This window comes from Amycolatopsis sp. NPDC051716, assembly GCF_040681595.1.
GTDB lineage: Bacteria > Actinomycetota > Actinomycetes > Mycobacteriales > Pseudonocardiaceae > Amycolatopsis.
Genome location: NZ_JBFAZA010000007.1, coordinates 243,398 through 301,068 on the forward strand (window position 1 = coordinate 243,398; position 57,671 = coordinate 301,068).

48 protein-coding genes (2 of these 48 running past the window's edge) are annotated in these 57,671 nt (G+C 70.8%); 25 read left to right on the forward strand and 23 right to left on the reverse strand.

Annotation, left to right across the window (positions count from 1 at the left end; all coding sequences use genetic code 11):
• Nucleotides 1-543: the start of an MFS transporter gene (locus AB0M30_RS12100; protein ID WP_364583066.1), read on the reverse strand. It extends 858 nt beyond the left edge of the window; only the first 543 of its 1,401 coding nucleotides appear in the window; it begins with the start codon at nt 541-543; its stop codon lies beyond the left edge, outside the window.
• A gap of 134 nt (nt 544-677) precedes the next feature.
• Between AB0M30_RS12100 and AB0M30_RS12105 the strand changes: the two genes are divergently transcribed.
• The 6 genes from AB0M30_RS12105 to AB0M30_RS12130 all read left to right on the forward strand — a co-directional run bounded on the left by AB0M30_RS12105 (nt 678) and on the right by AB0M30_RS12130 (nt 9,269).
• On the forward strand, nt 678-2,492 hold the full coding sequence (locus AB0M30_RS12105; RefSeq protein WP_364583068.1) for a glycoside hydrolase family 15 protein: 1,815 nt from the start codon (nt 678-680) through the stop codon (nt 2,490-2,492).
• Between the two features lie 207 nt (nt 2,493-2,699).
• Nucleotides 2,700-4,769 carry an amino acid permease gene (locus AB0M30_RS12110; RefSeq protein ID WP_364583070.1) on the forward strand — a complete coding sequence of 690 codons (2,070 nt, stop codon included), beginning with the start codon at nt 2,700-2,702 and terminating at the stop codon, nt 4,767-4,769.
• 5 nt (nt 4,770-4,774) lie between these two features.
• Nucleotides 4,775-6,118, forward strand: coding sequence for a dipeptidase (locus AB0M30_RS12115; protein ID WP_364583073.1), 1,344 nt, complete (start codon nt 4,775-4,777; stop codon nt 6,116-6,118).
• Nucleotides 6,119-6,197: 79 nt separating this feature from the next.
• Nucleotides 6,198-7,001, forward strand: coding sequence for a maleylpyruvate isomerase family mycothiol-dependent enzyme (locus AB0M30_RS12120; protein WP_364583076.1), 804 nt, complete (start codon nt 6,198-6,200; stop codon nt 6,999-7,001).
• A gap of 51 nt (nt 7,002-7,052) precedes the next feature.
• Nucleotides 7,053-8,729: an MOSC and FAD-binding oxidoreductase domain-containing protein gene (locus AB0M30_RS12125; RefSeq protein ID WP_364583078.1), complete on the forward strand. Its 1,677-nt coding sequence runs from the start codon at nt 7,053-7,055 to the stop codon at nt 8,727-8,729.
• Nucleotides 8,730-8,852: 123 nt separating this feature from the next.
• Nucleotides 8,853-9,269 carry a hypothetical protein gene (locus AB0M30_RS12130; RefSeq protein ID WP_364583081.1) on the forward strand — a complete coding sequence of 139 codons (417 nt, stop codon included), beginning with the start codon at nt 8,853-8,855 and terminating at the stop codon, nt 9,267-9,269.
• A gap of 37 nt (nt 9,270-9,306) precedes the next feature.
• Here the strand turns inward: AB0M30_RS12130 and AB0M30_RS12135 are convergent, their stop codons facing one another.
• The 6 genes from AB0M30_RS12135 to AB0M30_RS12160 are packed head-to-tail and all read right to left on the reverse strand — an operon-like array spanning nt 9,307 to nt 15,133.
• Nucleotides 9,307-10,446 carry an alpha/beta fold hydrolase gene (locus AB0M30_RS12135; RefSeq protein ID WP_364583083.1) on the reverse strand — a complete coding sequence of 380 codons (1,140 nt, stop codon included), beginning with the start codon at nt 10,444-10,446 and terminating at the stop codon, nt 9,307-9,309.
• An 11-nt stretch (nt 10,447-10,457) separates the two neighbouring features.
• Nucleotides 10,458-11,180 (reverse strand): SDR family NAD(P)-dependent oxidoreductase, encoded by a 723-nt coding sequence (locus AB0M30_RS12140; RefSeq protein WP_364583085.1) that lies wholly within the window; start codon nt 11,178-11,180, stop codon nt 10,458-10,460.
• Nucleotides 11,177-12,085, reverse strand: a complete 909-nt coding sequence (locus AB0M30_RS12145; protein WP_364583088.1) for a fumarylacetoacetate hydrolase family protein — start codon at nt 12,083-12,085, stop codon at nt 11,177-11,179. Before AB0M30_RS12145 ends, AB0M30_RS12140 begins: the two co-directional genes overlap by 4 nt.
• Nucleotides 12,085-13,023 (reverse strand): VOC family protein, encoded by a 939-nt coding sequence (locus AB0M30_RS12150; protein ID WP_364583091.1) that lies wholly within the window; start codon nt 13,021-13,023, stop codon nt 12,085-12,087. The genes AB0M30_RS12145 and AB0M30_RS12150 overlap by 1 nt, the downstream gene beginning before the upstream one ends.
• A gap of 12 nt (nt 13,024-13,035) precedes the next feature.
• On the reverse strand, nt 13,036-14,160 hold the full coding sequence (locus AB0M30_RS12155) for an FAD-dependent oxidoreductase (protein ID WP_364583094.1): 1,125 nt from the start codon (nt 14,158-14,160) through the stop codon (nt 13,036-13,038).
• 10 nt (nt 14,161-14,170) lie between these two features.
• Nucleotides 14,171-15,133, reverse strand: coding sequence for a cyclase family protein (locus tag AB0M30_RS12160; protein WP_364583096.1), 963 nt, complete (start codon nt 15,131-15,133; stop codon nt 14,171-14,173).
• An 85-nt stretch (nt 15,134-15,218) separates the two neighbouring features.
• Between AB0M30_RS12160 and AB0M30_RS12165 the strand changes: the two genes are divergently transcribed.
• From AB0M30_RS12165 to AB0M30_RS12175, 3 genes are all read left to right on the forward strand, one after another.
• Complete coding sequence (locus tag AB0M30_RS12165; RefSeq protein ID WP_364583099.1) at nt 15,219-16,163, forward strand: LysR family transcriptional regulator; 945 nt, start codon at nt 15,219-15,221, stop codon at nt 16,161-16,163.
• Between the two features lie 83 nt (nt 16,164-16,246).
• Nucleotides 16,247-17,467: an MFS transporter gene (locus tag AB0M30_RS12170; RefSeq protein ID WP_364583102.1), complete on the forward strand. Its 1,221-nt coding sequence runs from the start codon at nt 16,247-16,249 to the stop codon at nt 17,465-17,467.
• Between the two features lie 27 nt (nt 17,468-17,494).
• Nucleotides 17,495-18,370: a fumarylacetoacetate hydrolase family protein gene (locus AB0M30_RS12175; protein WP_364583105.1), complete on the forward strand. Its 876-nt coding sequence runs from the start codon at nt 17,495-17,497 to the stop codon at nt 18,368-18,370.
• Nucleotides 18,371-18,397: 27 nt separating this feature from the next.
• On the opposite strand, the gene AB0M30_RS12180 is transcribed toward AB0M30_RS12175, so the two are convergent.
• Nucleotides 18,398-19,360: an NADP-dependent oxidoreductase gene (locus AB0M30_RS12180; protein WP_364583108.1), complete on the reverse strand. Its 963-nt coding sequence runs from the start codon at nt 19,358-19,360 to the stop codon at nt 18,398-18,400.
• Between the two features lie 77 nt (nt 19,361-19,437).
• Here AB0M30_RS12180 and AB0M30_RS12185 point away from each other — a divergent pair, with 77 nt between their 5' ends.
• The 4 genes from AB0M30_RS12185 to AB0M30_RS12200 all read left to right on the forward strand — a co-directional run bounded on the left by AB0M30_RS12185 (nt 19,438) and on the right by AB0M30_RS12200 (nt 21,443).
• Nucleotides 19,438-20,016, forward strand: a complete 579-nt coding sequence (locus AB0M30_RS12185; RefSeq protein WP_364583111.1) for a helix-turn-helix domain-containing protein — start codon at nt 19,438-19,440, stop codon at nt 20,014-20,016.
• Nucleotides 20,017-20,192: 176 nt separating this feature from the next.
• Entirely contained in the window at nt 20,193-20,639 is a 447-nt protein-coding gene (locus tag AB0M30_RS12190) for a hypothetical protein (protein ID WP_364583114.1), read from the forward strand.
• Entirely contained in the window at nt 20,636-20,911 is a 276-nt protein-coding gene (locus AB0M30_RS12195) for a hypothetical protein (RefSeq protein WP_364583117.1), read from the forward strand. The genes AB0M30_RS12190 and AB0M30_RS12195 overlap by 4 nt, the downstream gene beginning before the upstream one ends.
• Nucleotides 20,912-20,990: 79 nt before the next feature.
• Nucleotides 20,991-21,443: an ATP-binding protein gene (locus AB0M30_RS12200; RefSeq protein WP_364583120.1), complete on the forward strand. Its 453-nt coding sequence runs from the start codon at nt 20,991-20,993 to the stop codon at nt 21,441-21,443.
• A gap of 78 nt (nt 21,444-21,521) precedes the next feature.
• Here AB0M30_RS12200 and AB0M30_RS12205 read toward each other — a convergent pair whose 3' ends face one another.
• On the reverse strand, nt 21,522-21,782 hold the full coding sequence (locus tag AB0M30_RS12205; RefSeq protein ID WP_364583121.1) for a hypothetical protein: 261 nt from the start codon (nt 21,780-21,782) through the stop codon (nt 21,522-21,524).
• Nucleotides 21,783-22,550: 768 nt separating this feature from the next.
• Here AB0M30_RS12205 and AB0M30_RS12210 point away from each other — a divergent pair.
• Both AB0M30_RS12210 and AB0M30_RS12215 read left to right on the forward strand, forming a co-directional pair.
• Nucleotides 22,551-22,883 (forward strand): helix-turn-helix domain-containing protein, encoded by a 333-nt coding sequence (locus tag AB0M30_RS12210; RefSeq protein WP_103344112.1) that lies wholly within the window; start codon nt 22,551-22,553, stop codon nt 22,881-22,883.
• 390 nt (nt 22,884-23,273) lie between these two features.
• Entirely contained in the window at nt 23,274-25,769 is a 2,496-nt protein-coding gene (locus tag AB0M30_RS12215) for a molybdopterin-dependent oxidoreductase (protein WP_364583123.1), read from the forward strand.
• 4 nt (nt 25,770-25,773) lie between these two features.
• On the opposite strand, the gene AB0M30_RS12220 is transcribed toward AB0M30_RS12215, so the two are convergent.
• The 8 genes from AB0M30_RS12220 to AB0M30_RS12255 are packed head-to-tail and all read right to left on the reverse strand — an operon-like array spanning nt 25,774 to nt 33,751.
• Entirely contained in the window at nt 25,774-26,616 is an 843-nt protein-coding gene (locus tag AB0M30_RS12220; RefSeq protein ID WP_364583126.1) for a metalloregulator ArsR/SmtB family transcription factor, read from the reverse strand.
• A 48-nt stretch (nt 26,617-26,664) separates the two neighbouring features.
• The gene (locus AB0M30_RS12225; protein ID WP_364583129.1) at nt 26,665-27,891 is read right to left on the reverse strand and encodes an ATP-grasp domain-containing protein; all 1,227 of its coding nucleotides are present in this window, start codon (nt 27,889-27,891) and stop codon (nt 26,665-26,667) included.
• Entirely contained in the window at nt 27,888-28,241 is a 354-nt protein-coding gene (locus AB0M30_RS12230; protein ID WP_364583131.1) for a metalloregulator ArsR/SmtB family transcription factor, read from the reverse strand. Before AB0M30_RS12230 ends, AB0M30_RS12225 begins: the two co-directional genes overlap by 4 nt.
• A 9-nt stretch (nt 28,242-28,250) precedes the next feature.
• Nucleotides 28,251-29,285 (reverse strand): inorganic phosphate transporter, encoded by a 1,035-nt coding sequence (locus tag AB0M30_RS12235; RefSeq protein ID WP_364583134.1) that lies wholly within the window; start codon nt 29,283-29,285, stop codon nt 28,251-28,253.
• Between the two features lie 36 nt (nt 29,286-29,321).
• Entirely contained in the window at nt 29,322-30,053 is a 732-nt protein-coding gene (locus tag AB0M30_RS12240) for a methyltransferase domain-containing protein (RefSeq protein ID WP_364583137.1), read from the reverse strand.
• A gap of 15 nt (nt 30,054-30,068) precedes the next feature.
• On the reverse strand, nt 30,069-31,181 hold the full coding sequence (locus AB0M30_RS12245) for a GTP-binding protein (protein WP_364583140.1): 1,113 nt from the start codon (nt 31,179-31,181) through the stop codon (nt 30,069-30,071).
• 31 nt (nt 31,182-31,212) lie between these two features.
• Nucleotides 31,213-32,472 carry a GNAT family N-acetyltransferase gene (locus AB0M30_RS12250; protein ID WP_364583142.1) on the reverse strand — a complete coding sequence of 420 codons (1,260 nt, stop codon included), beginning with the start codon at nt 32,470-32,472 and terminating at the stop codon, nt 31,213-31,215.
• Between the two features lie 25 nt (nt 32,473-32,497).
• On the reverse strand, nt 32,498-33,751 hold the full coding sequence (locus tag AB0M30_RS12255) for an RCCLKC-tail radical SAM protein (protein WP_364583145.1): 1,254 nt from the start codon (nt 33,749-33,751) through the stop codon (nt 32,498-32,500).
• A 345-nt stretch (nt 33,752-34,096) separates the two neighbouring features.
• Here AB0M30_RS12255 and AB0M30_RS12260 point away from each other — a divergent pair, with 345 nt between their 5' ends.
• The 3 genes from AB0M30_RS12260 to AB0M30_RS12270 all read left to right on the forward strand — a co-directional run bounded on the left by AB0M30_RS12260 (nt 34,097) and on the right by AB0M30_RS12270 (nt 37,608).
• The gene (locus tag AB0M30_RS12260) at nt 34,097-35,140 is read left to right on the forward strand and encodes a permease (RefSeq protein ID WP_364583148.1); all 1,044 of its coding nucleotides are present in this window, start codon (nt 34,097-34,099) and stop codon (nt 35,138-35,140) included.
• A 451-nt stretch (nt 35,141-35,591) separates the two neighbouring features.
• Entirely contained in the window at nt 35,592-36,443 is an 852-nt protein-coding gene (locus tag AB0M30_RS12265) for an SDR family oxidoreductase (protein WP_364583150.1), read from the forward strand.
• Between the two features lie 109 nt (nt 36,444-36,552).
• Entirely contained in the window at nt 36,553-37,608 is a 1,056-nt protein-coding gene (locus AB0M30_RS12270) for an alpha/beta fold hydrolase (RefSeq protein WP_364583153.1), read from the forward strand.
• A gap of 51 nt (nt 37,609-37,659) precedes the next feature.
• On the opposite strand, the gene AB0M30_RS12275 is transcribed toward AB0M30_RS12270, so the two are convergent.
• From AB0M30_RS12275 to AB0M30_RS12285, 3 genes are all read right to left on the reverse strand, one after another.
• On the reverse strand, nt 37,660-38,865 hold the full coding sequence (locus tag AB0M30_RS12275) for an acyl-CoA dehydrogenase family protein (RefSeq protein WP_364583155.1): 1,206 nt from the start codon (nt 38,863-38,865) through the stop codon (nt 37,660-37,662).
• 22 nt (nt 38,866-38,887) lie between these two features.
• A complete protein-coding gene (locus AB0M30_RS12280; protein WP_364583281.1) occupies nt 38,888-40,183 on the reverse strand; it encodes an acyl-CoA dehydrogenase family protein in 1,296 nt (431 codons plus the stop codon).
• A gap of 99 nt (nt 40,184-40,282) precedes the next feature.
• Nucleotides 40,283-41,488 (reverse strand): low temperature requirement protein A, encoded by a 1,206-nt coding sequence (locus tag AB0M30_RS12285; protein WP_364583157.1) that lies wholly within the window; start codon nt 41,486-41,488, stop codon nt 40,283-40,285.
• A 120-nt stretch (nt 41,489-41,608) separates the two neighbouring features.
• On the opposite strand from AB0M30_RS12285, the gene AB0M30_RS12290 reads away from it, so the two are divergent.
• The 4 genes from AB0M30_RS12290 to fxsT all read left to right on the forward strand — a co-directional run bounded on the left by AB0M30_RS12290 (nt 41,609) and on the right by fxsT (nt 49,664).
• Entirely contained in the window at nt 41,609-42,532 is a 924-nt protein-coding gene (locus AB0M30_RS12290; protein ID WP_364583159.1) for a hypothetical protein, read from the forward strand.
• Between the two features lie 110 nt (nt 42,533-42,642).
• Nucleotides 42,643-44,115: a hypothetical protein gene (locus AB0M30_RS12295; RefSeq protein ID WP_364583162.1), complete on the forward strand. Its 1,473-nt coding sequence runs from the start codon at nt 42,643-42,645 to the stop codon at nt 44,113-44,115.
• Complete coding sequence (locus AB0M30_RS12300; RefSeq protein WP_103334742.1) at nt 44,093-45,220, forward strand: MoxR family ATPase; 1,128 nt, start codon at nt 44,093-44,095, stop codon at nt 45,218-45,220. The genes AB0M30_RS12295 and AB0M30_RS12300 overlap by 23 nt, the downstream gene beginning before the upstream one ends.
• A gap of 1 nt (nt 45,221) precedes the next feature.
• Nucleotides 45,222-49,664 carry an FxSxx-COOH system tetratricopeptide repeat protein gene (gene fxsT, locus AB0M30_RS12305; protein ID WP_364583164.1) on the forward strand — a complete coding sequence of 1,481 codons (4,443 nt, stop codon included), beginning with the start codon at nt 45,222-45,224 and terminating at the stop codon, nt 49,662-49,664.
• Between the two features lie 9 nt (nt 49,665-49,673).
• On the opposite strand, the gene AB0M30_RS12310 is transcribed toward fxsT, so the two are convergent.
• The 3 genes from AB0M30_RS12310 to AB0M30_RS12320 all read right to left on the reverse strand — a co-directional run bounded on the left by AB0M30_RS12310 (nt 49,674) and on the right by AB0M30_RS12320 (nt 53,005).
• Nucleotides 49,674-51,524, reverse strand: a complete 1,851-nt coding sequence (locus tag AB0M30_RS12310; protein ID WP_364583166.1) for an HEXXH motif-containing putative peptide modification protein — start codon at nt 51,522-51,524, stop codon at nt 49,674-49,676.
• A 10-nt stretch (nt 51,525-51,534) separates the two neighbouring features.
• Nucleotides 51,535-51,723 carry an FxSxx-COOH cyclophane-containing RiPP peptide gene (fxsA, locus tag AB0M30_RS12315; protein WP_364583283.1) on the reverse strand — a complete coding sequence of 63 codons (189 nt, stop codon included), beginning with the start codon at nt 51,721-51,723 and terminating at the stop codon, nt 51,535-51,537.
• A gap of 103 nt (nt 51,724-51,826) precedes the next feature.
• Complete coding sequence (locus AB0M30_RS12320) at nt 51,827-53,005, reverse strand: TetR/AcrR family transcriptional regulator (RefSeq protein ID WP_364583168.1); 1,179 nt, start codon at nt 53,003-53,005, stop codon at nt 51,827-51,829.
• Between the two features lie 160 nt (nt 53,006-53,165).
• On the opposite strand from AB0M30_RS12320, the gene AB0M30_RS12325 reads away from it, so the two are divergent.
• The 3 genes from AB0M30_RS12325 to AB0M30_RS12335 form a co-directional block, all read left to right on the forward strand.
• Complete coding sequence (locus AB0M30_RS12325) at nt 53,166-54,377, forward strand: acetyl-CoA C-acetyltransferase (protein WP_360173521.1); 1,212 nt, start codon at nt 53,166-53,168, stop codon at nt 54,375-54,377.
• 8 nt (nt 54,378-54,385) lie between these two features.
• On the forward strand, nt 54,386-56,557 hold the full coding sequence (locus AB0M30_RS12330) for a 3-hydroxyacyl-CoA dehydrogenase NAD-binding domain-containing protein (RefSeq protein ID WP_364583286.1): 2,172 nt from the start codon (nt 54,386-54,388) through the stop codon (nt 56,555-56,557).
• Nucleotides 56,558-57,073: 516 nt separating this feature from the next.
• A protein-coding gene (locus tag AB0M30_RS12335; protein ID WP_364583170.1) for a hypothetical protein crosses the window boundary here: on the forward strand, nt 57,074-57,671 show its 5' portion. The gene runs 35 nt beyond the window's last position; the window shows 598 of its 633 coding nt (coding positions 1-598); the start codon lies at nt 57,074-57,076; its stop codon lies beyond the right edge, outside the window.

Consider the following 57,671-nt stretch of genomic DNA (forward strand, 5'->3'; position numbering starts at 1 on the left):
GGGCGGTTCGGTGACCCGCACCGCCAGCAGGACGATCAGGCCGACCAGCAGCACCTGCAGGAGGAAGGACGCGCGCCAGCCGAACCACGTCGTGACCAGGCCGCCGACGAGCGGCCCGGCCGCGGCCCCGAGCGCCCCCGCCCCGCTGACCACGCCGAACGCGCGAGCCCGGCGCTGGAGGTCCGGGCTGGTCACGGTGATCAGGATGTAGATCGGCGGGATCATCAGCGCCGACCCGATGCCTTCCAGCAGGGAGTAGCCGAGGATCAGCAGCCCCGGACCGGGCGCGAGCGAAGCCAGCAGCGCGCCGGCGCCGTAGACGGCCAGCCCGGCCAGGAAGCAGCGCTTGCGGCCCAGCAGGTCGCTCAGCTTGCTGCCCGGCACCATGAGCGACGCCATGGTGAGGGTGAACACCGTGATCGCCGTCTGCACGCCGATCACGGTCGTGCCGAGGTCCGCGGCGATGTCGCTGACGGCCACGGTCATGGTGGTCGCCGCGTAGCTCGCGACGAACTGGGCGAGGGCCAGGGGCAGCACGATCATCGGCGGGCCTTCCTCATCGGGTGCCGCACACGGTGGCCCGGCCGGGGCCGGGCCACCTCACCTGCCGTGGATGAGGCAGGCCCGGCCCGCTCCGGCGACGGTGCACAGACCCGACCCCGTTCCCTGGAGGAGCCATGACCGAGACGACGATCGCCGAGCACGCGCTGATCGGGGACCTGCAGACGGCCGCGCTGGTCACGACCGACGGGTCGATCGACTGGTTCTGCACCCCGCGGTTCGATTCGCCGTCGGTCTTCGGCGCCCTCCTCGACGACGAGCGCGGCGGCCGGTTCCGCATCCGCCCGGCCGGCGCCTGCGCGAGCTCGCAGATGTACCACCCGGACACCGCGGTGCTGATCACCCGGTTCTCCGGCCCGGACGGCATCGGCGAGGTGGTCGACTTCATGCCGCCCTGCGGCACCACCGCCACCACCGGGCACCGGATCGCCCGGCTCGTGCGCTGCGTCCGCGGCCGGATGACGTTCGACGTGGTGGTCGCGCCCCGGTTCGACTACGGCCGCCGGCCGCACCAGGCGATGCTCGTCGCGAACGGGGCCGTGTTCATCGCGCGCGACACGTCGCTGGTGCTGAACGTGGTGCGCGAACCCGGCGACGAGCACCTCGCCGAGGCGCGCGTCGAAGGGGGTGACGTGCACCTGCGGCTCACCCTCGGCGCGGGCGACGTCCGCGGGGTCGTGCTCGAGACCGACGCCGCGGAGCCGCCGCGGGAGATCCGCGTCGCCGAGTTCACGGAACTCTTCGACAGCACGGTGCGGTGGTGGCGCGAATGGCTGGCCCGCTGCACCTACCACGGCCGCTGGCGGGAGATCGTGACCCGCTCGGCGATCACCCTCAAGCTCCTCACCTACGCCCCGACCGGCGGGCTGGTCGCCGCGCCCACCCTCGGCCTGCCCGAGCAGCTCGGCGGGGAGCGCAACTGGGACTACCGCTACACCTGGGTCCGGGACGCGTCGTTCTCCGTTTCGGCGTTGCTGGCGCTCGGGTTCGCCGAGGAGGCCGCCCGGTTCGGCGGCTGGCTCGGCGACCGCATCCGGGAAGGCGGGAGTGGCGCCGGCGGGCCGCTCGCCGTGCTGTACCGGGTGGACGGTACGTCGGACCTGCGCGAGGAAAACCTCGCGCACTGGTCCGGGTACCGCGGTTCGAGCCCGGTCCGGATCGGCAACGACGCCGCCGGGCAGCTGCAGCTCGACATCTACGGCGAAGCCCTCGACAGCGTCTTCGCCGCTGACGGCGCGGGGTTCGAACTCCCCCACCAGGGCTGGACCGCCCTGCGTGCGGCGCTGGATTGGCTCGGCGAACACTGGGACCAGCCCGAAGAAGGCATCTGGGAGACCCGGGGCGGGCGCAAGTCCTTCACCTACGGCCGCCTGATGAGCTGGGTCGCGTTCGACCGCGGCATCCGGCTGGCGAGCGCCCACGGGCGTCCTGCACCCGTCGAAAACTGGACCTGGCAGCGCGACAGCATCCACGGCCAGGTCCTCAGCCGCGGCTGGCACCGGACGCGCAACGCCTTCGTCCAGCACTACACGGGCGAAGAGCTCGACGCGTCCCTGCTCCGCATGCCCCGCACCGGTTTCCTGCCGGCCACGGACCCGCTGTGGCTCTCGACGCTCGACGCGATCGGGACCGGCTTGGTGGCCGACAGCCTGGTCTACCGCTACGACCCCGAGGCGTCCCCGGACGGGCTGGCCGGCGACGAAGGCACGTTTTCCTTGTGCAGCTTCGCCTACGTCGACGCGCTCGCCCGCGCCGGCCGGCTCGAGGAAGCCCGCACGGCGTTCGAGAAGATGCTGACCTACGCCAACCACGTCGGCCTCTACGCCGAGGAAATCGCGCCGACCGGGGAGCAGCTCGGCAACTTCCCGCAGGCCTTCACCCACCTCGCCCTCATCGACGCCGCGGTCACCCTCGATGCCGCGCTCGGCTGACCGGCCGGTCTCGCCCGCGACGGGTGACCCGGCCGGGACTCCCGCGGAACACGATGAAGCACCCGTCGAGGCGAGCCCGGGAGGCCGAAAGCCATGACCACGACCAACCGACCGAGCCCGGCGGGGTCTCCCCCACCGCCTGCCGAAGGGACGCGGCGCACGCGGCCACCCGCCGCGGCGTGGATCTCCTGGATCGCGCTCGCGCTCATGACGACCAGTTCCGTCGCGAGCTTGCGCCCGTCGCCGACGATGGCCGTGTACGGCCTCGCGGCGGTCTTCCTCTACGTCGTCCCGGCGATCGTGTTCCTGCTGCCGACGTCGCTGGTCTCGGCCGAGCTGGCGTCGGGCTGGCCGGGCGGGGTCTACAACTGGGTGGCGCTCGGGATCTCCAAGCCGATGGGGTTCCTGGCCGTCTGGTGCCAGTTCGCGATGACGATCTTCTACTACCCGAGCCTGCTCGGGTACGTCGCGAGCACGCTCGCGTACGTCTTCGACCCGAGCCTGGCGAACAGCGGGTGGTGGACGGCCGGTGTCATCGTCGTCGCGTACTGGTCGGGGGTCTGGATCTCCTCCCGCGGCACGAAGGGCGTGGCCGGGCTCGCCGGCGGCGGGCTCGTCATCGGGACGCTGGTCCCCGGCGCACTGCTGGTGGTCCTCGGCATCGTGTTCCTGGCCCAGGGCCACCCGTCCGCGGCGCCGATGTCGGCGGACCACCTGCTCCCCGCGTGGGCGGGGCTCGCGAGCCTGGTGCTGATCGTCAACAACTTCCTGTCCTACTCCGGGATGGAGATGAACGCCGTGCACGTCTCCTCGCTGCGCAAGCCGGGCAAGGAGTTCCCGCGGGCGATGTTCCTGGCGATGGGGCTGGTGCTGGTCATCTTCATCCTGCCCGCACTGGCGATCAGCTGGGTCATCCCCGCCGACCAGCTGTCGCTCACGGCCGGGGTGATGCAGGCCTTCGAAGCCGTGTTCGCCACCTTCGGCATCCAGTGGCTGACGCCGCTGATCGGCGTCATGCTCTTGCTGGCTTCGCTCGGCGGGATGCTGACCTGGCTGGCCGGTCCGTCGAAGGGCCTGCTCCTGATTTCCCGGCAGGAGGGGTACCTGCCGCCGTTCCTGCAGCGGCTCAACAAACAGGGCGTGCAGCAGAACATCCTCGTCGCCCAGGGCGCGGTCACCACGTTGATCGCCCTCTGCTACGCCTTCATCCCGGACGTCTCGAGCGCGTACTGGATCTTCTCGGTGATCACCACGCAGGTGTACCTGATCATGTACCTGCTGATGTTCGTGGCGGCGGTGCGGTTGCGGCGCAAGCACCCCGATCACCCGCGCGGGTACCGCGCGCCGATGCTGCTCGGGCTGTGCGGGGTCGGGTTCTGCGCGTCGCTGGCCGCGCTGCTGGTCGGGTTCGTCCCGCCGTCGCAGTTCGGTTCGGGCAACCGTGGGTGTACCTCGGCATCGTCGCGGGCGGCGCGCTCGGACTCGGCCTGGTGGTGCCGTTCCTGTTCTACCGCCTGCGCAAACCGACGTGGCGGCAACCGGAGGCGAGGGCGTCATGACCACTGTGGACGAACGATCGACCCGGACGCAGCGCATGCTCGTCTACCTCGTCGTGGGGATCGTCCTCGGCGGGTTGTTCGTGGCCGGGTACCTGCGCTACCACTCCGCGCGGGTCACCGCCGAAGCCGAGGCGAAAGCCGACCGGCTCGTCGCCCGGCTCGCCCAGGAGGGCGCGCGGGCACCGTCACGGGACCAGCTCGTCCGGCTGCTCGGCACGGACGGCGGCTCGATCTGCGTCGATCCCGCCGCCGCGCTCGCCCGCGCGACGAGCGACACCGGGTTCGTCAACGGGGCGGGCGGCCCCGGGACGCGCCCGGTCCTCGCGCCCGCCACCGTGGTGCGGGCGCAGCTGCTCGTCATCGAGGTCTACTGCCCCGAGAAGCTCCCCGCCTTCCAGCAGTACGTCAGCGGACTCGGCTTCACCAACGTGACGGACAGGTGAGCACGATGGATCTCCGAAAGCGGGTCGACGAGCTCATGCCCAGAGCGCGGGAAGACCTCACGACCCTCGTCGCGATGCGGTCCGTCGCGGACCCGCGGCAGTTCCCGGCCGCGGAATGCCGGCGAGCCGCCGGCCCCGGGACGCGCCCAGTCCTCGCGCCCGCCACCGTGGTGCGGGCGCAACTGCTCGTCATCAAGGTCTACTGCCCCGAGAAGCTCCCCGCCTTCCAGCAGTACGTCAGCGGACTCGGCTTCACCAACGTGACGGACAGGTGAGCACGATGGATCTCCGAACACGCGTCGACGAGCTCATGCCCAGAGCGCGGGAAGACCTCACGACCCTCGTCGCGATGCGGTCCGTCGCGGACCCGCGGCAGTTCCCGGCCGCGGAATGCCGGCGAGCCGCCGGCTGGGTGGCCGACGCGTTCGCCGATGCCGGGTTCGCCACCCGCCTCGCCGACACCCCGGACGGCAGCCAGGCCGTGGTCGGTTCCCGGTCGTGCCGCCGGGCCGGAGCGCCTACCGTGCTGCTGTACGCGCACTACGACGTCCAGCCACCGCTCGGGGACGACGAATGGCGGACACCGCCGTTCCGGCTGACCGAAGTGGACGGTCGCTGGTACGGGCGCGGCGCGGCCGACTGCAAGGGCAACATCCTCATGCACCTGACCGCCCTGCGCGCGCTCGGTGACGACCTGCCCGTCCACCTCAAGCTGGTCGTCGAAGGCTCCGAGGAGCAGGGCACCGGCGGCCTGGAGGCGTTCGTGCCGGAGCACGCCGACCTCCTGCGAGCCGACACGATCCTGGTGGCCGACACCGGGAACGCCGCGGTCGGGCAGCCCGCCGTCACGGTCAGCCTGCGCGGGATGGTCGACGTCGTCGTCTCCGTCGAAGCGCTTTCGTCCGAGCTGCACTCGGGCATGTTCGGCGGCCCCGCCCCGGACGCGCTGGCGGCCTTGGTGTCGGTGCTCGCCACGCTCCGCGACGACGCGGGCGACACCACCGTCGACGGCCTGCCCAACGACGGCCGCTGGTCCGGGGCGCCGTACCCGGCGGAGCAGTTCCGCGCGGACGCGGGCCTGTCCCCCGGCGCCGTCCTGCTCGGCTGCGGCGAAGTGGCGGACACGCTGTGGGCGCGCTCGACGGCCACGGTGCTCGGCATCGACTGTCCCCCGGTGATCGGGTCCGCGGCGGCCGTCACCCCGCGTGCCCGGGCCCGGCTGAACCTGCGGATCCCACCCGGCGTCGAGCCGGCCGACGCGGCCCGCGCGCTGACCGGGCACTTGCTCGCGGCGGCACCGTGGGGCGTGCGCCTGTCGGTGGAGGTCGAGGCGACCGGTCGCCCGTTCCGGATGGCCACCGACGGCCCGGCCTACCGGGGCATGGCCGCCGCCATGCGGAGCGCCTACGGCCGCCCGATGACGCAGCTCGGCCAGGGTGGCTCGATCCCGCTGTGCACGGTCCTGGCCGAGACGTACCCCGACGCCGAGATCCTGCTCATCGGCGTCGAAGAACCCCAGGCGCGCATCCACGCGCCCAACGAAAGCGTCGCACCGGGGGAAATCGCGGCCATGGCGCTGACCGAAGCGCTCTTCCTGCGCGGATACGCGGTAGGTTCCGGCTGACCGGTTGTCGATTCCGGCTGACGTCGTTCGACGCGTGGTCGAAGGCGCCCGCGGGGGCCCACCGAGCAGAGGACACCGCATGACCGAAGTGAACGCCGACCACGCCCGGCGGGCGATCGTCGAACACACCCGGCGCCTGGCGGACGCGGCCGCCGAGGCCGGTCCCGGCGCCACCGTGCCGACGGCGCCGGGGTGGACCGTCGCCGACCTGGTCGCGCACGTGGGCCAGACCCAGCACTGGGTGGCGGAGATCATCGAGCGCCGCATCACTGACCCCGCCGAGCTGCCCACGGAAATGGCCGTGGTGCCCACGGACCCCCGCGAGTGGCCGGCGTGGCTGGCGGAGTCCGCGCAGCGGGTCGCGAGCGCGTGCTCCGACGACGCGCTCGACACGCCGGTGTTCAACGCCGCGGGCGACGAGCGCTCCGGGACGCGGTTCTGGCTGGCCGGCATGCTCAACGAGGCCGTCGTCCACGGCATCGACGCGGCCAACGCGGCGCACCGGCCGGCCGACGTCGACCCCGCCGTCGCGGCCGCGCTCATCGGCAACCACTTCGCGATGCTCACCTCACCCACGTGGGAGCGGCAGCGGCCCGAGTCCGCCCACGCCATCCGGGGCACCGGGCAGACCCTGCAGTGGCGGGCCACCGACACCGAGGACGGCGCCGACGCGTGGTTCGTCGAACGGCGGCCCGGCGGCGCGACGTGGCAGCCCGCAACCCGCGAGGCCGACGTGACGGTGACCGGCCCGGCGGGATCGCTGCTGATGGTCCTGACCCGGCGGCGCCCGCTCCCCGACGGCGAAGCCACCGACCTCGGCATCGACGGCGACCTCGGCCTCGTCCGGCATTGGCTCGACAACACCGCGCACGTCAGCGGCTGACGAGTGTCGCGAGGCCTGCCGCGAGGCCGCGGATCGAAGGAGAAGACCACCATGGCCCGCTTGGTGTCACTGAACGTCGGACTGCCGCAGGACGTGCCCTGGCAGGGCCGGACCGTCCACACGGGAATCTTCAAGTACCCGGTCGACGGCCGCCGCCTGGTCCGCCGGCTCAACGTCGACGGCGACGGCCAGGGCGACCTGGGCGGCCACGGCGGCGAGAACCGCGCGGTGCTCGTGTACCAGCGCCAGTCCTACGAGCACTGGCGGCGGTTCCTCGGCCGCGAGGATCTCGAGGACGGCCGGTTCGGTGAGAACTTCACCGTCGACGGCCTGCCCGACGACGAGGTGCACATCGGCGACCGGTACCGGATCGGCGAGGCCGAGTTCGAGGTCACCCAGCCGCGCGTCACGTGCTTCCGCGTCGGGATGCGCCTCGGCGAGCCGCGGATGCCCGCCCTGCTGGTGGCGCACCACCGGCCCGGCTTCTACCTGCGGGTCATCACCGAAGGCCACGTCCAGGCCGGCGACGAGATCGTCCGCACCCGGACCGGACGGCACGAGCTGAGCGTCGCGGACGTCGACGCGCTCCTCTACCTGCCGGGCCGCGACCGGGACGTCCTGCGCAAGGCCGTCGACATCCCGGCGCTCAGCCCCGGCTGGCAGGGATCGTTCCGCGACCTGCTGGCCGCGGCGGAGCCACCGGCACCCCGCGGCTGGCCCGGGTTCCGGCCGCTGCGCGTCGCCCGGGTGGTGCCCGAAAGCACGACCGTGGCCTCGCTCCACCTGGCCGCCGAAGACGGCGCACCGCTCCCCCGGCCCGAGCCGGGCCAGTACCTCACCCTCCGGGTCCCCGGGGCCGGCGACCCGGCCCCGGTCCGCAGCTACTCGCTGTCGGCGGCGCCGTCGGACCACGAGTACCGCATCAGCGTCAAGCGGGACGGAGTGGTCAGCAGCTACCTGCACACGAGCCTGGCGGCCGGCGCGATCGTGGACGTCGCGGCGCCCCGAGGCGACTTCGTCCTGACCGACGACGACCGGCCCGTGGTCCTCGTGTCCGCGGGCATCGGCGTGACGCCGGTCCTGGCCATGCTGCACGCCCTCGCCGCGAGCCGCACCGCACGGGCGGTCTGGTGGCTGCACACCACCCGGACCGCGGCCGAACACGCGTTCGCCGGCGAAGCGCACGAGCTGCTGGCGAGCCTTCCGCACGGCCACGAGCACATCCACTACACCGCGGAAAGCGGCCGGCTGACCCGCGAAACGCTGTCGGCTTTGGCTCTTCCCGCCGACGGCACGGCCTACCTGTGCGGACCGGACGCCTTCATGACGGCGATCCGGGAGGCCCTGGTATCGCTGGGTTTCGACCCCCATCGTGTCCACAGTGAACTGTTCGGCGGCGTGTCCGCGATCAACCCGGGCCTCACCGGCGTGGTCCGGAAGACGCCCCATCCCCCGGCCGGTCCCGCGGGAACGGGACCGGCGGTCACGTTCGCGCGCAGTGGCCTCACGGTGCCGTGGAGCGACGGCTACCCGAGCCTGCTCGAGTTCGCCGAGGCCTGCGACGTGCCGACGCGCTGGTCCTGCCGCACCGGCGTCTGCCACACCTGCGTCACCCCGGTGCTTTCCGGTCACGTGCGGTACGACCCCGAACCGCTCGAGCCACCGGCGCCGGACGAAGCACTCGTCTGCTGCGCCCGGCCATCGGAGGACGTCGTCCTGGACCTTTGACGGCTGCCGCCGGCCCGCTGCGCGATCGTTACGCCGAACGGGTGATCGCCCCCGAACTCCCTCAACCCGCGATCACCGTCGGCCGTGTCGGCTTCGAAGTCGACCACTGCCGAAGGAGAAACCGTGACCACACGGCCTGCCCAGCGCAACCTGACGTTAGCCGGGATCATCGTCGCAGCCACCTCCGCATTCGTCGGCCCGGCTGTCGCCGGCACCACCGACACCGAGGTCGTCTGCTACGCGAACGCATTGTGCAACAGCAGTACGGGCGGTGGGACCACCGTTTCGAAGGTCTACGCCTGGCGAGACCGCAGCGAGACCGGCGCAACCGGATTCTTCGAGATCTTCGGCCCCAACGGGTACAAGCAGACCGGCCCCACCGATCAGGAGGTCGACCACACCTTCACCGTGAACCGATCCTTCCCGAACGGCTCGCTGATCTGCGTGTCCTTCTGGAAGAAGAACAGCAACGGCTCCTTCACCAAGTTCAAGGGCGTGAACGGCAACGCCTGCACCTCGGTCCCGATCTTCGGAGCTTGAGACCTAGCGACACGACCAGCGGCACCCCGGACACGCCTCAGTGCGCCAGGGTGTCGGCGACCCAGTCGGCGATGTACGTGCTGGTGTGGGACAGGTGGTCGAGGCCGATGTGCTCGGTCGCGCCCTCCTCCGCGGTGAACAGCCGGAGGTGGCGGTTCGGGCTGTTCACCGCCTGATCGTAGGAGCGGTGCGCGTAACGCACGGGGATCTGGCGGTCGTTTTCGCCGTGGCAGATCAGGAACGGCACGGTGATGTGCTCGACGACGCCGTCGAGGTGCACCGCGTCCGCGAACTCCGGGAACGTCTCGAGGTCGTCGTGGCCCCAGACCCACAGCACGTGCTCCCAGTAGTGCGGCACCGGGCGTTCGCCCTCGCGCTCCAGGCGCCGGCGTTGCACCGCGCCCCAGTCGTGGTTGGCGCCCCACGCCACCACGAGCGCGAGGCGTTTCTCGAACGCCGCTGCGCGCGGGGCGTAATAACCGCCCAAGGACCAGCCGGCGAGCCCGATCCGGGTGGCGTCGACGTCGGCGCGGGTTTCCAGGTAGTCCACGCACGCGGTGGCCCAGCCTTCCGTCTCGACGCGCGCGGTCAGCCCCTGCAGGCGCAGCGCCTCGCCCGAGCCGGGGCAGTCGACCATGAGGCAGGAGATCCCGCGGGCGGCGAGCTCGGCCCAGTGCCCGGACGAGTACATGTGCTCCTTCGTCGAATCCAGGCCGTTCCACAGGATCATCACCGGCGCCCCGGGCCCCGCCGCGCTGAAGTACGCGGGCAACGTCGTCCCTTCGAAGGGAACCGCCACGCGGGTCACCGCCGGCGACACGAGCTCGAGGGCCTTCTGCTGCAGTTCCAGGACGCGGCGGTAGGTGTCGAGCCGGCCGGGCGCGGACGCGCTCTGCAGGCGTTCGGCCTGGCACAGGTAGTTGGTCGCGCGGGCGTAGAGCTGCCCGGCGGTGCGGGGGTGGCCGGCCTTCTCGGCCGCTTCGGCCTGGCCGACGAGCTGGTCGGTCAGTGCTGTCCACGCCCGCAGGAACTCCGGGGTTCCGGCGTCCTCGCCCTGGGCGGCGGCCTCGCGGATGGGACGGCAGGCGCGGTCGACCTCGTCGATGAGGCCACCGCTGTTGAGGGTGGCGACGACGCCGAGGTTCCAGACGTAGTTGCCGGGGAAGTACTCGAACACGGGGGGTCCTCTCAGGTTCGTGCTGCTTCGCTGATCGACTTCACGCCGCCGTGCGCGGTCATCCCGCCGTCCACGGGGATGTCGGCACCGGAGATGTAGGAGGCCTCGTCGCCGAGCAGGAACGCCACGAGCGCGGCGACCTCGGCGGCGGTCCCGGTCCGCCCGAGCGGCGTCTCGGCGACGTTCGCCGCGCGGAACGCGGGCGGCGCCGACGCGGTCATCGGGGTGTCGACGTATCCGGGGTGCACGGCGTTGACGCGGATGCCGCGGCCGCCCAGTTCGAGGCAGGCCGCCCGGGTGAAGCCGCGCAGCGCCCACTTGCTCGCGGTGTAGGCGACCGGGTAGTGGCCGGTCAGCGCGGCGGCCGAGCCGACCACGACGATCGACCCGCCGGAGGGCATCACCGGCAGGACCGCCCGCACGGCCCGGTGGACGCCGCCCACGTTGACGTCCAGCACGCGGGCCAGGTCGGCCGGGTCCAGCTCGGCGAGCCGGGCCCGCCAGGTGACGCCCGCGTTCGCGACGAGGCCGTCGACCCGGTCCAGCCCGGCCGCGAGCCGGGCCCATCCGGCGGAGTCCGTCACGTCGAGCTGCCGGTAGTCGACGCCGGGCAGGTCCGCGGTTTCGGCGAGGTCGGCCCCGATGACCGTGGCGCCGTCCGCGGCCAGGCGCCGGGCCACCGCCGCGCCGAGGCCCTGCCCGGCGCCGGTGACCAGCACGGTCTTGCCCCTCACCGCGACCGGTCCCGGGTGCGGGCCGGGCGGACCGGCGGCAGGTCGATCCCGGCGACGACGGTGTTGCGGATCGTGCCGATGCCTTCCACGGTCATCTCGACGACGTCACCGGGCTGCAGCGGCGGCGGGTCCTGCGCGCCGCGGCGGCCCCACAGCTCGGCGAGGCAGCCGCCGTTGCCGCAGGTGCCGGAGCCGAGCACGTCGCCGGGCCGGAGCCGGGTGCCGCGGGCGGCGTAGGCGACGAGCTCCTCGAACGGCCAGCCCATGTTGGCCAGCCGGTCGTGCCCGATCTCGACGCCGTTGACCGACACCCGCATGTCCAGATCGAGAAAGCCGTCACTGTCCACAGTGAACTCGTCCGCGGTCACCAGCCACGGCCCGAGCGTCGTGACGGAATCCTTGCCCTTCGCGGGCCCCAGCCCCACCTTCATCTCGCGGCGCTGGAGATCGCGGGCGGACCAGTCGTTGAAGATGGTGTACCCGAAGATCCCGTCCGGGCCCAGCACGGCCGCGACCTCCAGTTCGAAGTCGAACAACCGCGAACCGGGCGGGATCGGGACGTCGTCGTGCGCGCCGGCCAGCGCGGCCGGGTTGGTGAAGTAGAACGTCGGGGCCTCGTACCACTCCGGCGGCACCGAGCCGGGGGCGACCATGCCCTCGACGTGCTCCTCGAAGGCGACGAAGTCCCGGACGGACGGCGGTTCGAGCGGCGGCAGGAGCCGCACCTCGGTCAGCGGCACCACCGGTCCGCCGAGGACATCGACACCGAGGACCCGGGCACCGACGGGCAGGCCGGACCGCACCACGTCCAGGACCGTCACCCCGGCCGGGAAGGCGCGGACGCCGTCCTCGGAGACGACCCCGGCGCGCACTTCGCCGCGGTGTTCGCAGGTGGCGAGCCGCATCAGACCGGCGGGGCCACGAAGAGGCCCTTGTCGGGGTCGTTGAACGACTTCCGCGCGACGAACTCGTTCATCGCGTTCGCGGTGCCCCACTGGTCGGACACCTCGGGTTTCGAGAAGTCGTGCAGCTGCGGGTGCCAGCTGTCCTCGTCGACCAGCTCCAGCTCGGTGGTGTACTCGACGGTGTTGCCGTGCGGGTCGAGGAAGTAGCTGAAGGTGTTGTGGCCGGCCAGGTGGCGGCCCGGGCCCCAGATCTTCTCGACACCGGCGCGCAGCAGCCGGCCGGTGCCGCGCATGTACTCGTCGAGGCCGCGCAGCTCGAACGACGCGTGGTGCAGCGACGGGTGCGGGCCGCGCGCGATCGCCAGGCTGTGGTGCCAGGCGTTGATCCGCAGGAAGTACATCATCTCCCCCATCCGCGGGTGCATCAGCGTGTCGGACAGCCGGAAGCCGAGGTGGCGTTCGTAGAAGGCCCGGGTGCCTTCGGGATCGGCGGAGTTGATGACCACGTGGGACAGTCGCACCGGGACGGACTCGCCTTCCTCGATCCGCCGGTGGCCCCGCGTGGCGACGTCCGCGCTGATCTCGATCGTGCGGCCTTCGTTGTCGAAGAACCGGAACCCGTACCCGCCGCCCGGGGTGTCCAGGGCGCGGGGCTCGTGCACGAGCGTGCTCCCGGCCGCGGCCAGCCGGCCAGCCAGGGTGTCGACGTCGGCGGGCGTCGCGGCGCCGAAGGCGATCAGGTCGATCCGCTTGTCCGCGGCCTGCCGCAGCCGGACGACGTACTGCTCCGGCGAGCCTTCGGCGGCGAGGAAGGTGATTCCGGTGTCGGCGTGTTCCTCGGCGAGGCCCCAGGTGCCGGTGTAGAAGTCCTGCTGGCGCGCGAGGTCGGGCACGGCGAGGTCGACGTGCCGCAGGTGGGTGATCAGGCGGTCGGTCACGGGTTCGTCCTTTCAGGCGGGCTGGGACACGAGGTCGCCGATGCGGCGGACCAGGCCGGGCACGTCGCCCTGCTCGTGGTCGAGCAGCCACCGGCCGAGCTGGTTGGAGGCCTCGACGACGGTGCTCGCGCGGTCGTGGCGGCGGGCCGTGAACTCCGCCCAGAGGTCGTCGTCGACACCGCTTCGGGTGAGGAGCAGCTCGGCCAGCACCGCCGCGTCTTCGAGGGCCTGGGCGCCGCCTTGGGCGAGGGTCGGCGGGCAGGAGTGCGCGGCGTCGCCGACGAGCACGACCCGGCCGCGGTGCCACGGCGCCGGCACGACGTGCGTCTCGAACCGCGTGTAGTTCACCCGGCTCGGATCGTCCAGCGTGGGCCGGATCTCGTCCCACGGCCCGTGGTAGGCGGCGGCGAGCCCGCACATCGTGGCGAGCCGCTCCGCCGGCGTCAGTCCACTGTGGTCCCGGAAGTCCTCGACGATGAACGCGTAGAGGGAGTCCGCACCGGTCGGCGTGTACCCGGCGATGTAGGACGGGCCGCCGTAGCACAGGTCGGTGTGGGTGATCGACGCCGGACGCGGCCCGAACGCGCGCCAGATCCCCATGCCGGTCGGCCGGGGCGGCACGTCGATGCCGATCAGCCCGCGGATCGCCGAGCGGATGCCGTCGGCGCCGATCACGAGGTCGTACCGGCCGGCCGGCCCCGAGGCGAGCGTGACTTCGACGCCGGAGCCGTCCTGGTCGAGGCGGGTCACCGTGTCGCCGAAGCGGGTCTTCACGCCGGTCTCGTGGGCGCGGTCCAGCAGGATCCGGGCCAGCGCCGGGCGGGGCATGCCCATCGAGGCGGGCAGATCGGCCCCGCCGCTGCGGACGTCGGGGATCCGGGCCAGCACGGTGCCGTCCGGCGCGCGCAGGCCGAGGCAGTCGAAGGGGTACCCGGCCGCCTCGGCCCGCGGCCACACCCCGAGCCGGCGCAGTTCGCGCAAGGCGTTGCCCTGCAACGTGATGCCCGACCCGGTGGCCGAGACGTCCGGCTTGAGCTCGACGAGGTCGACGGCGACGCCGTCCCGGGCGAGCAGGATCGCGGTGGCGGCGCCGGCGAGACCGCCGCCGACGACCAGCACCTTGGTGACCGCGGGCATGGGGAACTCCTTATTTGACGGCGATGGGCGCGACCGGTGCGCCGACCGCGCCGGTCACCGGCAGCGGGGCGGCGGTGAGCCAGAACTCGTGGACGCCGTCGGCCGCGCAGTCGGCGGCGAGCGTGTCGAGGTCCCACATCTCGCCGAGGAACAGGCCGAGGTGCGGGATGGCCACCTGGTGCAGGGGCTGGAAGGCGTCGTCGAACTCGTTGGGCCGGACTTCGACGCCCCAGGTGTCGGTCGCGATGCCGGCGATCTCCGTGCCGTGCAGCCAGTCCACCGTGGAGAAGGACAGGCCGGGCGAGTCGCCGCCGGCGTAGTCGCCCCAGCCCTCCCGCCGGGCGCGGGTGAGCCGCCCGGTCCGCACCAGCAGGAGGTCGCCGCGGCCGACGCGCGCGGTGTCGCCGTGCTCGGCGATCGTCGCCTCCAGGTGGTCCGCGGTGATCGCGAAGCCGTCGGGCAGCTCGCCACCGGATCCGAACACGCGGCCCACGTCCAGGAGCACCCCGCGGCCCGCGATCAGCCCCGCCGTGGTTTCGATGCCGGTGACGCGGTCGCCCTCGCTGGTCACGACGTCCCCGGCGCGCCGGCCGTTGTAGGCGAGGCCGTGGTCGAAGATGTGACCGAGGCCGTCCCACTGCGTCGAGGCCTGCAGCGGCATGGACACCACGTCGTCGGCCCCGCCGATGCCGTGCGGGAAGCCCTGCGTGCCGCGTTCGGCGTCCGTGCCGGTGTCGAGCATGGTGTGCACCGGGTTGGTGCGCCGCCGCCAGCCCTTCTGCGGCCCGTCGGCGTCGAAGCGTTGCGCGAGCGAGAAACTCGCGCCGCGCCGGACGAGCGCGGCGCCTTCGCGGCGTTTGGCGGCGTCGAGGAAGTTGAGGGTGCCCAGGACGTCGCCGGCACCCCAGCGGCCCCAGTTGGAGCACCGCTTGGCGGCTGCAGCGATCGCGCCTTCGGGATCGGTTCGGTCCACGCCTTCACTGTCGGTGCACGAGCGGTATCAGGGAAGACGAAATCGTTAATGTGCGGTATCAGTGGCGTTGATACGGTGGTCGATCGTGAACCTCGCCCGGTTGGACTTGAACCTGCTGGTGGCCCTGGACGCGCTGCTGCAGGAGCGCAGCGTCACGCGCGCGGCCGAGCGGATGGGCCTCGGCCAGCCGGCGGTGTCCGCCCAGCTGGGCCGGCTGCGCCGGCACTTCCACGACGACCTGCTGACCCGCGCCGGCAACCAGTACCGGCTCACGCCGCTGGCCGTGCAGCTCAAGGAACGCGTGCGGATCGCCCTGTCCGGGGCCGAGCGCGTGTTCGCCGCGGAACCCGATTTCGATCCGGCGTCGTCCACCCGCGAGTTCTCGATGCTGATGAGCGACTACGGGATCGCCGTGCTGGGACCGGGAATCGCCGCCCGGCTCGCCGAGGAGGCCCCGGGCACGCGGCTGCGGTTCCCCGCGAACACCCCGAAGATGGTCGACGCGGCCGTGCACGAACTCGTCCACACCGACCTGCTGGTCATCCCGCACGGGTTCGTCGACGACCTGCCGCACGAGGACCTCCACCGCGACGAATGGGTGTGCCTGGTCGCCGCGGGCAACACCGGCGTCGGGGAGTCGCTGACCGTCGCGCAGCTGGAGACGATGCCGTGGGTGGTCACCTACCACGGCCCCACCGCGTCCACGCCCGCCGCGCGGCAGATGCGCATGCTCGGGATCGAGCCGCACGTCCAGGTGATCACCGAGACGTTCTTGACCGTACCGGGACTGGTCGCGGGCACGAACCGGGTCGCGCTGCTCCAGCGGCGCCTGGCGGACGGGATCCCGGACGCGCTCGGCGTGCGCGCCCTCCCGTGCCCGTTCGAAGCGACCCCGCTGGTGGAAGCCATGTGGTGGCACCCGATGTACGACGACGACCCCGAGCACCGCTACCTGCGTGACGTCGTCCGGCGGACGGTGGCGGCGGTGATCGGCATCGACGGCGTCGATGCGCCGCTTCGGCGGAAGTGATTTCCGCATCCCCGCACCGGGGCTGACACTTCGACGCACACGCCGGTCGCCGAAGACCGGCTCGTGCCTCCCCGGAGCTGCCCGTGTCCGATCAATCCGTCTCCGCTCCCGCGCCCGCCACCGATCCCGCCGGCAGCCGGCGGGCCGGTCCCGCCCAGGCGGTCGTGCTGCTGCTGGCCAGTTGCCTTTCGGTGCTCGGCGCGGTGCTGCTCGCCCCGGTCCTGCCCCGCATCCAGGACGCGTTCGCCGGCACGCCCGGCGTCGTCACCCTCACGCCGATGGTGCTGACCGTGCCCGCACTCGTCATCGGGCTCACCGCGTCGATCGCCGGCCGCGTCGTCGACCGGCTCGGCCGCAAGCGGCTGCTGGTGGGCGCGCTGGTCGGGTACGCGTTCGTCGGGACCGCGCCGCTGTGGCTGTCTTCCCTGCCGCTGATCGTCGCGAGCCGCGTGCTGGTCGGGCTCACCGAGGCCGCGATCATGACGTGCTGCACCACCTTGCTCGCCGACTACTTCCACGGCGCCGAGCGGGACCGGTACTTCGGCCTGCAGACCGTCTACACCACCGTCGCCGCCACGGTTTTCTTCGCCGCCGGCGGGCTGCTGGGTTCCTGGGGCTGGCGAACGCCGTTCTGGCTCTACGCGGTCAGCCTGCCGCTCGCGTTCGCCGCCGCGCGGGTCATCCGGCAGCCGTCGCAGACCCGCAGCCGCGAGAAGCTCCCGCCGCTGCCGTGGCGCACCTTCCTGGCACCGGTCGGCGTCACCTTGGCCGGCGGTCTCGTCTTCTACGTTCTCATCGTCGAACTGTCTTATGTGCTCGACGGCATCGGCGTCATCGCCACGGCGACCGTCGGGCTGGTCAGCGCGGCCGGTTCACTGGCCACCGCCGTCGCGGCGTACCTGTTCCCCCGGTTCGCCCACCGGGGTCCCGCCGTCACGATCCCCGCGGCGTTCGTCCTGTGCGGACTCGGCATCCTCGTCCTCGCGCTGGCTTCCTCGGTCCCGGTCGTGGTGCTCGGCGCGGTCGTGACCGGCCTCGGCAACGGGCTGCTGCTGCCCGCCCTGCTCACCTGGGCGCTGGGCAGCCTGACGTTCGCCCAGCGCGGCCGGGGCACCGGCCTCTGGACCTCGGCGATGTTCATCGGCCAGTTCGCCAGCCCGCTCGTCGTGCTCGCCCTGGCCGGCGCCACGACCGGCCTCTCCCCGGCCCTGCTCGTCGTCGGCGCCGCCGCACTCCTGCTCGCCTTGGTGGCCGGCGTCCTCGCCGTCCGGCATTCGTTGACCGCCGAGCCGCGCACTCCGTAGGTTCGGTACCGGACGAGGAGGTGCGGGATGAGTCACCTGGTGCGCTTCGCCGAGGGAACCGGCGACATCCGGGTCGGTCTGCTCGCCGACGAGCAGCTGCGGCCGCTCGCGGTGGCGTCGATGGGCGACCTGCTGCGCCGCCCGGTGGCGGAGATCCGCGAGCTGGCCGACACCGCCGGGGAGCCCGTGCCGACGGCCGGGACGCGCCTGCTGCCGCCGCTGGACGGGCGGATGGAGGTGTGGGCCGCCGGGGTGACCTACCTGCGGTCCGAGGAGGCCCGCCGCGAAGAGAGCGCCGACGAGGACGTCTACGCGCGGGTCTACCGCGCGCAGCGGCCGGAGCTGTTCTTCAAGTCGGCGGCGTGGCGCGTGGTCACCGACGGCGAGCCGATCGCCATCCGCGCCGATTCCGCCAACAACGTGCCGGAGCCGGAACTCGGCCTGCTGCTGACGAGCGGCGGGGAGATCGCCGGGTACGTGGTGGTCGACGACGTCAGCTCCCGCAGCATCGAAGGCGAGAACCCGTTGTACCTCCCGCAGGCCAAGATCTACACCGGTTCGTGCGCGGTGTCGGCGCGGGTGCGGCCGGCGTGGGAGGTGCCGGACCCGCGGTCGCTCGACCTCCGCATGCGCCTCCTGCGCGGCGGTGACGAGGTCTTCGCGGGCGAAGCCAGTACCGCCCAGCTGAACCGCGAACCGGCCGGGCTCGTGGAGTACCTCTGGCGGGACAACGACTTCCCCGACGGCGCCGTGCTTTCGACGGGCACGTCCGTCGTCCCCGGGCTCGACCAAGGGCTCCGGCCGGGAGACGTGGTCGAGATCGAGATCGGCGAGGTCGGCTCACTGCACTCCCCCGTGGTGCTGGGTGCGGACGAGGTGCGCCGGGTGCTTGCGGCCCGCTGAGGCGCACCGCGACCGGGGGCGCCTGACCTACAGGTCGATGACGACCTTGCCCCGCACGTGCCGGCCGGCCTGGAGCTCGGCCGCGCGGCGGATCTGCTCGATCGGGAAGCTCGCCGCGATCGGCACCCGCAGCCGGCCCGCCGCGACCAGGCGCGCGATCTCTTCCAAGGCACCGGGAGCGGCGTTCGCTCCGTTGGCTCCCGCCACGCCGTCGACCTGCCGGGCGATGGTGCAGATGCGACGGTCCGGGACGCCGAGTTCCCGCGCGGCGTGCACGGTCTCCACCCCGTACAGATCGAGGGCCGCGGTGACGCCGCCGGGCGCGAGGGCCCGGACCCGCTCGGCCAGGCCATCGCCGTAGGTGACCGGCTCGGCGCCCAGCTCGCGCAGGTAGCCGGCCGAGGCCGCCGATCCGGTCCCGATGACGCGCGCTCCGGCGATCCGGGCCAGCTGGACGGCGAACACCCCGACTCCGCCCGCCGCCCCGCCGATCAGCACCGTGTCGCCGGAGCCGAGGCCGGCCGCGGCGAGGGCGGCGGATGCCGTGCGGCCCGCGATCGTGAGGGTGGCGGCGGTGCGGTCGTCGACACCGCCGGGCGTGTGGTGGACCTCGTTCGCCGCGGTCTCCCCGGTCGCCTCGACCACCACGAAGCCGGCGACCGCGCGCGACAGCGCACCGCCGAACACGCGGTCGCCGGGCGTGAAGCCGGTCACCCCGGCACCGGCCTGGTCCACCACGCCCGCGTAGTCGGTCCCGAACCCGGCCGGGAGGCTCAAGCCGAACCGGGCCGCGGTGTCCGCGTCGGCGGTCATGATCCAGTCCATCGGGTTCAGGCCGGCCGCGGTGACCCGCACCCGGACCTGGCCCGGGCCGGCCTGGGGAGCGGGCATCTCCCGGATGTCCAGGACTTCCGGGCCGCCGAACGACTCGAGCCGGACCGCCCGGCTCCGGTCCGTCGGCAGTGGGATGCGCTGTTCCTGCATGGACATGTGTCTCCTCGACCACCTCGAAACGGACTATGCTCCGTTTACCCGATCGACCATAACATAACCGGAGCGTGTTCCGTTTGACTGAGGCAGAGAGGCGCGCGCCGCGAGCGGACGCGGCCCGCAACCGCGACCAGCTGCTCGCGGTGGCGACCCGCGTGTTCGTCTCGGCCGGCGACGAGCCGTCGATGCGGGCGATCGCCCGGGAGGCCGGGGTCGGCATCGCCACGCTCTACCGGCACTTCCCGACCCGCGAGTCGCTGGTCGACGCGATTTACCGGGACCAGGTCGGGCGGCTGACGACCGGAGCCCGCGAGCTGCTCGGCCGGCTGGCCCCGGCGGCGGCGATGCGGCGCTGGATGGACCTGTTCGGGGACTGGATCGCGACCAAGAACGGCATGCTCGACACGCTGCTCGCGATGATCGAGTCGGGCGAGATCGCCCACGCGCAGACCCGGACCGAGCTGCTGGCGGCCATCACCACGATCCTCGACGCCGGCCGGGCGGCGGGCGACCTCCGCGCCGACGTCACCGCCGAAGACATCGCCGCCGCCCTCATCGGCATCTTCACCGTCGCCCCCCGGCCCGCGCACGAAGCCAAGGCCGGCCGCCTGCTGAACCTCCTGATGGACGGCCTCCGGCCCGCGCCGGCCGCCTGAGCCACCGCCCCGTGGCGAGATCCAGGTGTTCCTTGTCCCGATGGCCAGTGGTGGACGGCACCGGAGGTGAAGAGCATGGCGAGTGATCACCCCCCGGCGAAAGGATCACCGATGCCCCACCCGCCAGTCCCGTTCGTGCGCTTCGACGGCGGCGTCACCGTCGAACGGGCGGACGCGTGAAGGCCTTCCTGCTGTCCGTGCACGTCCTGGCCGCGATCCTCGCCATCGGGCCGGTCGCGGTCGCCGCGAGCATGTTCACGCCCGCGGCTCGCGCGGCCCACCTGACGCCGGACGATCCCCGCACGAACGCCGTTCCCGGCGTGCTGCACCGGATCACCCGCGTCTACGCGGTCATCGGCATCTTCGTGCCGGTCTTCGGCATCGCCACCGGCGCCGCCCTCGGCGTGCTCGGCGACGCCTGGCTGATCGTCTCGATGGTGCTGACCGCCGGCGCCGCCGCACTCCTGGTCGGCCTGATTCTGCCGGGGCAGCAACGAGTTCTCGACACGGGCAACCCGGATCGGCGCCTGGCGATGTCCACCGGTTTCTTCAACCTGCTGTGGGCGGTGGTGGTCGTCCTCATGATCGTCCGCCCCGGCTCGACGACCGGAGCCGGCCGGTGACCCCGCGACGCGCTCTGCACCTCCTCGGCGCCGTCGAACTCACCACGCTGGCGTTCCTGCTGCTCAACCTGGTCACCGTCCACCACCGCACGATCTCCGGCATCCTCGGCCCGGTGCACGGCCTGGCCTACACCGCCACGATCATCACGGCGGTGCTCCTGGCGCACGGCCGGCAGCGGGTCTGGCTATCCGCTCTCGTCCCGGGGTTCGGCGGACTGCTGGCGGCGCGCGCCGTCAATTCCGGCCGGCTCCACGCAAGCCTCGATGATTGAATTCACCCTTTCCGGGGTAACGCCGAAGAACGGACGTCTTCAGCAGCGAGGACGGAGAGCCCGGAAGAGTTGATTCGTCATGCCCGAGCAGAGCACCGGCCCGGCCTCGGCGCCGCCGTCGTGGTCGATGGACCTGCGCGGCACCACCGCGCCGGCACTGGTCGAGGTCCGCCGCTGGGCATCCCGGACCCTCGCCCGGGTCGATGACGCCCATCTGGGGGACGTGCTCCTCGTGGCCACCGAGCTGGTGACCAACGCCTACGACCACGGCCAAGGCCCATTGCAGGTCCGCATGAGCTACACCCCGAACCCGTGCCGGGTGCGGATCGAGGTCGACGACAACTGCCCGGCCCACCCCGAGGTCGCCACCCCGTCGCTCGAGCGCCCCGGTGGCCGCGGCATGCACATCGTGGACAAGCTCGCCCACGGCTGGGGCGTGTTCGAGCACCCGGACGGCACCAAGACGGTGTGGGCGGAAGTGTCCTGCGACGGCGTCGACGCAATACCGTGCGCGGCGGCGACCTGTTCCTGAGGCGGCTCCGCACCCTCGATCACCGAGCAGCACTCGTCGGCGGATGAGTCCCCCGGGCAGGGGCACCGATCGACCGGGTCAGGCGCCGAGGCGGCTGTAGAGCCGGCTGGCCAAGGACCCGGCCAGCCGGTTCAACGCGGCGTGCGGATCGAGCTGTGCGAACTGCCCGAGCAGCTCCGCCGCCGCATAGGCCTCGGCCTGCGACAACACCGCCACGCACCGCTCCCGCCGGCCCTGCTCCAGCAACCGCGTCAACGCCTCGGCGTACTCCCCGAGGTCGGCGACCTCGGTCAGGCCGTAACGCTGCTCGAGCGGCTCCCGGACGGCCTCGTCACTCACGGTCGTACCCCTCTTCCTCACCGTCAGTTCTCCACGCGTCAGAAAATCTATGCCAGCCGGAGTAGACATTGGGCGCCGGGTGTGTGTAGTGTTCTTCTCGTAGCGAGAGAGACAACGTCAAGCAGGCGCGGGAGAGGACGTAACTACCCGCGAGGTGAGACAAGACGGTCAGGCAGTGCGGAGCCGATCACGGAACAAGGTTTCGGCTGGTGACCGGAAGCAGTGAGTAACGCAGTAGTTGCAGGACACGGGCGGAGCGCGTGCGCCCGTGAAGATCAGCGGTATCCGTAGTTGTTCGTGCAAGTTGTTTGTGCAAGTGCAGTGGCAGGACCGGTCAGGTGGCCGGAGCCGATCAGTGAACGGGGCTCCGGGCAGTGACCAGCGGCGTCAGCGTGCTGGGACCGATCAGTGGAAGGGTTCCAGCAGTGACGTCCGCAGCGGCAAGTGCAGTAGCAGTACCTGAAGTGGCAGTACCTGAAGTAGCGGTAACAGCAGTACCCAGTAAGTGGAAAACACCGGAGAGAAGGGAACGGGAGCATCATTGGATCGCCCGCAGCGGCTCGGTAGCGCCGCGCGGGTGCCGTAGGCCCATCGAGTTCGGAGGTGGTGCTCGGTCACGCATGAGCGATCCCCGCGAGTTCCGGTTTTCGGCCGGACGCGGGTGCAGGAAGCCGGCGGTCGCGCCGGTGGACAATGGTGAAACCCAACCCTTTGAGGACCCCAGGTGCCGTGCACGGCACCTGGGGTCCTTTGTGATGTGGAGGTGGAATGATTCCTGACCAAGCAGGACCGGCCACGCCCGGCGCGGCCGACAAGTTCGACGACGAGAAGTACCCCGCCTACACGATGGGCCGGGCCGCCGACATGCTCGGCACCACGCAAGGGTTCCTGCGCAGCCTCGACGAAGCCGGGCTGATCACGCCGCAGCGCTCCGCCGGCGGGCATCGCCGCTACTCACGCCAGCAGCTGCGGCTGGCCGCCCGCGTGCGGGAACTGGTCGACCAGGGCACCGCCATCGACGCCGCCTGCCGCATCGTCAGCCTCGAGGACCAGCTCCACGAAGCCCAGCGCCTCAACATCCAACTCCGCCCCCACGACTGAGCTTTCCCGCCGGCCCGGCCGCGAAACGGCAGTGACGTTTCGCGCCCCGGCCGCCCGCTCCGCTTGCCCCCAGCCGCTTCATCACCGCCGGTGACCGACTCACCCGGCGCGCCGCGGGGGGGCACCGGCCCGGTTCGTTCGGCCGGGACACCCGACGGCCGAGTGCTTTCAGCAGCCGGCGGGTACCGGCTCCGCGATCGCCTCGCGCATTCGCAGCACCGCAACGGAATGCCCGCCGCGTTCGCGGTGACTTCGCCGCCACCATCGGGCGTCGCCGACCGATTGCGACATTCGTTGCTATGCAATGGTTCCGCCACTCTCTAGGGTGGATCGACGCGTGTCGATGAAGTCGCGCGCTGTGTCCGTTTCGTCTTCTGGGGGTAGATCCTGATGGACGACTTCACCGGCCTGTCACGAAGAGGTTTCGTGCAAGGTGCCGTGATCAGCGGCGCTTCTCTGTTCGTCGACCCGGCCGTCGCCGCCGGGGATTCCGGGGTGCCGGGTGCCCGCGACGGCGGTCCGCTCGGCGGCGGCCGAGAGCTCAGCTTCACCACCGACTCGGCGGCACTGCACCCGGACACCGTCGTCTCGACGGCCTGCCAGTTCTGCAACTCGAACTGCCGGCTCAAGGTCGGCCTGCGAGCCGGGCGGGTCATCAGCGTCTCCGGTGACCCCGACGACCCGGTGCAGGCCGGCAACTTCTGCGTCAAGGCGTCGATGATGCCGGAGCTGGCCTACAGCCCGCTGCGGCTGGCCACTCCCCTGCGCCGCGTCTCCGGCGCCAAAGGCTCGAAGGACTCGAAGTTCGAGCCCGTCTCTTGGGACGACGCCCTCGACCTGATCGCCGACCGGCTCCTGAAGCTGCGCGACAGCGGGCAGGTGAAGTCGATCGCCAACCGGACCACCGGCCGCCTGCCGCGCGGTACCGGTTCCCTGGTCGCGCGACTCTTCGCGCTGCTCGGCAGCCCGAACAACACCGATGTCGGGCCGGTCTGCAACGACGCCGGCGGCAACGCCCTCGCCACGACCTTCGGGCTCGGGAACTTCACCAACGGCTACGGCGTCGACGCCGCCACCGGCCGGGAAGACCTCGGCGCCGCGAAGTTCCTGCTGTTCCTCGGCACCAACCAGGCCGAGACCCACCCGGTCACCTTCGACTACCTGCTCAGAAGCAGAGCGAGAACCAAAGCGAAGCTCGTCGTCGTGGACCCGCGCCGGACACCGACCGGCGCGGCCGCCGACACCTGGGTCGCGCCGAAGCCGCACACCGACTTCGCGCTCGTGCTCGGCATGCTCCAGCACATCATCGCCCGGAACCTCCACGACCAGGCGTTCGTGCGCCGCTGGGTGCTCGGGTTCGCCGAACTGCGCGACCACCTCCAGGGCTACACCCCGGACTGGGCGGCCGGCGTGACCGGGGTGCCGGCCGCGACCATCCGGCAGCTCGCCGAGGACTACGCCACGGCCAAGCCCGCCGCGATCTTCTGCAACGCCGGGATCTCCCACCAGCTCGGCGCCTTCGACACCTACCGCGTCCTGACCTTCCTCGCCGCGGTTACCGGCAACATCGGCGTGCCCGGCGGCGGCTGCAACTTCATGCACAACACCTGGCCCGGCGACCTGCGGCTGCCCGAGCTCACGGTCCGCACGCCGCCGCTGGAGCAGGCGCTGCCGGTCGGTCCGGACTACTTCGCCGAGGCCATCCTCACCGGGCGCCCGTACCCGCTCAAGGCCGTCATCACCGAAGGCAACCCGCTCATCTCGAGCGCGAACACCGGCAAGGTCCGCGAGGCGTTCAAGAAGCTGGACTTCTACGTCTACACCGGCCTGTTCATGGAGGAAGCCGCCTACTACGCCGACGTCATCCTGCCGGTGTGCAGCGGGCTGGAGCTGGACGGCGTCTACATGCGACGCGACGACCGCGCGATCCGCTGGCAGCACGCCGCGGTGCCCCGGGTCGGGCAGTCGAAGCCGGACTGGGAGATCTGGATCGACCTCGCCCACGCCTTCGGCCGCCGCGACCGCACGAAGCCGGCGAGCTACTGGACCGACGCGTTCCCGAGGAGCTGGAAGGACTACGCCACGCTGTGGGCGGAGTTCGTCCGGCACACCCCGGCGATGGGCGGGATGACGCAGCAGCGGATGGACGCCCGCGCCGAACCGCTGCGGTGGCCCTGCCCGACGCCGGCGCACCCCGGCGTCAGCACCCTCTACCTCGACCACCCGTCCTGGTACGAGGCCGCGGCCGCGCTCGGTGCGCCGGGCAAGCGGTTCCTCACCCCGAGCGGGAACATCGAGATCTTCACCCCGGAGCTGGACCGCAAGCTCGCCCAGGCCGGCCACCGGGCCTTGCCGGTCTTCTACACCCACCCCGAGGTCACCGGCGCGAACCCGACGCTGAGCTACGAGCCCGGGTTCGTGTCCAACCCGATCAACCCGCAGGCGGTGACGCACAAGGTGAAGCTCGGCGTGCCGGGCTCGGACGCGGTGCACCGGGACTTCCCGCTGATGGGCATGACCGGCCGCCCGAGCGTCGTGCACTTCGCCTCGGTGACGCACTGGACGCCGACCGGCGAGCAGCTGAACGGGATCCGCCTGGTGCAGGTGCACCCGGACACCGCGCGCCGGTTCGGGATCCGCGACCGCGACACCGTCGTGGTGGAGAGCCCGCGCGGGAAGGTGACCGGGACGGCGCTGTTCTGGACGGCGATCCGGCCGGACACGATCTTCGTGCCCAACACCTTCGGTCCGGCGCAGCAGGTCGGCGACCAGTTCGGCGACCCGCGCTACGAGGCGGCGAACACGCTGGTCGACGACGCGTTGTACGACAACCTGTCCGGGCAGCAGGCGTACAAGTGCTTCGCCTGCCGGATCAGCAAGGGCTGACCGGTCAGAGCTGGGAGGCGCGGCGCCGTTCGAGCAGGACGGTGTCGCGCCACCGGCCGTCGAGCTCGCCGATGCGCTCGCGGATGCCGACGGTGCGGAACCCGGCGCCGTGGTGCAGGGCGACGCTGTTGCGGTTCTCGGGGAAGATCGACGTCTGCAGCGTCCACAGCTCGCCGTCGTCGGCGGCGGTGACGAGCTGGTGCATGAGGGCCTTGCCGACGCCGCGGCCGCGGAACTTCTCCCCCACGTACACCGACGTCTCGGCGACCCCGGCGTAACAGTCGCGAGTGGACACCGTGGCCGCGGCGGCCCAGCCGGCGATCTCGCCGTCGGCCTCGGCGATCCAGCGGTGCCCGCGCAGCCACTTCGCTTCGAGGTCGGCGCGCGGCGGGACCTCGGTCTCGAAGGTCGCGTCGCCGGTGGCGATGCCCTCGGCGTAGATGCGGCGCACGGCGGGCCAGTCCTTGGCGCGCAGCGGGCGGACGGTGACGTCCGGGGCGAGGTCCTGGTGCTCGGCCGGCCTGGGGGCCAGCAGCCCCATGACCACGTCGGCCGCGTGCGGGAGGCTCACCGCGCAGGACGCGTTGACCGACACGAGGGTGGCGGTGCCGACCTTGCGCAGCCGCACGAAACCGACGTCGGCGAGCTTGCGGACGTGGTGGGAGCAGTTGGACTGGCTGATCGACATCTGCTCGGTGATCTCGCCGATGGTGACGGCCTGGCCCGCGGCCGCGACGGCGTGCAGGATCCGCACCCGCGTGGTGTCGGCGAGGCAGGCGAACCATTCGGCGTAGGTCGCGGCGTCGTCGACGGGCAGCAGCGCGGCGGCGGGCGCGGTGGCGGTCATGTCCCGATTGTGCCTCACCCGGGGAAGGGATCGACGGTCATCGATGGTTCAGCTGGTCAGCGGGGTGCTGTGCAGCTCGACGAGCCGCTCGGCGCTCGCCAGGTCGGCGATCACCCGGTCGCGGTCGGCGCCGACGGCGATGACGTGACCGTAGCGGGCGAGGTAGGCCCGGGGCGGCAGGGCGAGCTTGGTGCCGGGCCCGGCGGTGCCGAGCGCCTCGTGGACGGTCGGGCCGAACCGGTCCGGGTGCAGCGTGGTGGCGGTGAGCTCGCAGTCGCGCTCGGGGTAGAGGAAACGGATCGCCGCGGTCCGGCGCAGCGGGCGGCGCGGCGACGGCGGGAGGCCGGCGGCGACCCGGCCGGCCGCGACGACCGGGTCGGCACCGCCGGCGAGGATGCCGAGCCGCGGGATGAAGTCGCCGCCGAGCCGGGCGTTGATCTCGACCAGGCGCGGGCCGCGCGGGGTCAGCTTGAACTCGGTGTGGGTCGCGCCGTGGGTGAAGCCGATGCCCTTGTGGACCCGGTCGAGCTGGTCGAGCAGGCCGTCGTCGTCGAACAGCGGGTCGTCCGCGTCGACGGTGTGGCCGGTCTCCTCGAAGAACGGCTCGAACCCGGTCTGCTTGCGGGCGATGACCAGCGGGTGGCAGACGCCGTTCTCGACGACGGCGTCGACGCTGATCTCCGGCCCGGTGAGCAGCTCCTCGACCAGCACGTCGGCGTCGTAGCGAGGTACGCCGGGCCAGGCCGCACCGGCGGCCGCGGTGAAGGCGCCGGCGACCTGCTCGGCGGTGCCGGCGCGCGAGACGCCGAGGCTGCCGGCCAGGCCGCGGGCCTTGACCACCACCGGGTAGCCGATGGCGTCGGCCGCGGCGACGGCGTCCTCGGCGGAGGCGACCGGACGGGACGCGGGCTGGGGCACCCCCGCTTCGGCGAGCGCGGCGCGGGTGGCGGCCTTGTCCCGGCAGGCCTGGACCGCCTCCGGCGGGCTTCCGGGCAGCCCGGCTTCCCGCGCGAAGGCGGCGACGGCGGTGACCAGGGATTCGTCGTAGGTGAGCACGCCGTCCGGCCGGAACCCGAGCGCACCCGCCGCCTGGGCGAGCGCGGCGGGATCGCGGGTGTCGGTGACGGTCACGCCGTCGACGTGCGCGGTCTGCCAGGTCGGGTCGACCGAGTCCAGCAGCCACAGCCGGAAGTGCGGGCGCAGCGCGGCCAGGAGGTACTCGCGGTAGCGGCGGTCCCCGCTGCCGACCAGCAGCAGCGCCGGGTGCTCGGTCACGACGTCCTTTCCAGCGGGACCGGGCCGTCCCGGCCGTCGCGGGTGGCCAGCAGGCCGAGCACGACGTTGGCGGCGGTGGGCAGCCCGACCTCGCAGTTGTGGTTGATGGCGTAGAGGATGCTGGTCCCGGACCGGCGGCGGGTGACGAACCGGACCTGGGACAGGATCTTGAGGTGGTGCGAGACCGTGGGCTGGGCGATGCCGAGGTGGTCCACGATCGCGCCGACCGGAACCGGGCCGGCCTGCTGGGCCAGGAAGTGCACGATCATGACCCGGTTCGCGTCCGACAGCGCGTGGAACCAGCGGGCGTAGGACTCGGCGGTTTCCCGCTCCAGCTTGGGCTCGCTCACCCCACCAGGCTAACGGGCCCAGATGAACACCAGTGCCGCGACGACACCGGCGACGGGCGGGGTGACCAGCCAGGCGATCAGGAAGTTCCGCACCGTCCCCCCGGAGATCCGGCTCAGGTTCGGGCCCGCGGAGCCGGCGATCGCGCCGGTGGACACGTGCGTGGTCGACATCGGCAGGCCCGCCCCGGCACCGACCCCGACGAGCGCGGCGGTGGTGAGGTTGGCGAGGAAACCTTCGCGGTGGTTCATCTTGACCACGCCCTCGCCGAGCTTCTCCGCCACGCGCATCCCGCCCAGCAGCGAACCGGCGGCCATCGCGACGGTCACCAGGATCATGATGTGCCAGGGCCGCATCCCGGCCGGGACGAGCGCGAAGGCGCCGATGGCGACGATCTTCGGGGTGTCGTTGAGGCCGCGGGCGAACCCGGTGGCGCCACTGGTGAACCAGTGCGCGGCGGTCATGAACTTCGCCGAGGTCTTCTCCGGCGCCGGGGCGGTCTTGACGGCCACCCGGCCGCCGTCCGGAGCGGCGGTGGCCGGTGGCGTGGTCGCCGCCCGGCGCTTGCTCGCGGCACCGGTGGCCACGGCGAGGATCAGCGTGATGCCGTAGGCGACGACGATGCTGACCAGCAGCGGCGTGACGAGCTTGCTGCCGACGGCGCTCCAGGACACCCCGCCGGTGCTCATCAGCAGCCCGGCGCCGACCATGCCGCCGATCAGGGCGTGCGTGGTGGACACGGGCAGCCGCAGGAGGGTGGCCAGGCCGACCCAGAACGCGGCGCCGGCCAGCACGGCGACGGCGAACGCGTCGGTGGTGGCGCCGGTGATGATGCCCTTGGAGAACAGGGCGGTCATCTTCGACGCGAGGCCGAGCGAGCAGACACAGCCGATCAGCGTGGTGATCGTGCCCCAGAGGATCGCCGATCTGTACTTGGTGACCCCGGCGCCGGCCAGGGTGGCCACGCCCTTGGGGACGTCATTGCTGCCGTTGACCGCCGCCAGCGCGGCCACCAGGACGAACACGACTATCGCGGTGAATGACATTTCCGGTACTCCCCACAGTGATCGAAAACGCGATGTTCAGCAACAGCCGCCCGGTTTGCGGGCGCGGATGATCGCCGAATGCATGCCGTCGGCGGCGTCCTGGGTGAACACGACCTCGGCATCGGTCAGCCCGGCTTCGGCCAGCAGCGAGAGGTACTCGGCCTGGGACAGCGCGCCGGCGATGCACTGGCTGACGCCGCCGCGCTCGGCGCGGTCGGCCGCGGTGAGGTGGTCCTCGGCGACGACGTCGGTGATCCCGAGCCGCCCACCGGGGGCGAGCACGCGGGCCATCTCGGCGAAGACCGCGGGCTTGTCCACCGACAGGTTGATCACGCAGTTGGAGATGATGACGTCGACGGTGCCGGCGGGCAGCGGGATCTGCTCGATGGTGCCCTTGAGCAGGATGACGTTGCCGATCTCGGCGTCCTCGATGTTCTGCCGGGCGACGGCGAGCATCTCCTCGAGGAAGTCCAGGCCGAAAACCTGCCCGTCCGGGCCGACGCGGCGCGCGGAGAGGATGAGGTCCAGGCCGGCGCCGGAGCCGAGGTCCAGGACGGTCTCGCCGTCGCGCAGCTCGGCGACGGCGGTCGGGTTGCCGCAGCCGAGACTGGCCAGCAGGGCGGCGTCGGACGCTTCGTCGGGGCCGATGTCGCCGTAGGCGCCCGGGCCGAACCGGGTGGGATCCGGCGCGCAGCAGCTCTTCGCTTCCGCGGCCTCGGCGGCCTTCCCGCGGTAGTAGTCCTGGATCTCGGTGGTCGTGTCGGTCATGGTCGTCTTTCGGGGTCAGGCGCCGGTGGCGGCGAGCCGGTGGACCGGGCGGGGGTAGCCGGGCTTGAACGAAACCGGCGCGGTGCTGCTGGACCGGGCGCCCAGAGCGGCGTTCGCGGTCGAGACGGCGTCGCGCACCGCGGTGTCGAGCTCGCCGGGTTCGCAGGCGACCCGGGCGTTGACGATCACCCGGGCCGACGTCGCCGGCTTCCCGGCGGCGCGGTCGATCGTCGGCTCGGTGCCGGCGGCGGTGAGGCTGAGCTTGGCGAAGTCGCCGTCGGCGGCCTCGACGGTGAGCTTGGCGTGGCCGACGACGGCGCCGGCGCACTGCGCCCAGCTGCCGAGCGCGGCGAGCACCTGGCGGCCCCAGGCGGTGAGGTCGACGGGCTCATCGGCGGACAGCTGGACGTCCTGGTTCATCCACGCCAGCTGGGCTTCGGCGGCGGCGTAACGGTCGTAATCGACCTGCAGGTCCACCGCCCGGTTGCCGGACGGGCCGTCCCAGGCCGTCAGCAGTTCGGCTACGCGGTCGCCCGACTTGGCGCTGTAGCCGATGACAGCGGCGTTCGGGTAGTCCGCGGTCAGCCGCGTCATGAGCTCGGCGGCTCGCTCCGGCGAGATCGTGTCGAGCTTGTTGACGGCGATGACGTCGGCCTCGGTCAGCTGCTGGCGGAACAGGTAGGACAGGTCCGATTCGGGCTCGCCCCGCTGCGCGGCGCGGTCGAAAGCCAGGTACCGCAACGGGTCGATGACCGTCGTGAGTGGACTGACGACCATGCTCTCGCCGTAGTGGGAGCGCAGCGGCCGGACCACGGTGGCCTGCAGGTCGGTGCACGAGCCGACGGCCTCGGCGATCACCGTGTCGACCGGGACGTCACCCGCGCCGTCGACGAGGGCGCGGATGGTGCCGACGAGGTCTTCGAACCGGCAGCAGAAGCACCCGCCGGTGACTTCGGCGACCGAGTCGAGCTTGCTGCGCACGAGCGCGGTGTCGACGAGCTCGGCGCCCTGGTCGTTGGTGATCACCGCGACGCGGTGGCCCCGCGCCTGCAGTGCCTGTGCGGTGGCGATCATCGTGGTGGTCTTGCCGGCCCCGAGGAACCCGGTCAGCGGCACGAAGGTGATCACGAGCATGTCCTCCCAGTGGGTCGGGCGCGGGTCAGCCGTCGGAGCAGCAGGCGCCGGAGCCGCCGGAGACGACCGGCAGCGGGGTGCGGATGGCGGCGGGGGCGTCCCCGAACGCGACGCGGCGGCTGGCACCGAAGGCGTCCATCCAGTTCGCCACCTGCGGACGCAGCTCCGGATCGGACACCACCATCGCGGTGGTCACCGGCCGCGGGGTGCAGCCGCGCAACGCCTTCGCCTGGTGCGCGCCCGCGCCGAACTCGACGGTGCGCAGGCCTTCGGCGTAGGCGTCGCGGACCGGGGCGTCGAGGACGAGGGCGAAGTAGATGCCGCTGCGCTCGCCGATGGCGGCGTAGTCGAAGCCCGCCCACTTCGGGAACAGCCGGTGGTGCTTGCGGATCACGACGCAGGTCGCGACCAGCGCGCCGTCCTTCGTGCCGAGGTAGGCCCGCACGTCCGCGCGGGCGTCCAGCAGCGCGGTCAGCACGTCGACGATGTGCGCGGGCTCCTCGCCGGCGCCGTTCTTCTCCCGGTTGAGACACGTCAGCTCGGCGATGCGGGTGACGTGGGGGCGGATGGCCTCGCCGTCGGCGCGCTCGACCACGACCCCGGCCGCTTCGGCCCGGCGGACGTCGCTCTTGATCCGCTGGCGCTTCTTCAGCGGCAGGGCGGCCAGGTGCCCGTCCCAGGAGTCGGCGTCCAGGCGCAGGAAGTCCTCGTAGCCCCAGAACGTGCTGTGGCCACCGGCCTGCTCCAGTGCGGACACGAGCGCGTCGTTGCCGCTGCGCCCGGAGATCCACGGGGCGACGACGCACTTGACGCCCTGCTCGAACGCCGCCGGCACCAGCTCGGACACCAGCTGCGCCAGCAGGCCCGGCGTCCAGAAGTTGTAGGCCACTTCGGTCCGGTACCCCAGCGGGGAGCCGAGCAGCAGCGCGGGGAAGAACGGCTCGGTGCCCAGGGCGTCGACTTCGCCGCTGATGCCGGCGTCGGTCTGCGCGCCGCAGCAGACCTCCTCCCCGGTGGGGGCTTGCCAGCCCAGGTAGGTGCGCGGCTCGTGGTCGACGACCGGCGGCGTGGTCAGCACGTACCCCGGCAGCAGCGCCAGCTCACCGCGCGCCCGGGTCGCGACCGTGTGCCACGGCTGCAGGTCGGTCAGCGCCTTTTCGCTCGCGCCCAGCCACGTCGGGCCCAGGTAGGGGAAGACGTCGGTGAGGTCGGCCAGCTCCCCCGCCCAGTCCATGTCCGGCAATCCCTGGCCCGTGCGCACCACGACCCGCGGCGATCCGCCCATCGTTTCCGTCCCTCCCGATCGGTCTTCAGCACTTCACGCAGCAGCGGACCTTGCCGACGTCTTCGGCGTCCGCGCGGCGCTCGGTCCACAGCTGTTCGACGCGGCGGTCCGGGTGGGTCCACTCGACCCACAGCCCGCGGTCGACGGTGGCGATGTCCTCCATCCACGGCGAGGACAGCAGTGGGGAGCCCTTGAACAGCAGCAGCCGGGTCTGCAGCGCGGTGGGATCGGTGACCTTCGCCAGGCCGGTGTCGACGAGGAAGTCCTCGAAGGTCAGCAGCTCGTCGTACTCCACCCACGGGGTGAACGGGATGAACGTCGGGTAGAGCACGAACCCGATGCGTCCGGCCTCGGCGATCGCGGCGCGCATGTGGTCGACGTCGATGTGCTTGTCGAAGATCCGCAGGATCCGGTTCGACGGGAACTCCAGCGCCGAGGTCACCTTCACCAGCCCCAGCGACACCAGCTCGGCCAGTTCCTTCTGGTAGCTGAGGATGTGGTCGACGCGGGTGGTGAACTCGAAGGTGATCGGGCCGATCTCGTCGACGAGCTTGCGCACGACGCCGGCGCCGATGGTGCGGGAGTTGAAGAATTCGGCGTCGATGAAGCAGAAGTGCCGGACACCTTCCTCGGCCAGCTGCAGGCAGTCGGCCAGGACGGTGTCGGCGTGGTAGGCGGCGACCCCGCCGTCGTAAGCGCCGTACACCGAGCAATAGGTGCACTTGTGGTGGCAGCCGCGGGTGACTTCGACGTTGCCCATCAGCCCGAACGGTGAATGGTGCGCCGGATAATGCACCAAGGACGGGAACAGATCACGAGCCGGCGCCGGAACGGTGATGCGCCGGTGCGGCGGTTTCGGCCGCATCCCGCGCGCGGTCATCGCCGCCGGCACCGTGGCGACCTCGCGTTCGCCGCGCGCGACCTCGGCGAGTTCGGCCGCGACGAGCTCCGGTTCTTCCATCACGATCGCGTCGGCCGTTTCGAGGAACCGGCGGTGGTTCATCTGGGCGTACTGCCCGAACGCGACCAGCTTGGCCCCGCCGAACGATTCCCGCAGCCGGGCGCCGAGGTCGAGACCACGCTCGACACCTTCGAATTGCTGCACCGACAGCAGAACCAGGTCGAACTCGCCGTCCGGGACGGCGTCCGGGTTCCGGTGGGCGTCCCAGCCCACGACGTCGGCGCCCTGCGCCCGCATCGCCGCGCCGGCGCACGCGGAGGTCAGCGGCTGAAGTTCGGCTTCGAAGGCGGATGCGACGAGCACGCGCGCAGCAGACATGCTTCCCCAGCTCCAAATCGGACAAAAAGGATGCCGGCTCCCCCAGTGGAACCGGTGCGGTGAGCGCGCGGGACCGAGCCCCATTCCCGTGCGAGGCATCACGATGACACGCTTCAGCGATACATGTCAATGGATCGATAAACGCAGGTAGATCACGGTTTTTGTGCTAGAAATTCATCCTTTCGGACGTTGTGATCACGCAATCCGCAATCTCCGCGGGGGCCGGCACGACGATCGGCGGGTATGGACCGGGCCCCTTTAATCGACTAGCATCGATGAAAGCTGGGGGAGCTACCGCCTCCCTTCGGCACCGCGAACCCGGTCCCCGATGTCAAGGATGGTGGCATGGACAAGATCCTCGAGGTCCTGCGCTTGGCCTGGGAGAATTTGGTCGACCTGAGCATCTTCTTCTTCATCGCCCTGGCCATCGCCGCGATGGTCGACCTGCTCTACCTCGACATCGTCGCGCGCCGCTCGTTCCGCAAGCACGGCCTGCTCGGCGTCCTGTTCACCACGTGCCTCGGCGCGTTCAGCCCGTTCTGCTCCTTCACCGTCATCCCGTTGATCCGCAAGCTGTTGCGCGGCGGCGTGCCGTTGTCCGCGGTGATGTCGTTCTGGATCGCTTCGCCCGCCATGGACCCACCGATCTTCGCCTTGACGGCCAAGGAGATCGGCCTCCCGCTGGCGACCGCCCGGCTGCTCGGTGCGCTGGTGCTGGCCATGGGAGCCGGGATCATCATCCTGCTCGTCGAGAAGCGCGGTGGCTTCAAGGACGTGCTCCGGCCGGAGAAGAAGCCGGCCGTCGACGAACGCGAGCGCGCCGCCGCCCCGGCCGAAGCCGCGGTGGCCACCAGCGGCGGCAGCGGTACGACGGTCCTCGCCGAGGCACCCGCGACGACCGGCGGCCCGGCACCCGAAGACGACGATGACGACGGCGCCCCGTGGTGGCCCCAGGCGAAGGCGAGCCTGCGGTCCAAGCGGAACTGGCGCGTCACCGGCCGGAACTTCCTGCGCGACACGGTGTCCCTGGGCAAGTGGCTCGTCTTCGCGTGCGTGTTCGAAGGCGTCATCCGCGTCTACGTGCCCAACGGCATCATCACCAGCATCCTCGGCGGCGACAAGGGCTGGCTGGCCATCCCGCTCGCCGCGGTGATCAGCATCCCGCTCTACCTCAACGGCGTCGGCGCGATCCCGATCGTCGGCGGCCTGCTGGCGAAGGGCATGGCGCAGGGAGCGGCGGTGACGTTCCTGCTCGCCGGGTCCGTGACGACCATCCCGGCGATGGTTGCGGTCCGCAGCGTCGTCAACAACAAGGTGTTCGCGCTGTACATCGCGTTCGGCATGCTCGGCAGCATCCTGCTCGGGTTCCTCGCGCAGCTGCTCCTGTGAACTTGTGCCGGGCGGCCGCCCCTCCCCCAGCCGGCCGCCCGGCACATCCTCCACGATTCCCAGTCCCCCTGACGTCCGGGAAGAGCGCCCCAATGTGGCCTTCGGTGCGTTCAACGCACCGAAGGCCGCCTTGGGTGCGTTCAACGCAACCAAGGCCACATTGGGGCGCTCGGGGACCGGGCCGCTGTCACTGAACTTCGGACGCGCGACACTAGGTGCTCGAAGTTGCCGATCCCGGCCCGATCCCGGCCCGAACCCGCCTGGCCGTGGCCGGGTCCGCCGGGCGGCCCGGTCCGGACGGCGCCACGACCGTCGCGGGATCCACCGTCCAGGGGCCCGGTGCCGGAGCCGTCGTCGCTTCGGGAATCCCCCTGAATGGACCCGGGGAGTGGCGCCGGTTCGTTTCAGGGGCGACACTGTTGACGCGGTGCCAACAGACGAAGGAGTCGCCATGGCCGAAGAACTCGCGGGCAAGGTCGTCGTCATCACCGGCGGCGGGCAGGGGATCGGCGCGGCGACCGCGTCGGCGCTCTCCCGGCTGGGCGCGCAGGTGGTGATCGGCGACCTCGACCAGGTCCGGGCCGAGAAGACGGCCGGCGAGCTGGGGGCCGAGGCGCTCCCGCTGGACGTCACCGACATCCGCGGGTTCACCGGGTTCCTCGACGAGGTCGAACGCCGGCACGGGCGGATCGACGTGCTGATCAACAACGCCGGCATCATGCCGCTCGGCGACCTCGACACCGAAAGCGACGCGACGACCCGGCGGCAGCTGGAGATCAACCTGCACGCCGTCATCCACGGCACGCGCGAGGCGGTGCGGCGGATGCGGCCGCGGCGCAGCGGGCACATCGTCAACGTCGCTTCGTTCGCGGGCAAGGCCGGCTTCCCCGGCGCGGCGACCTACTGCGCTACCAAGCACGCCGTCGTCGGATTGTCCGAGGCGGTGCACCTGGAGCTGCACGGCAGTGGTGTGCACGTCTCGTGCGTGATGCCGGGCATCGTGCGGACGGAACTCGCGAGCGGGCTCGCCGAGGCGAAGATGTTCAAGTCCGTGCGGCCGGAAGATGTGGCCGACGCCATCGTATCCGCACTGCGCAAGCCTCGTTTCGACGTTTTCGTGCCCCGCTCGCTGGGCACTATGGGCAAGCTCACGCGGCTGCTGCCGCGGCGAGCGGGCGAGGCGTTCGCGCGGGCGTTGAAGGCGGACCGGCTTTTGGCTTCAGCGGCCCATTCCCCGGCCCGCGCGGCGTACGAAGCCCGGGCCGCGGAGAGCGGGCCGGGGGTAACTCGGACGGACCAGTGACTGTCCGAATTGGACGTGCTTGCCAGGTGCTCGCGGGTGTGGTGCGGTTGAGTCCGCCCGCCCGGCCCGGCAAGATTGCCTCCGGATCCGCTTTTGGGAGGCACGAGAAATGGTTTCACCACCCGCACGGCTGGCCGCCGCGGCGTCGAACGTGGTCGGCAAGGTGCTGCACGGCGGCGTCGCCGACCTGCGCCCGATGCCGCGGGTGCTGATCGACCAGGGCCCCAACCGCTCGCTGTACCGGATGACGCACAGCGGCGGCACGGTGTCCGGGCCGCCGATCCTGCTGGTGCCGCCCTTGGCTGCGCCGGCGATCTGCTTCGACCTGCGCCGCGGCTGCAGCCTCATCGAGCACCTGATCGAGGGCGGCCGCAACACCTACCTCGTCGACTACGGCTCGGTGGCGTTCTCCGACCGGCGCCTGGGCATCGAGCACTGGATCGACGAGGTGCTCCCGCGCGCGATCCGGCGCGTGAGCGCGGACGCCGGCGGCCAGGACGTGCACCTGGTGTCGTGGTCGCTGGGCGGGATCTTCTCGCTCCTGGTGAACGCCGACCGCCCGGACCTGCCGATCGCGTCGATCACCGCGATCGGCTCGCCGGTGGACTTCACGGCCATCCCGATCGTGGCGCCGTTCCGCCCCCTGGTGGACCTCACGAATGGCCACCTGCTGACCCCGATCTACCGGGTGTTCGGCGGCGCACCGTCCTATTTGGTCAGCCGCGTGTTCCGCGCGACGGGCATCAGCAAGGAAATCACCAAGCCCCTGGCAATCCTGTCCCACCTCGACGACCGGGATTATCTGGCCCAGATCGAGGCGGTCGATCACTTCATGAGCAACATGTACGCGTACCCGGGCCGCACGTTCGGCCAGCTGTACCACCGCTTGTTCCGCACGAACGACCTGGCGGAGGGCAAGGTGGACCTGAACGGCCGCATCATTTCGCTGTCTTCGGTGCGCGTGCCGACCCTGGTGGTGGCGGGCGAGAACGACACGATCGCACCAAGGCCCTCGGTGGAGCGCGTGGTGGAGCTACTGGACAAGGCCCCCGAGGTCCGCTTCAAGACGGCGCCGGGTGGGCACTTGGGCGTCTTGACGGGCCGGAAGGCGCGCGGCACGACGTGGCGCTACTTGGACGAGTTCCTGGACGACCAGATCTCTTGAGCAAGCCGAAGGGCCGCCCCCGAGTCGAGGGCGGCCCTTCGGGTACTTCAGTTACTTGAGCTCGGCGCTCGTCTTGCCGAGGATGCGCCTCGCGACGATCAGCTGCTGAATCTGCTGCGTCCCTTCAAAAATGTCCAGAATCTTCGCGTCCCGAGCCCACTTCTCGAGCAGCGACTCTTCGCTGTAAGCCCCGGTAAGCTCGACGCACTTCAGCGCGATCTCCACCACCGACCGCCCCGCCTTGGCCTTCGCCATCGACGCCTGCAGCGAGTTCGGCTGGCGGTTGTCCGCCATCCACGCCGACTCCAGCGTCAGCAGGTACGCCGACTCGTAGTCCGCCTCCAGCCGGAGGAACTCCGCCGCGGCCGCGTGCTGGCTGTTCGCCGGGCGGTCGTAATCGATCGTGACGCCGGCGGACGTCAAGATCGAGCGCGTTTCGTCGAGCGCCGCGCGGGCCACGCCGATCGCCATCGCGGCCACCAGGGGCCGGGTGTTGTCGAACGTCTGCATGACGCCCGCGAAACCCTTTTTCGTGTCGATCTCCGGCGTGCCCAGGAGATTCTCCTTCGGGACACGGCAGTTCTCGAAGCGCAGCACCGCCGTGTCGGAGGCGCGGATGCCGAGCTTGTGCTCGGTGCGCACCACCTCGAAGCCCGGTGTGCCCTTCTCGACCACGAACGACTTGATCGCCGCGCGGCCCTTGCTCTTGTCCAGCGTCGCCCACACGACCACCGCGTCCGCGCGCTCGCCCGACGTCACGAAGATCTTCTCGCCGTTCAACACGTAGTGGTCGCCGTCGAGCCGAGCCGTCGTGCTGACCGCCGCCGAGTCCGAACCGAACGCCGGCTCGGTGATCGCCATCGCGGCCCACATGCCGGAGAAACGCTCGAGCTGCTCGTCCGTCGCCACCGAGCCGATCGCCGCGTTGCCGAGGCCCTGGCGGGGCATCGACAGCAGCAGGCCGACGTCACCCCAGCACATCTCGATCGTGCCGAGGACGACGTTCAGGTTGGCGCCGTTGCGATTTCCCTTTTCGTTCTTGTCGGAACCGGAGCGGCGCACACCCGCCGCGCCCGCGCCGCCCTCGCCGGACGAATTCAAGCCGTCCAGCAGCGCCGCGAACATGTCCAGCTCGGCCGGGTACGTGTGCTCCGCGCGGTCGTACTTGCGCGAGATCGGCCGGAACACCTCGGCCGCGGCCTGGTACGCCTGGTTGATCAGCGCGCCGGCCTTCTTGGGGACTTCCAGGTTGATCATTGGTCCAAAGCCTTTCCGAAGCCTAGAGAAGGACGGCGCCTTCCATGACGCCGATGGCGCGCAGGTCCCGGTACCAGCGCTCGACCGGGTGCTCCTTGACGAAGCCGTGCCCGCCGAGCAGCTGCACGCCCGCATTGCCGATCTGCATGCCCTTGTCCACGGCCAGCTTCCGCGCCAGCGCCACCTCGCGGGCGTAGGACTTGCCCTGCTCGGCCCGCGCCGCGGCGCGCAGCGTCACCAGCCGCAGGCCCTCCAGCTCGATCGCGATGTCGGCGACGGAGAACGCCACCGCCTGCCGGTGGCTGATCGGCTCGCCGAACGCGGTCCGCTCGTTGACGTAGGGGACGACGTAGTCGAGGACGGCCTTCGCGGTGCCGGCGGCCAGCGCCGCCCAGCCCAGCCGCGACAGCCGGACGACCTCGGCGAAGACGTCCGCCTTCCCGCCGCCGAGCAGCGCGCCCGCGGGCAGCGCCACCTGCTCGAGGTGCAGCTTGCCGGTCGCGGCGCCGCGCAGGCCCATCGCCGGCTCGGCCTCGATGGAGACCCCGGCGTTCGACGACTCGACGAGGAACAGCGCCGGGCCGCGGCCTTCGAGGTCGGCCGACACGATGAACAGCTCCGCCTGCGCCGCCCGCGGGACCAGCGACTTCACGCCGTCGAGCTGGTAGCCCTTCGGGGTGCGGCGGGCCTTCGTCGCGGGCTTGAAGGGGTCGTAGAGCGCTTTCTGCTCCTGCAGTGCCAGCGCGGCCGCCGGGACGTGCTCGCCGACGAACGCGGGCAGGTAGTCGGCCTGCTGCTGTTCGTCACCCCAGCTGACCAGCGCGGTGCTCACCGCCGACGGCGCGAGCACGGCCACGGCCAGGCCGAGGTCGCCGTGTGCGAGCGCTTCCGCGACGAGCGCGTTGGTCACCACCGAGCGTTCCGTGCCGACGCCGCCGAGCTCCTCGGGGATGCCGACCAGGCTGATGCCCAGCTCGGCGGCCCGGCTCAGCAGGCCTTCGGGTGCCTCGAGCTTGGCGTCGGCGTCCGCGGCGGCGGGCCGCAGCTGCTCGGCGGCGAACTCGGTCACCGTTTCGACGATGAGCTGCTGGTCCTCGGTCGGCGTGAGGTCGAACAGCCCGGTGTCGGTGGCCGGCGTGAGCCGGGCGGGCTTGCCCAGCTTCTGCACCGACTTGAACGACCGGGTCGCCGCGCCGGCGACGCGGAAGCCGTTGCGCGTCCCCGCGGTGACCAGGCCTTCGAGGGGCTTGCGCAGCCCGGCCCGATCGACGACCTTGCTCCCGGCCAGCCGGGTCAGCGCGGACAGGCCCCAGCCCATCGCGTCCCGTTTCCTTGGCGCAGCCATGTGGCCCTCCATCCGTTACCTACTCGCGAGTAGGTTAACCCGGGAGACGACGCGGCGCCAGTGTGGGGTCACTTACGGGTGCGCGGTGTGCACATTCCTGCGCCACTCGGCGAACCGGATGCGCTCGAAAGTGATGAGCCCGAGCACCAGGACGGCGGCGACCAGCAGCAGGACGGCCGCAGGCACGTGCTCCAGCACCGGCGTCGCCGCGACCAGCAGCACGCCGAGGACCAGCCGCTGGACGTTCCAGCTGCCGAGGTTGCGCTTGCGCAGCGCGCTGAGCGTGATCAGGTAGAGCGCGAGGCCGCCGGTGAGCGTCCAGATCGGCACGCCGTGCAGTGCTTCGCCGGGGGTGTGGTGCTCGGTGTCGGCGATGTAGAGGAACGCCTTCTTCAGGCCGAGGGCGACCAGCACGATCCCGGCGATCAGCGGCAGGTGCAGGAAGGTGTAGGAGTCGGTGGCGAACTTCGCGCGTTCGACCCCGGTCGCGGTGGTCAGCCGGTGCTCGGACACGCGCGCGACGACGTCGAAGTACGTCCACCACATCCCCGCGGCCAGCGCCAGCCCGCACACGGCCGCCCCGGCGACCAGCCACGACATCGGCAGCGCCCCGATCCCGATACCGATCGCGACGATCGACTCGCCGAGCGCGATGATCACGATGAGCCCGAACCGCTCGGCGAAGTGCGCGGGCGAGTTCAGCCGCCACCCATCCGGCCCGCTGAGGTAGACGTTGAGGTAATCGATTCCCAATGCGATAACCCACAGCCCCAGCTGCCACGGCCCGCTCAGGAACGCGGCGACGCCGAGCAGGACGACGCTGGGCAGCAGCCCGACGAACATCTTGAGCAGCACCCGCCGCAGCCCGGGATCGTGTTTCGCGGCACCGAGGTAGGCGACGAGGTGCAGCAGCCGCACGAGCGCGTAGCAGACGACGAACAGAGCGGGCGCGTACAGGCCGCCGGGGTGGTCGGCGAAGGCTTCCGGGATGGTCAGCGACACCAGGAACATGACGGCCATCGCGCCGAACATCGCCAGCCGCGCGATCCCGTGGTCGACGTGGATGGTGGTCGCGAGCCAGGCGTAGGAGCACCAGCACCACCACAGGACCGCGAGCATGGCCACCCCCTGCCCGACGCCGGTGGGGCTCAGGTGATCGGCCATCAGCTGGGTGATCTGGGTGATGGCGTAGACGAAGACCAGGTCGAAGAAGAGCTCGATGGTGGAGACGCGGTGGTCCTCATCCGCGCTCACCAGGTGCAGGCGTGTCGTGGGCACGCCGAATTATGGACGAAAACATGTCAACAGGCGCCGGTTTTGTCGTAACGCCCTGCGCGAACATGGCCGAGCGTGCATGGGTCTGGGACAATGAGCCCGGGACGTGGGGAGGGTGTCGTGGTGACCTATCCAGCCGCGCTGCACCGGACGATCATGACCGTGGACGTCGCCGGGTACAACCACCCGGACCGGACCATGGCGCACCTGCGCGAGGTGCACGACGGCCTGTGGCGTGTTCTCAAGGGCGGCTTCGCCGAGACCGGCATCCCGTGGGACGTCTGCTTCGTCGAAAACACCGGTGACGGCGCGATGATCCTGCTGCCGCCCGACATCGCGAAGGTCGACCTGGTGGCCCAGCTGCCCGAACGCATGCACGCCGATCTGCGCCGCCACAACGCCGTGCACTCCGCACCCGCGCAGATCCAGCTTCGTCTCGCCCTCCACGCCGGAGAGGTGCAGAGTGCCAGTCACGGTTCGATCGGCAAGGCGGTCAACTTCACGTTCCGCGTGCTCGAAGCGGCGGAGGCGAAGGCGGCCCAGAAGACGACGGGCGCCGAACTGGCCGTGCTGGCTTCGGACGTCTTCTACCAGGAGGTCGTGCTCCAGGATCCCGCGGCGGCGCCCGCCGAATACCGCCGGATCCCGGTCCACACCAAAGAGACGTCCACGATCGCGTGGCTGCGGCTGCTCGGCGGTGGACCCGCCGGCCCACCGCCGGACCGCGATGCGGTGCGGTGCTCCGCGGAGCCGTCCGCCGCCGACCGCGCGATGGAACTGACGGAACTGCTCCTGGACATCCCGGCCGTGGCCGAGGAGAGCAGCCGGAGAATGCTGCTGAAGCGGCTCCGGCCGCAAATCGCGACGGTCGTGGCATATCACCCGCAAACCCGGCTGCACGTCCTGGAGATCGCCGGCACGTGCCTGCGTTATCGCGGCGGGCTCGCTGAACTGGTCGCGGCGGTGCAAATGCTGGAACCCGGATCGGCGCCGGTCCAGCGGCTGGTCGACCGCGTTGGCAACTGGCCGGAAGAGAGCCCGTCGTGACATCTTTTTGGCAACCGGCGGCGACCCTTTTGCCGGGTAAGATCTGCCCGACTGCGTTCGATACGCAGGGGCGATGACGCCGGTTCCGTCCCGTGCGAGGTGGGTAGGGGGTGTTGCGCCAGGTGACGGGACACGTGATCGGAGAGGCAGTCGTCGACGTACTGGCCGAAGCCGGCCTGGCCGAAGAATTGGCCGTGGTGGTCAGCCTCGTCGGCAAAGCCCTCGGTGTCGAACTGACGGTTCCCCGGCACCCCACCCCGCGTAGTTCCCTGATCGAAGTCGTTTCCGCCTGCGAGCGCTATCAAAACGGCATGCAGGCGCTGGTCGGTGCGGTCGCTTTCATGCGGCCGGGTTCGCCGGAATACGAGCGGGTCCGCGACTTGGTGGAGCGGCCGCGGGTGCTCGATCTGCTGCCGCGTGCCGACCGCGACCGGTTGCACCACTTGCTGGCCGGGGTGGAGGTGCCCCGGCTCGGTGAGCTGGTCCGCCGCGCGAGCGGTCTCGGCTCGCCGTTGCCGCCCAAGGTGCGCACGGCGTGGGAGGCCTTCACTCATCTGGCCGATTTCAACGCGGACACCGACGGCATCCCGCCGGCGTTCACGCTCCTTGAACTCCTCGCCCGCCAGTGCGGCGGCGAACTCGGGTTGCGGCTCACGGAGTGGAACGACTACCAGGCCCGGCGCCTCCGGCTGGAGGCGCAGTTGAGAGCACGTCGAGCCTCGCTCGCGACGCCGTCGCGGGAGGGGCGGCTGCACCTGATGGTGATGGTCGAGCACGACGGGATAGATCCCGACTTGTACCAGGTTTCCCATTGGTGTCAACGGCTTCCCGGGGAATGGCCGCCACCGCACGGTGGCACGGCCGAGGTGCGGGCCGCTGACCTCGAACGATACGTCGACGGCCTGGTGGTCGACGCGGAGCGCGCGTGGGCCGACCACCGCGGTTCGGTCGCCCTCGAGTTCGTGCTCCCGCGGGCGTTGCTGAACCTGCCCGTGCAGCTCTGGCACCGCGAGCACGAATCCGGTATGCCGAGGCCGCTTTCGATCGACTACCTGATTTCCGTCCGATCGTTGGAGCGCATGCGTTCGAAGCACTGGCACCGGGTCTGGAACCAGCACTGGGAGGCGTTCATGGCGAACCCGTCCGCCGAGTGCGTTTACTACGAAAACGGCACCCAGGCCTCGGCGCTTGACGTGGTGCTTTCCGATCTGAGGTGGGGTTTGGTCGTGCTCGGGTCGGCTCCGCCGCTCGAAGCCGGCGGGGACGGTGACAGCCTGACGGCGGCTTTGCGGTCGGGTATCCCGGCGGTACTGTGGCACCCTGATGCGTCACTCGACGTACTTAGGGAGTTGATCACCGAGCTCGCCAAGGGGGATTCGGGGCTCGGGGATTTGCCGATGGAAGCCAAGAACGTCAGGCACACTAGTCGTCCTCCTCTTTCCGAAACGGGCTTCCATCGGGATAATCCAGTGCGGGATCTGGTGGTGCTGTGGGACGATCCGAGCCGTCTCGTTCTTGATCAGCCGCCGGCTTTCCCATGGCAGCGAGGGGATATCCGGGATGACCGAGAGCGAGCGTCTTGACGGGGGCGAGGCGGCGCAGGTCCGCGACGCGTCCCGGCTGGCATCGTCCGATTGGTGGGTCTACCGCGGCACCGGACGGCCGATCCACGACCTCGGGTTGACCGACATCCTGCCCCCGCCCCCGCCGTGGCGGGACTTCGACGGTGGCCCGTTGCCGGAGTCGGACGATCCACCGCGGGACGATCACGACGTCGCCCGGCGGCTCGGGAGCGAGCATTCGCAATCGGCTCAACGCACTGGTCCGGCTGAACTTGACATGATCAACGCCGCTTTGTACCTCAGGCGGCCCTTGCTCGTCACCGGCCATCCGGGCACCGGCAAATCCACGCTCGCGTACCGGCTGGCGGCCGAACTGCAGCTGGGCCGGGTGCTGCGGTGGCCGATCACCAGCAGGACCACGCTGAATTCAGGGCTCTACCACTACGACGCCATCGGCCGGATCCAGGCGGCGAGCGCCCGGTTCGCCGTGCGCGGCGAACGCGCCAGCCCCGCGCCCGAACCACCGATCGGCGAGTTCCTCCGGCTCGGGGTGCTGGGGACGGCTTTCCTGCCGCGTCGCGTACCCCGGGTCCTGCTGATCGACGAGCTCGACAAAAGTGAAGCCGACCTCCCGAACGACCTGCTCAGCATTTTCGAAGACGGCGAGTTCCGGGTTCCCGAACTCGAACGCATCCGCAGTCACATCCCCGAAGCGACGGTGTTCACCGATGATCCCGGCGAGACGGCTCTGGTCGTCGGCGGGCGGATCCGGTGTCACGCGTTTCCGATCGTCATCATCACGAGCAATGGGGAAAGGGAATTTCCCCCCGCTTTCCTGCGGCGCTGCCTGCAACTGGAAATGCCGGATCCGGACCCGGAGCAATTGGCCGCGATGGTCGTCGCCCACCTGCACGATTCGGAGGACAACCGGCGCAAGCTCGGTTCCGGCCTGCAGAACGAGCTGATCGAGCAGTTCGTACGGCGCAGCGCGTCCGGTGACGACCGGCTGCCCTCGGGAAAACTCCTGGATGCCATGTACCTCGCCACGTCCGGCGCCTACCGCGGCGACGTGACGTGGGAGCGGCTGGTGGACGCTCTGTGGCAGCGTCTGTCGGCGGTGCAATGACGTGGGCCGGCCGCCCGTATCGCCGGTCCCCGATCCCGACGGCGCGGGATCGCGGTTCACCGCTGCGGGCGAACGGCGGCGCCCCGGGGGACCCGGCCGGCCGGACGTCCGCGACGTCGCCGACGCCCTGTGGCTGATCGCGGCGACCCGGACCGATGAGGCGCGGGCCCGGCCGGCCGCGTCCCCGCTGCCGCCGGACAGCCCGCCATCCGGGGACCCCCTCCCGCTTCCCCTGGAGCTGCCGCCCCCGGCCGCGCGGGCGGAACCGGCTCCGCTGCTCGAAAGCCCACGTCAGGTGATTGCGGCCGGAGTCGCCGAAGTTCCGGCGACCACGGGTTCCGCGCCACAGTCACAACCCGTCTCTGGATCGGTTCGGCCTTCCGTTATTGTTCGGGCCCTCCGCACGCTGAAGCGAAGGGTGCCGGCCTGGCATGAGCACGTTGTCATCGTCGACGAAGCCGCCACGGCCGAGCGGGTCGCCGAGAGCGGATTCTGGTGGCCGGTGACCGAACCCGAGCTGGAACGGTGGCTTGATCTCACCGTCGTGGTGGATACCGCGAGGTCGATGACACTCTGGCGGAGCACCGTCAAGGCGTTCCGCGCCGGCCTCGAACAGCTCGGCGCCTTCCGGACGATCCAGTACCGCCGGCTGGACACGCAGAGTAGCGGCCACCGCCGGGGCCGGCCCCGGTTGTACGGCGAGACGTCGTCGTCGGCCCCGCGCGACCCGTCCGAGCTGATCGACCCGACGGGCAGACGGCTCGTCCTGGTCGTCACCGACGGCGTCGGCGATCTTTGGCGGTCCGGTGGCGTTTCGGCCGTGCTCGCCGAGTGGGCGTCGGTGATGCCGACGACCGTCCTGCACGTGCTGCCGCAACGCCTGTGGTCGCGGGGCATGGACCTGCATCGCGCGCGGCTGAACGTTCGGGTGCCCGTTGCGCCGAACAGCCAGTGGGGCTGGGAACTGCCGGAGGCGTGGGCGGACCCCGAGCTGGCCGCGGCCAAGGACGCCGGGGCGATCCCGGTGCCCGTGATGGAGCTCGGCCCGCGGTGGCTGCGGTGGTGGGCACGGCTGGTGGCCGGCGAGCACAAGGGTTTCGTCCCCGCCCGGGTGCTGCTGAGCGGCCTGAAGGGTGCGCCCATCGAAGGCAGCGACGACCTCGTCGACCCGGGCACCGCCCGCGAGCGGGTGCGCCGGTTCCTGAGTGTCGCCTCTCCGCCGGCGTACCGGCTGGCGACCATGCTGGCCGCGGTGCCGGCCAACCTTTCGGTCGCGCGGTTCGTCCAGGACGAACTCCTCCCCGAGGCGCGGCCGGAGCACCTGACGGAAGTGCTGACGAGCGGGCTGCTCCGGCCGGCCGCGGCGGTCGGCGACGAGACCACGGTGTTCGACTTCCCGGCCTCGGTCCGGCAGGTGCTGCTGAGCGGGGCCCGGCGCGCCGACACCGCGGAGGTCGTCCGCGCCACCGAAGCCCGGTTCGGCACCATCACCCGGTTGCGGGACGCGATCGACGCGCCGGACGCCACCCGGGATCCGGATTCCCGGGCGGATCCGGCGCATGACGTCGCACTCGAACGGGTGGTAATGCAGGCCCTGAGTGGGCCTTATTCTTCCCGCGCCAGTCGAATTCGCTCGAAAGAGCGAGACTATTCCGGTGAATTACCCCCAACGGCACCCGATTCAGCGACTCTGTCGTCGGCTGTTTCCGGAGCAGATGATCATATCGCCCAAAAGAGAATACCGCCCTACGATTATGGTGAACCGGTGAGAGACACTATGGCGAAAGCGCCCGTGCCCCCTGAGGCTTCCACGTCCGCAGTCACGGCCACCGGTGAGGTGGCGGACGACCCGGTTCGGCGGAGCCCGGAGTTGCGCGAGCCTTCGCCGGCCGGGGACGGCGGTCCCCTGCTGGGCCGCCGGCCGATCTTCACCCTGGAACACGGGGACAGCCCGGCCGAGGACGTCCCGCCGGTCTGGGGCAGCGTGCCACCCCGGAACCCCAACTTCACCGGGCGCCGGGAACTCCTCCGGGAACTGGGCGAGCGGGTCATGTCCGGCACCACGGCCGTGCTGCCGTCGGCCCTGCACGGCATGGGCGGCATCGGCAAGACCCAGATGGCCGTCGAGTACATCTACAGCCACCTGCGCGAATACGACGTCGTGTGGTGGATCCCGGCCACCGAGGCGGCCCAGATCCGGGTGGCCCTCACCGAACTGGCCCAGGCGCTGAACCTCCCGGGCTCCGGTGAGGCGAACACCGCCATCCCGGCCGTGCGCGAGGCGCTGCGGACCGGGCGGCCGTACCGGCGCTGGCTGCTGGTCTTCGACTCGGCCGAAGACGTCACGCTGGTCCGCCAGTTCTTCCCGACCAACGGGCCCGGCGAAATCCTGATCACCTCGCGCAACGCGGAATGGGCCAGTGTCGCCCGGCCGCTGGAAGTCGCCGTCTTCGAGCGTTCGGAGAGCATCGAACTGCTGCGCCGGCGCGGCCCGGAGATCGACGTGGCCGAGGCCGAACAGCTGGCGGAACGCCTGGGGGACCTTCCGCTCGCGATCGAGCAGGCCGCCGCCTGGCGGGCGGAAACCGGCATGCCGGTGCAGGAATACCTGCGCTTGTTCGACGAGAAAGTCGCGGAAATCCTCGACACCTCGAGTCCGGCGGACTACGAGGTTTCGGTCGCCGCGGCCTGGAACGTCGCGTTCGACGAATTGCGGACACGAAATCCGGTGGCGCACCAGCTGCTCCAGATCTGCGCTTTCTTCGCGCCCGAACCGATTTCGCGTGCGTTCTTTTCCGGGGTCGGCAGTATTTCCATCCTGCCCGAAATAGACATGGCGCTGCGCGACCCGATGAAACTGGCGCGGGCCATCCGGGACATCAACCGGTACAGCTTGGCGAAGATCGACCACCGCACCAATTCGATCGTCCTGCACCGGTTGGTGCAGATCGTGCTGCGCAACCGGATGACCCCGCAGCACCGGGCGGAGATGCGCCACGGTGCCCATCTGCTGCTCGCCAAACGCGACCCCAACGACCCCACTTCGTCGAAGCAGTGGCCGCGCTACCAGGAAATCCTGCCGCACGTCTACCCGTCCGAGATCGTCGAATGCGACGACCGCTGGGTCCGCCAGCTCGTGATCAACCTGATGCGGTACCTCTACCAGTGGGGCGACCACGACGAGGCCCTCCGCCTCGCGGAAATGGCCCACCGGAACTGGACCGAGCGGCTCGGGCCCGATGACGAACAGACCCTGCAGGCTGCCGAGCGGCTGGGCTACTACTACTGGGTCACCGGCCGGTACACGGAGGCGGCGGAGATCAACCGCACGATCCTCGACACCCGGCAGCAGTTGTCCGGGGAAAACAGCGAGGAGACGCTCGCCGCCCAGATCGCGGTCTCCGGCGACCTTTCCGCGCAGGGCAACTTCCTCGCGTCCCGCGATCTGACCGAAGACGTCTACCAGAAGGCCAAGGCGCTGTTCGGCGAGGACGACCCGGTCACCCTGCGCGCGGCGCGGATCCACGGCACGAACCTGCGTCTCACGGGCCAGTACCTCGAAGCCGGCGAGCTGGACGAAACGAACTACCAGCGGCAGACCGAGATTCTCGGCTACGACCACGCGGAGACCCTGAGTTCCCGGATGGGTCTCATCATCGACCGCCGGGAAGCGGGCGACTACGTCTGGGCCCGTGAAGAGAACGAGAAGCTCGCCGAACGCGTGCGCGAGCTGTTCGGCGAGGACAACGCGGAAACCCTGCGCCGGATGGCCTACCTGGCGGTCTCCCGGCGCAAGGCCGGGGACCACGAGGCGGCGAAGGAACTCGCGGCCGCGGTGCTCGAGCGGTTCCGCGTGCGCTACGGCGAAAACAACTTCAACGTGATGGCCTGCGCACTCGGGTACTCGATCGACCTCCGGCACGCGCAGGAGCTGCGGTCCGCGCGGGAACTGGGTGAGCAGATCTTCGAGCGCTACCGGCGCAACCTGGGCGAGCACCACCCGCACACGATGGCCGCGGCTGTCGACCTGGCGGTGACCTTGCGGCTCTTCGGCAACGCCGCCGCGGCCAGGCAACTGGACGAGCGGTCCCTGGCGCAGCTGCGCGAGGCGCTCGGACCGGATCACCCGAGTGCGGTGTTGTGCGGGATCAACCTGGCGAGCGACCTCTCCGCGCTCGGCGAGACCGCGGCCGCGCTGGACCTGGGCACGGAGATGCTGGCGCGAGCCGAGCGGGTACTCGGGAAGGACCACCCGACCACGCTCGCCGCCGCGCTCAACCGGGCGCTCGACCTGCGCACGTCCGGGCAGAGCCAGGAAGCGGAGACGCTCTACGCCGACGTCATCTCGCGGTACCGGATGGTGCTGCGCGAGTCGCACCCCGGGACCATCGCGGCATCGAAGGGTGTTCGCGCGGACTGCGACATCGACCCGCTGCCGCTGTAGTACGCCGGATCAGCTGCGGGCCGGCCGGGTGCCGGTCCGCAGCCAGCCGAGCCAGCCCGCGAGTTCGTCCGGCGTGTCCGGCGCGGTGCCGCCGGCCGCCAGCCGGCGGTACACCGCGCGGACGAGCTCCGGCTGGTGCAGCAGCACGGACCCGGCCGGCCCGGTCCCGGACCGGGAAAGGGCGAGGCCGAGTCCCGTCCAGGCCGTCGGGCTGTCCGGATCGGCGGACAGCTCCGCGCGGTAGCCCTCGGCGGCTTCGGCGAACCGGCCCGAAACGCCGGCGAAGTCGGCCGTGGTCGCCCCCGGCACTTCCGGCCAGTGCCGGGCGAATCCGGCGGGATCGTTGAGGGCGAGCCGGGTCAGGTCCAGCCGGGCGTGGTGCCACGGGCCGTCGGGCACCGGCGTCGGGTCGGCGTCGGGCAGGAAGCCGAGCGCCGGCCGGGGTCGCCCGGCCGACCAGGCTTCGGCCAGGGCCCGCACGACCAGCGGGTCGGGCCGCAGGTGGCGCAGCCGCCAGCCGGCGTAGTGGTCGAGCAGGGCCGTGCTGGCCGCGGCGGCCTGGGGCGTCGGCACCGGTTCGCGCAGCCACGGTCCGAGCTGCTCGGCGATCCGGCGCAGGAACCGCCGTCCGTCGATGGTCAGCCCGGGGTCGGCCCGGAGCACCTCCAGGACCTGCCAGACCGCTTGCCGCCAGTAGGCGAATTCGAACTCGGCGATGCGCTGGAACGGTTCGTCGTCGAACCGGGCCAGCGCGCGCCAGAACGCCGTGACGCCGAAAAAGGCATACACGCCTTGGAAAACGCCACCGATCGGCCGCGGATCGTCGCGCCACGCGGTGTAGAACCGCTCGGCCGGGTCGTCACCGTGCATTTGCCGCAGGTGCATCAACCCGCTGAGCCGGTTGTGCTGGAACTCGTGCACCAGCGAGGCGGCGAGCGACGCGGCATCGGCGGGTCGCGAAATGACGGCACTGCCGAACGCCTCGCCACTCGACGCGCTGGTGATGCGGAACGGCTGCATCGGCCGCGGGACGAGGGAACTGAACCCGACCGGGAACGCGTCCGCCGTGTCAGGCAGGCAGCGGACGATCAGCCGCCAGGCGTCGTCGAGCAGGCGCGTCCAGTTCTCCCGTTCGTCCGCCGGAAGCCGTTGGGGGAGCACGGGTTCGAAGGAACCGCGGTACGGGTCGAGGTCGTCGAGGCGCAGGGACAGCACGCGGTCACCCGAAACCGCCGTCACCTGGCGCAGACCCCACCAGCCCGGCCCGTCCGTGGCCGGGTCGGCGGGTGCCCGGACGATCTCCCGGCCGTTGTCCAGTTCCAGCACGGCTCCGGTCCGGCGGACTTCCGCCACCATCCATTCGGTGCCGGCCCGGAAACGCGCCAATCCGAGACCGGGGAGCATCGCGGTGCCGGCCCAGACGGGGATGGTCGCGGTGAAGTCGAGACCGGCGCGGATCGCCGCCGCGGCCGCCAGCGCGTGCAGGTGGCCGGTGTGCACCCACAGCGGGCAGACGCCGGTGATCTGCTTGCGCAGCAACCGGATCGTGTAGCCGGCCCACGTGCCGGTGTACGGGTGCCCGAGCAGGAGGTCGACGGCTTCCGGGGCCGAGTTCTGCACCCGGGTCAGCAGATCCCAGGCGTCGTCCGGGGGTGCGAGCGGACCGCGTGCCGCCGGGTCCTTCGCGACGAGGTCCGTGATCGCGCGCAGCAGGAGCAATCTCCGGCTGCGTTCCGCTTCGCGCAGGAGCCGCATCGCACCGATGTCGCCGGTTCCGTTCGCGATCGCGTCGAAATCCGCCGTCCCGATCCGGTGCACCGGCAGTTCGCCCCGTGTCACGTGTTCCTGGCGCGCCGGCATGACGGCACTGCTAGTGGTGCCAGCTGTCGTCGCGCTTCTGATCGCAGAACTGCGGCGCAGCCGATTGTTCGACCACCCGGCGCAAAGCGCGTTGCAACTCCGGGCTGTTCATGGTGCGCAGTGCGCTGAGCGGCACCGCGCTCAGGTCGACCAGTGGTGCGCCCGGGTTCGCGTGTTCGAGAACTGTGTTCATGTCCATCCCCACTCACGAACGAAAACGGCCGAGTCGCCACGTCCATGATGCCTGATCGGCGGCCCCGGCAGGAAGGGCGGAAGGTAGTGAACTGATCGGCATTCGGGGTTCAGGCGACGCCGAGGACCGTGTGCAGCAACGCCGTCAGCTCGGCTTCGAAGTTCGGCCGGGCCGCCACCCGGCGCGTGCGGGCCAGGTCGTTGGCGATCGTCAGCGCTGCGTGGACCATGATTTTCGCTTCCCGTACCGGCAACTCGGGGCGCACCGCCGACAGCAGCGTCACCCACTGGGCCACATAATCGCGCTGCACCCGCAGCAGATCCACCTTGTCCCGGTCCGGCATCGTCACCCGGTCCGCCGAGAACGACACCAGCAGTTCCGGCGTGTGCAGAATCGTGTGCACGTACGACGCCGCCAGCCGGCGCAGGGCCGAGCGCTCGTCCGAGGTCTGCAGCGCGAGTTCGGCCGCCAGGGCCAGCCTGTCCGCCGCCCGGTGGCCGATCGCGACCATCAGTGCCGCTTTGCTGGGGAAGTGGCGGTACACGCTCGGGCCCGCGATGCCCGCCGCCGCGCCGATGTCCTCCATGCTCACCGCGTGGAAGCCGCGCTGGGCGAACAGGGCCGTTGCCTCCGCCAAGACCTGCTCGCGGCGTGACGGGGTGCCGAGGCTCACCGCCGGGGTGGCGGGCGGCGCCGCCGGCGAAGGCAGTGTGGCGTTCAGCACATCGAGGGCCAGCTCGACCAGCAGCTGGGCGAAGCGGCGGCGGGCCACCGACGTGTGGTGGACCGACACACTGCCGAACACCGACAGCGCGGCCCAGCAGAGCAGCTCCGCGTCCTCGGCGCCCAAGTCGGGGCGCCGGGTCAGCAGGGCCTTCGACCACGCCGCCAGCGCCAGTGCCGATCGGCGGGCGATCTCGCGCTGGTCCTCCTTCGGCAGATGCCGGCCCTCCCAGCGCCACAACGCCGCTATCTCGCGCCGCTCGACCGCCTGGGAGGCGAGCCGCGTCAGGAGGGATTCCAGCTGGTCAGACGGCGGCACTGAGTCCGATAGCGCCGAAGCCGTCGCCTCCTCCATGTCCTCGAAGCCGCTCAGGACGACGTACGCCAGGATCGCCTGCTTGTCCGCGAAGTGGCGGTACAACGCCGGGCCGGTCACCCCCGCCGCGTCCGCGATGTCCTTGATCGACACCCCCGGGAAGCCGCGGGCGCGGAACAGCTCCGCCGCCACCGCGGCCAGCTGGGCCTTGCGGTCGCGGGGGCGCGAGCTGCGTTCGACGTCGGTCATGGTGAGTGAACGATAGCGGCTGATGGCACACCCGCAAGCCATTGACACCATGGGGTTATCCGGAGATATGTTAATGGGCATTAGCCCTACTGGCCGGTATAGTCGGCTGCGACACGGCTTAGGCACAACGACGTCCGACACGCTCGCGAGGAGATGTTCTGTGAGTAGCGAGGCCTACATCTACGAGGCGATCCGCACGCCTCGCGGCAAGAACAAGGGCGGTGCCCTGCACGGCACCAAGCCGGTCGACCTGGTGGTCGGCCTGATCAACGAACTCAAGGTCCGCCACCCGAACCTCGACCCCGCCGTGATCGACGACGTCGTACTGGGTGTCGTCTCGCCGGTCGGCGAGCAGGGCGCGGTCATCGCGCGCACCGCCGCGCTGAACGCCGGCCTGCCCGAGACCGTCGCCGGCGTGCAGCTCAACCGCTTCTGCGCCTCCGGCCTGGAGGCCACGAACACCGCCGCGCAGAAGGTCCGCTCCGGGTGGGACAACCTGGTCATCGCCGGTGGCGTCGAGTCGATGTCGCGCGTGCCGATGGGCTCCGACGGCGGCGCGCTGTTCATGGACCCGGCCACCGCCTACGACAACTACATCGTCCCGCAGGGCACCGGCGCCGACCTGATCGCGACCATCGAGGGCTTCTCCCGCGAGGACGTCGACCGCTGGGCCGTCCGCTCGCAGGACCGGGCCGAGGCGGCCTGGTCCGGTGGCTACTTCGCCAAGTCCGTCGTGCCGGTCAAGGACATCAACGGCGTGACCGTGCTGGACCACGACGAGCACCGCCGTCCCGGGTCCACCGTCGAGAGCCTCGGCAAGCTCAAGCCCGCCTTCGCCGGTATCGGCGAGCTGGGCGGCTTCGACGCCGTGGCGCTGCAGAAGTACCACTCGGTCGAGAAGATCAACCACGTCCACACCGGCGGCAACTCCTCCGGCATCGTCGACGGCGCCGCGCTGGTGCTGGTCGGTTCCGAGCAGATCGGCAAGACCTTCGGGCTGACGCCGCGCGCCCGGATCGTGGCGACCGCGTCGATCGGCTCCGAGCCGACGATCATGCTCACCGGCCCCACGCCGGCCACCGAAAAGGTCTTGAAGACCGCGGGCCTCAAGCCCGAGGACATCGACCTGTGGGAGCTCAACGAGGCGTTCGCGTCCGTCGTGCTCAAGTGGATCAAGGACCTGCACCTCGACGAGGAGAAGGTCAACGTCAACGGCGGCGCGATCGCCATGGGTCACCCGCTCGGCGCCACCGGCGCGATGCTGGTCGGCACCGTGGTCGACGAGCTCGAACGCCGCCAGGCGCGCCGCGCCCTGGTGACCCTGTGCATCGGCGGCGGCATGGGCGTCGCGACCATCATCGAGCGGGTGTGAGGACCACAATGGCCGAGAGCAAGACCATCCGCTGGGAGCAGGATTCCGACGGCATCGTCACCCTGACCCTGGACGACCCGAACCAGTCGGCGAACACGATGAACGCCGCCTTCCGCGAGTCGCTGGGCGTCACCGTGGACCGCCTGGAGGCCGAGAAGGACTCCATCACCGGCGTCGTCATCACGTCCGCGAAGAAGACGTTCTTCGCCGGCGGCGACCTGAACGACCTCATCCAGGCCAAGCCCGAGCATGCGGCCGAGCTGACCGAGGGCAGCTCCCTGATGAAGGGGCAGATGCGCCGCATCGAGCAGCTCGGCAAGCCGGTCGTCGCGGCGATCAACGGCGCCGCGCTCGGCGGTGGCCTGGAGATCGCGCTGGCGACGCACCACCGCATCGCCGCCGACGTCAAGGGCAGCCAGATCGGCCTGCCCGAGGTGACGCTGGGCCTGCTGCCCGGCGGCGGCGGTGTCGTGCGCACTGTCCGATTGCTGGGTATCCAGAGCGCGCTGCTGAACGTCCTGCTGCAGGGCCAGCGGCACCGCCCGGCCAAGGCGCTCGAACTCGGCCTCGTGCACGAGCTCGTCGGCTCGGTCGAGGAGCTCGTCCCCGCCGCGAAGGCGTGGATCAAGGCGAACCCCGAGGGCGGCGTCCAGCCGTGGGACGTCAAGGGCTACAAGATCCCCGGCGGCACCCCCTCGAACCCGAGCTTCGCGGCCAACCTGCCGGCGTTCCCGGCGAACCTGCGCAAGCAGATCAAGGGCGCGAACATGCCGGCGCCGCGGGCGATCCTGGCCGCCGCGATCGAGGGCGCCCAGGTCGACGTCGACACCGCGCTCCAGATCGAGACGCGCTACTTCATCCACCTCGCCACCGGCCAGGTCTCGAAGAACATGACGAAGGCGTTCTTCTTCGACCTGCAGACCATCAACTCCGGCGGCTCGCGGCCGGACGGCTTCGAGAAGTACACGGCCAAGAAGGTCGGTGTGCTCGGCGCCGGGATGATGGGTGCGGCGATCGCGTACGTGTCCGCGAAGGCCGGCATCGACGTCGTCCTCAAGGACGTCTCGCAGGAGGCGGCCGAGAAGGGCAAGGGCTACGCGGTCAAGCTCGAGGAGAAGGCCCTCTCGCGCGGCAAGACCACGCAGGAGAAGTCGGACGTGCTGCTGGCGAAGATCAAGCCGACCGGTGACCCGGCCGACTTCGCGGGCGTCGACTTCGTCATCGAGGCCGTGTTCGAGAGCGTCGAGCTGAAGCACAAGGTGTTCGGCGAGATCGAAAGCGTCGTCAACGCCGACGCGGTGCTGGGTTCCAACACCTCGACGCTGCCGATCACCACCCTCGCCGAGGGCGTGCAGCGGACCGAGGACTTCATCGGGATCCACTTCTTCTCGCCGGTGGACAAGATGCCGCTGGTCGAGATCATCTGCGGCGAGAAGACGTCTCCGGCGACGCTGGCGAAGGTCTTCGACTACACGCTGCAGATCAAGAAGACCCCGATCGTCGTCAACGACAGCCGCGGCTTCTTCACCTCGCGGGTGATCGGCACGTTCATCAACGAGGCCGTCGCCGCGCTGGGCGAGGGCGTCGAGCCGGCGTCGATCGAGCAGGCGGGTGCGCAGGCCGGCTACCCGGCGCCGCCGCTGCAGCTGATGGACGAGCTGACGCTGACCCTGCCGCGCAAGATCCGCAAGGAGACCCGCGAGGCGATCGAGGCCGCGGGCGGCACGTGGAAGGCGCACGCGTCCGAGGCCGTGATCGACCGGATGGTCGAGGAGTTCGACCGCAAGGGCCGTTCGACGGGCGCGGGCTTCTACGAGTACGGAGACGACGGCAAGCGGACCGGGCTGTGGCCGGGCCTGCGCGACGCGTTCAAGTCCGGCTCGGCCGAGGTGCCGTTCGAGGACCTCAAGGAGCGGATGCTCTTCGCCGAGGCACTCGAAACGGTGAAGTGCTTCGACGAGGGCGTGCTGACGTCGGTGGCGGACGCCAACATCGGCTCGATCTTCGGCATCGGGTTCCCGGCTTGGACGGGTGGTGTCATCCAGTACATCAACCAGTACGAGGGTGGCCTGCAGGGGTTCGTGGACCGGTCGCGTGAACTCGCGGCTCGGTACGGCGACCACTTCGAGCCGCCCGCTTCGCTCGTGGATAAGGCCGCCAAGGGCGAGATCTTCGAGTAGGCACTGACTGACTGAAGGGGCTCTCCTCGGGTGAGGAGGGCCCCTTCGGTGCGTTTCGGGCCGGACGCTGTGGCTGGATAGGGGGCACTTGCTCGGCGTTTCCCGGTGCCGTCATCATCGGCAACGGCGAACGGGACTTCCCGCCCGCGTTCCGGCTCGCCACCCAGCTGGTGGCGGTACCGGGTGGACTTCGGCATCGCTCGTGCCCTGCAGTCGGATCTGCTTCCGGGCTCCGTGACACCCGATCCGGTGTTCGCTGCCGCCACTGCGTCGGATATCGCCCTTGAGAGTGACCTCATGCGTGCGCTACCCGGTCCGTATATCCTGCGCCGACGGGTGGGAAGCTACGATGCCGGGCATTGGTCAACACGGCGGCGGCACTATGATCCCGGCGGTGAGTGAGACGACGTCGAGGCACCCAGGCGGGGGTTCCTCGAGAGGACAGTCAGTCGAGCGTCGATGACACTGGCGTCGGACTCAGGACCAATGCTCTCGTGCATGAGGAAGGACCACCAAATGAAACAGCTCCAGTTGCCGTTTCAGTTGGTGTCCTCCGTGGCGAATCCGTTGCAGGTTTCCGACCTCGACGCAAACTGGCCGATATTGGTCACAGGTGTTGGTTTTGGCGCCCTGGTCGTGATCGTAGCAATCATCTGTCGTCGAATTTTTATTCGATTGCGAGTTCGTCGTAAGGAGCGGTCCGGTCAGGAAGCCGCAGTTCGGGAGCGCGCTGCGGAGATGGATCGCAAAGAGACGTGGCGAGCGGAGTATGTCGAAACCGGGCGGCTGCTCGATAAGGGCGAGAAAATCGTGTACCGATTGCGCGAAGCGGATCCCTTCAATAAATTCGACATCGCCGAACTGGGTATCCGCCCTTTTCGAATCAAGGCCTTGCGGCTCGCCGGCCGGGGGGATGAAGCTCTGCGTAAGCCGCTGCAGATCCTCGCCGACCTGGCCGAAGAACTTGACAGGATCGAAGTTCCGGATGCGAGCAGAATAATTTCGAGTTCAGCGGCGCCGGAAGTCGCTCTGTCGGAGGCGTATCGACTGGTGTTTCAACAATGCCTCCTTGTCGCGGAAATGGCTGAGGAGATCGAGCGCACCCGGCAGATAC

Excerpts from the sequence above, each read along its gene's own strand:
- AB0M30_RS12200 (WP_364583120.1), top strand. The coding sequence starts at position 20,991 with ATGCCCGAGCAGAGCACCGGCCCGGCCTCGGCGCCGCCGTCGTGGTCG.
- AB0M30_RS12255 (WP_364583145.1), bottom strand. The coding sequence starts at position 33,751 with ATGTCTGCTGCGCGCGTGCTCGTCGCATCCGCCTTCGAAGCCGAACTT.
- AB0M30_RS12275 (WP_364583155.1), bottom strand. The coding sequence starts at position 38,865 with ATGATCAACCTGGAAGTCCCCAAGAAGGCCGGCGCGCTGATCAACCAG.
- AB0M30_RS12155 (WP_364583094.1), bottom strand. The coding sequence starts at position 14,160 with ATGCCCGCGGTCACCAAGGTGCTGGTCGTCGGCGGCGGTCTCGCCGGC.
- AB0M30_RS12235 (WP_364583134.1), bottom strand. The coding sequence starts at position 29,285 with ATGTCATTCACCGCGATAGTCGTGTTCGTCCTGGTGGCCGCGCTGGCG.
- AB0M30_RS12175 (WP_364583105.1), top strand. The coding sequence starts at position 17,495 with ATGAGTCACCTGGTGCGCTTCGCCGAGGGAACCGGCGACATCCGGGTC.
- AB0M30_RS12330 (WP_364583286.1), top strand. The coding sequence starts at position 54,386 with ATGGCCGAGAGCAAGACCATCCGCTGGGAGCAGGATTCCGACGGCATC.
- AB0M30_RS12270 (WP_364583153.1), top strand. The coding sequence starts at position 36,553 with ATGGTTTCACCACCCGCACGGCTGGCCGCCGCGGCGTCGAACGTGGTC.
- AB0M30_RS12265 (WP_364583150.1), top strand. The coding sequence starts at position 35,592 with ATGGCCGAAGAACTCGCGGGCAAGGTCGTCGTCATCACCGGCGGCGGG.
- AB0M30_RS12300 (WP_103334742.1), top strand. The coding sequence starts at position 44,093 with ATGACCGAGAGCGAGCGTCTTGACGGGGGCGAGGCGGCGCAGGTCCGC.
- AB0M30_RS12125 (WP_364583078.1), top strand. The coding sequence starts at position 7,053 with ATGGCCCGCTTGGTGTCACTGAACGTCGGACTGCCGCAGGACGTGCCC.
- AB0M30_RS12105 (WP_364583068.1), top strand. The coding sequence starts at position 678 with ATGACCGAGACGACGATCGCCGAGCACGCGCTGATCGGGGACCTGCAG.
- AB0M30_RS12115 (WP_364583073.1), top strand. The coding sequence starts at position 4,775 with ATGGATCTCCGAACACGCGTCGACGAGCTCATGCCCAGAGCGCGGGAA.
- AB0M30_RS12250 (WP_364583142.1), bottom strand. The coding sequence starts at position 32,472 with ATGGGCGGATCGCCGCGGGTCGTGGTGCGCACGGGCCAGGGATTGCCG.
- AB0M30_RS12180 (WP_364583108.1), bottom strand. The coding sequence starts at position 19,360 with ATGTCCATGCAGGAACAGCGCATCCCACTGCCGACGGACCGGAGCCGG.
- AB0M30_RS12260 (WP_364583148.1), top strand. The coding sequence starts at position 34,097 with ATGGACAAGATCCTCGAGGTCCTGCGCTTGGCCTGGGAGAATTTGGTC.
- AB0M30_RS12120 (WP_364583076.1), top strand. The coding sequence starts at position 6,198 with ATGACCGAAGTGAACGCCGACCACGCCCGGCGGGCGATCGTCGAACAC.
- AB0M30_RS12310 (WP_364583166.1), bottom strand. The coding sequence starts at position 51,524 with ATGCCGGCGCGCCAGGAACACGTGACACGGGGCGAACTGCCGGTGCAC.
- AB0M30_RS12215 (WP_364583123.1), top strand. The coding sequence starts at position 23,274 with ATGGACGACTTCACCGGCCTGTCACGAAGAGGTTTCGTGCAAGGTGCC.
- AB0M30_RS12280 (WP_364583281.1), bottom strand. The coding sequence starts at position 40,183 with ATGGGCTGGGGCCTGTCCGCGCTGACCCGGCTGGCCGGGAGCAAGGTC.
- AB0M30_RS12110 (WP_364583070.1), top strand. The coding sequence starts at position 2,700 with ATGACGACCAGTTCCGTCGCGAGCTTGCGCCCGTCGCCGACGATGGCC.
- AB0M30_RS12145 (WP_364583088.1), bottom strand. The coding sequence starts at position 12,085 with ATGCGGCTCGCCACCTGCGAACACCGCGGCGAAGTGCGCGCCGGGGTC.
- fxsA (WP_364583283.1), bottom strand. The coding sequence starts at position 51,723 with ATGGACATGAACACAGTTCTCGAACACGCGAACCCGGGCGCACCACTG.
- AB0M30_RS12320 (WP_364583168.1), bottom strand. The coding sequence starts at position 53,005 with ATGACCGACGTCGAACGCAGCTCGCGCCCCCGCGACCGCAAGGCCCAG.
- AB0M30_RS12220 (WP_364583126.1), bottom strand. The coding sequence starts at position 26,616 with ATGACCGCCACCGCGCCCGCCGCCGCGCTGCTGCCCGTCGACGACGCC.
- AB0M30_RS12210 (WP_103344112.1), top strand. The coding sequence starts at position 22,551 with ATGATTCCTGACCAAGCAGGACCGGCCACGCCCGGCGCGGCCGACAAG.
- AB0M30_RS12240 (WP_364583137.1), bottom strand. The coding sequence starts at position 30,053 with ATGACCGACACGACCACCGAGATCCAGGACTACTACCGCGGGAAGGCC.